The 55,588-nt window shown below is 41.4% G+C and carries 51 protein-coding genes (1 of these 51 running past the window's edge); 40 read left to right on the top strand and 11 right to left on the bottom strand.

Features of this window, described 5'->3' with window-relative positions:
* Nucleotides 1-92 precede the first annotated feature (92 nt).
* The 4 genes from FC30_RS04190 to FC30_RS04175 all read right to left on the bottom strand — a co-directional run bounded on the left by FC30_RS04190 (nucleotide 93) and on the right by FC30_RS04175 (nucleotide 1,707).
* Nucleotides 93-377: a hypothetical protein gene (locus FC30_RS04190; RefSeq protein WP_010689300.1), complete on the bottom strand. Its 285-nt coding sequence runs from the start codon at nucleotides 375-377 to the stop codon at nucleotides 93-95.
* Nucleotides 370-720, bottom strand: a complete 351-nt coding sequence (locus tag FC30_RS04185; RefSeq protein WP_010689298.1) for a hypothetical protein — start codon at nucleotides 718-720, stop codon at nucleotides 370-372. The genes FC30_RS04190 and FC30_RS04185 overlap by 8 nt, the downstream gene beginning before the upstream one ends.
* A gap of 115 nt (nucleotides 721-835) precedes the next feature.
* A complete protein-coding gene (locus FC30_RS04180; RefSeq protein WP_010689297.1) occupies nucleotides 836-1,477 on the bottom strand; it encodes a Rha family transcriptional regulator in 642 nt (213 codons plus the stop codon).
* Nucleotides 1,478-1,515: 38 nt separating this feature from the next.
* Nucleotides 1,516-1,707, bottom strand: a complete 192-nt coding sequence (locus FC30_RS04175) for a MarR family transcriptional regulator (RefSeq protein ID WP_010689296.1) — start codon at nucleotides 1,705-1,707, stop codon at nucleotides 1,516-1,518.
* Nucleotides 1,708-1,842: 135 nt separating this feature from the next.
* Between FC30_RS04175 and FC30_RS04170 the strand changes: the two genes are divergently transcribed.
* From FC30_RS04170 to FC30_RS04115, 12 genes are all read left to right on the top strand, one after another.
* Complete coding sequence (locus tag FC30_RS04170) at nucleotides 1,843-2,643, top strand: helix-turn-helix domain-containing protein (protein WP_010689295.1); 801 nt, start codon at nucleotides 1,843-1,845, stop codon at nucleotides 2,641-2,643.
* Nucleotides 2,644-3,100: 457 nt separating this feature from the next.
* Nucleotides 3,101-4,240 carry a tyrosine-type recombinase/integrase gene (locus tag FC30_RS04165; RefSeq protein WP_010689293.1) on the top strand — a complete coding sequence of 380 codons (1,140 nt, stop codon included), beginning with the start codon at nucleotides 3,101-3,103 and terminating at the stop codon, nucleotides 4,238-4,240.
* Nucleotides 4,241-4,349: 109 nt separating this feature from the next.
* Entirely contained in the window at nucleotides 4,350-6,077 is a 1,728-nt protein-coding gene (locus FC30_RS04160; RefSeq protein ID WP_056938480.1) for a phospho-sugar mutase, read from the top strand.
* 123 nt (nucleotides 6,078-6,200) lie between these two features.
* Nucleotides 6,201-8,201, top strand: coding sequence for an excinuclease ABC subunit UvrB (uvrB, locus tag FC30_RS04155; protein ID WP_010689291.1), 2,001 nt, complete (start codon nucleotides 6,201-6,203; stop codon nucleotides 8,199-8,201).
* 18 nt (nucleotides 8,202-8,219) lie between these two features.
* A complete protein-coding gene (gene uvrA / locus FC30_RS04150; RefSeq protein ID WP_010689290.1) occupies nucleotides 8,220-11,066 on the top strand; it encodes an excinuclease ABC subunit UvrA in 2,847 nt (948 codons plus the stop codon).
* A gap of 66 nt (nucleotides 11,067-11,132) precedes the next feature.
* On the top strand, nucleotides 11,133-11,606 hold the full coding sequence (locus tag FC30_RS04145) for an S-ribosylhomocysteine lyase (protein WP_010689289.1): 474 nt from the start codon (nucleotides 11,133-11,135) through the stop codon (nucleotides 11,604-11,606).
* Between the two features lie 163 nt (nucleotides 11,607-11,769).
* Complete coding sequence (locus tag FC30_RS04140) at nucleotides 11,770-12,432, top strand: serine dehydratase beta chain (RefSeq protein WP_191975475.1); 663 nt, start codon at nucleotides 11,770-11,772, stop codon at nucleotides 12,430-12,432.
* A 13-nt stretch (nucleotides 12,433-12,445) separates the two neighbouring features.
* Entirely contained in the window at nucleotides 12,446-13,336 is an 891-nt protein-coding gene (gene sdaAA / locus FC30_RS04135; protein WP_010689287.1) for an L-serine ammonia-lyase, iron-sulfur-dependent, subunit alpha, read from the top strand.
* Nucleotides 13,337-13,445: 109 nt separating this feature from the next.
* Nucleotides 13,446-14,333: an RNase adapter RapZ gene (gene rapZ / locus FC30_RS04130; RefSeq protein WP_010689286.1), complete on the top strand. Its 888-nt coding sequence runs from the start codon at nucleotides 13,446-13,448 to the stop codon at nucleotides 14,331-14,333.
* The gene (locus FC30_RS04125; RefSeq protein WP_010689285.1) at nucleotides 14,330-15,349 is read left to right on the top strand and encodes a gluconeogenesis factor YvcK family protein; all 1,020 of its coding nucleotides are present in this window, start codon (nucleotides 14,330-14,332) and stop codon (nucleotides 15,347-15,349) included. The genes rapZ and FC30_RS04125 overlap by 4 nt, the downstream gene beginning before the upstream one ends.
* Nucleotides 15,350-15,361: 12 nt before the next feature.
* Nucleotides 15,362-16,315 carry a DNA-binding protein WhiA gene (gene whiA, locus FC30_RS04120; protein WP_010689284.1) on the top strand — a complete coding sequence of 318 codons (954 nt, stop codon included), beginning with the start codon at nucleotides 15,362-15,364 and terminating at the stop codon, nucleotides 16,313-16,315.
* Nucleotides 16,316-16,472: 157 nt separating this feature from the next.
* Nucleotides 16,473-17,525 (top strand): PTS sugar transporter subunit IIC, encoded by a 1,053-nt coding sequence (locus FC30_RS04115; RefSeq protein WP_010689283.1) that lies wholly within the window; start codon nucleotides 16,473-16,475, stop codon nucleotides 17,523-17,525.
* Between the two features lie 54 nt (nucleotides 17,526-17,579).
* On the opposite strand, the gene clpP is transcribed toward FC30_RS04115, so the two are convergent.
* Nucleotides 17,580-18,176, bottom strand: coding sequence for an ATP-dependent Clp endopeptidase proteolytic subunit ClpP (gene clpP / locus FC30_RS04110; protein WP_056938479.1), 597 nt, complete (start codon nucleotides 18,174-18,176; stop codon nucleotides 17,580-17,582).
* Nucleotides 18,177-18,337: 161 nt separating this feature from the next.
* On the opposite strand from clpP, the gene FC30_RS04105 reads away from it, so the two are divergent.
* The 12 genes from FC30_RS04105 to smpB all read left to right on the top strand — a co-directional run bounded on the left by FC30_RS04105 (nucleotide 18,338) and on the right by smpB (nucleotide 31,631).
* Complete coding sequence (locus FC30_RS04105) at nucleotides 18,338-18,766, top strand: MarR family winged helix-turn-helix transcriptional regulator (RefSeq protein WP_010689281.1); 429 nt, start codon at nucleotides 18,338-18,340, stop codon at nucleotides 18,764-18,766.
* A complete protein-coding gene (locus FC30_RS04100; protein WP_010689280.1) occupies nucleotides 18,767-19,090 on the top strand; it encodes a DMT family transporter in 324 nt (107 codons plus the stop codon).
* A 235-nt stretch (nucleotides 19,091-19,325) separates the two neighbouring features.
* On the top strand, nucleotides 19,326-20,612 hold the full coding sequence (gene rpoN, locus FC30_RS04095; RefSeq protein ID WP_056938478.1) for an RNA polymerase factor sigma-54: 1,287 nt from the start codon (nucleotides 19,326-19,328) through the stop codon (nucleotides 20,610-20,612).
* Nucleotides 20,613-20,957: 345 nt separating this feature from the next.
* Complete coding sequence (locus FC30_RS04090) at nucleotides 20,958-21,986, top strand: sugar-binding transcriptional regulator (RefSeq protein ID WP_010689279.1); 1,029 nt, start codon at nucleotides 20,958-20,960, stop codon at nucleotides 21,984-21,986.
* Between the two features lie 58 nt (nucleotides 21,987-22,044).
* On the top strand, nucleotides 22,045-23,058 hold the full coding sequence (gap, locus tag FC30_RS04085; protein WP_010689278.1) for a type I glyceraldehyde-3-phosphate dehydrogenase: 1,014 nt from the start codon (nucleotides 22,045-22,047) through the stop codon (nucleotides 23,056-23,058).
* 102 nt (nucleotides 23,059-23,160) lie between these two features.
* Nucleotides 23,161-24,354, top strand: a complete 1,194-nt coding sequence (locus FC30_RS04080; RefSeq protein ID WP_010689277.1) for a phosphoglycerate kinase — start codon at nucleotides 23,161-23,163, stop codon at nucleotides 24,352-24,354.
* 84 nt (nucleotides 24,355-24,438) lie between these two features.
* A complete protein-coding gene (tpiA, locus tag FC30_RS04075; protein WP_029507338.1) occupies nucleotides 24,439-25,194 on the top strand; it encodes a triose-phosphate isomerase in 756 nt (251 codons plus the stop codon).
* Between the two features lie 118 nt (nucleotides 25,195-25,312).
* Nucleotides 25,313-26,638: a phosphopyruvate hydratase gene (gene eno, locus FC30_RS04070; RefSeq protein ID WP_004048249.1), complete on the top strand. Its 1,326-nt coding sequence runs from the start codon at nucleotides 25,313-25,315 to the stop codon at nucleotides 26,636-26,638.
* A gap of 130 nt (nucleotides 26,639-26,768) precedes the next feature.
* The gene (locus tag FC30_RS04065; RefSeq protein ID WP_033193024.1) at nucleotides 26,769-28,328 is read left to right on the top strand and encodes a ClC family H(+)/Cl(-) exchange transporter; all 1,560 of its coding nucleotides are present in this window, start codon (nucleotides 26,769-26,771) and stop codon (nucleotides 28,326-28,328) included.
* 87 nt (nucleotides 28,329-28,415) lie between these two features.
* Complete coding sequence (gene secG, locus FC30_RS04060; RefSeq protein WP_010689272.1) at nucleotides 28,416-28,652, top strand: preprotein translocase subunit SecG; 237 nt, start codon at nucleotides 28,416-28,418, stop codon at nucleotides 28,650-28,652.
* A gap of 98 nt (nucleotides 28,653-28,750) precedes the next feature.
* A complete protein-coding gene (gene rnr, locus FC30_RS04055; protein WP_010689271.1) occupies nucleotides 28,751-31,138 on the top strand; it encodes a ribonuclease R in 2,388 nt (795 codons plus the stop codon).
* Between the two features lie 25 nt (nucleotides 31,139-31,163).
* Nucleotides 31,164-31,631 (top strand): SsrA-binding protein SmpB, encoded by a 468-nt coding sequence (gene smpB / locus FC30_RS04050; protein WP_010689270.1) that lies wholly within the window; start codon nucleotides 31,164-31,166, stop codon nucleotides 31,629-31,631.
* 60 nt (nucleotides 31,632-31,691) lie between these two features.
* Here the strand turns inward: smpB and FC30_RS04045 are convergent, their stop codons facing one another.
* Nucleotides 31,692-32,285: a TIGR01440 family protein gene (locus FC30_RS04045; RefSeq protein ID WP_010689269.1), complete on the bottom strand. Its 594-nt coding sequence runs from the start codon at nucleotides 32,283-32,285 to the stop codon at nucleotides 31,692-31,694.
* A 349-nt stretch (nucleotides 32,286-32,634) separates the two neighbouring features.
* On the opposite strand from FC30_RS04045, the gene nrdD reads away from it, so the two are divergent.
* The 6 genes from nrdD (at nucleotide 32,635) to pepF (ending at nucleotide 40,015) form a co-directional block, all read left to right on the top strand.
* Nucleotides 32,635-34,794 (top strand): anaerobic ribonucleoside-triphosphate reductase, encoded by a 2,160-nt coding sequence (nrdD, locus tag FC30_RS04040; protein ID WP_035449114.1) that lies wholly within the window; start codon nucleotides 32,635-32,637, stop codon nucleotides 34,792-34,794.
* Complete coding sequence (nrdG, locus tag FC30_RS04035; RefSeq protein ID WP_010689268.1) at nucleotides 34,784-35,464, top strand: anaerobic ribonucleoside-triphosphate reductase activating protein; 681 nt, start codon at nucleotides 34,784-34,786, stop codon at nucleotides 35,462-35,464. Before nrdD ends, nrdG begins: the two co-directional genes overlap by 11 nt.
* 353 nt (nucleotides 35,465-35,817) lie before the next feature.
* On the top strand, nucleotides 35,818-36,216 hold the full coding sequence (spxA, locus tag FC30_RS04030) for a transcriptional regulator SpxA (protein ID WP_029507336.1): 399 nt from the start codon (nucleotides 35,818-35,820) through the stop codon (nucleotides 36,214-36,216).
* A gap of 134 nt (nucleotides 36,217-36,350) precedes the next feature.
* Complete coding sequence (locus FC30_RS04025; RefSeq protein ID WP_010689265.1) at nucleotides 36,351-37,100, top strand: adaptor protein MecA; 750 nt, start codon at nucleotides 36,351-36,353, stop codon at nucleotides 37,098-37,100.
* Nucleotides 37,101-37,193: 93 nt separating this feature from the next.
* Nucleotides 37,194-38,168, top strand: coding sequence for a competence protein CoiA (locus FC30_RS04020; protein WP_056938477.1), 975 nt, complete (start codon nucleotides 37,194-37,196; stop codon nucleotides 38,166-38,168).
* 38 nt (nucleotides 38,169-38,206) lie between these two features.
* Nucleotides 38,207-40,015: an oligoendopeptidase F gene (pepF, locus tag FC30_RS04015; protein ID WP_010689262.1), complete on the top strand. Its 1,809-nt coding sequence runs from the start codon at nucleotides 38,207-38,209 to the stop codon at nucleotides 40,013-40,015.
* A 44-nt stretch (nucleotides 40,016-40,059) separates the two neighbouring features.
* On the opposite strand, the gene FC30_RS04010 is transcribed toward pepF, so the two are convergent.
* Entirely contained in the window at nucleotides 40,060-40,689 is a 630-nt protein-coding gene (locus FC30_RS04010; protein ID WP_056938476.1) for a DsbA family protein, read from the bottom strand.
* A 204-nt stretch (nucleotides 40,690-40,893) separates the two neighbouring features.
* Between FC30_RS04010 and yjbM the strand changes: the two genes are divergently transcribed.
* From yjbM to FC30_RS03985, 5 genes are all read left to right on the top strand, one after another.
* Nucleotides 40,894-41,523, top strand: a complete 630-nt coding sequence (gene yjbM / locus FC30_RS04005) for a GTP diphosphokinase (RefSeq protein ID WP_010689260.1) — start codon at nucleotides 40,894-40,896, stop codon at nucleotides 41,521-41,523.
* A gap of 36 nt (nucleotides 41,524-41,559) precedes the next feature.
* The gene (locus FC30_RS04000) at nucleotides 41,560-42,378 is read left to right on the top strand and encodes an NAD kinase (protein WP_010689259.1); all 819 of its coding nucleotides are present in this window, start codon (nucleotides 41,560-41,562) and stop codon (nucleotides 42,376-42,378) included.
* Nucleotides 42,356-43,252, top strand: a complete 897-nt coding sequence (locus FC30_RS03995; protein WP_010689258.1) for an RluA family pseudouridine synthase — start codon at nucleotides 42,356-42,358, stop codon at nucleotides 43,250-43,252. The genes FC30_RS04000 and FC30_RS03995 overlap by 23 nt, the downstream gene beginning before the upstream one ends.
* Before the next feature lie 15 nt (nucleotides 43,253-43,267).
* Nucleotides 43,268-44,635, top strand: coding sequence for a magnesium transporter (gene mgtE, locus FC30_RS03990; RefSeq protein WP_010689257.1), 1,368 nt, complete (start codon nucleotides 43,268-43,270; stop codon nucleotides 44,633-44,635).
* Between the two features lie 233 nt (nucleotides 44,636-44,868).
* Nucleotides 44,869-45,663: a YdcF family protein gene (locus tag FC30_RS03985; protein ID WP_010689256.1), complete on the top strand. Its 795-nt coding sequence runs from the start codon at nucleotides 44,869-44,871 to the stop codon at nucleotides 45,661-45,663.
* A gap of 80 nt (nucleotides 45,664-45,743) precedes the next feature.
* Here the strand turns inward: FC30_RS03985 and FC30_RS03980 are convergent, their stop codons facing one another.
* Together FC30_RS03980 and FC30_RS03975 are read right to left on the bottom strand one after the other, a co-directional pair.
* Entirely contained in the window at nucleotides 45,744-46,388 is a 645-nt protein-coding gene (locus tag FC30_RS03980; protein WP_180978424.1) for a copper homeostasis protein CutC, read from the bottom strand.
* 5 nt (nucleotides 46,389-46,393) lie between these two features.
* A complete protein-coding gene (locus FC30_RS03975; protein ID WP_010689254.1) occupies nucleotides 46,394-47,410 on the bottom strand; it encodes a lactonase family protein in 1,017 nt (338 codons plus the stop codon).
* A gap of 193 nt (nucleotides 47,411-47,603) precedes the next feature.
* Here FC30_RS03975 and FC30_RS03970 point away from each other — a divergent pair, with 193 nt between their 5' ends.
* Nucleotides 47,604-47,966, top strand: coding sequence for a PTS glucitol/sorbitol transporter subunit IIA (locus tag FC30_RS03970; RefSeq protein WP_010689253.1), 363 nt, complete (start codon nucleotides 47,604-47,606; stop codon nucleotides 47,964-47,966).
* Between the two features lie 55 nt (nucleotides 47,967-48,021).
* On the opposite strand, the gene FC30_RS03965 is transcribed toward FC30_RS03970, so the two are convergent.
* Entirely contained in the window at nucleotides 48,022-48,999 is a 978-nt protein-coding gene (locus FC30_RS03965; protein ID WP_004048209.1) for a GMP reductase, read from the bottom strand.
* A 220-nt stretch (nucleotides 49,000-49,219) separates the two neighbouring features.
* Between FC30_RS03965 and FC30_RS03960 the strand changes: the two genes are divergently transcribed.
* The 3 genes from FC30_RS03960 to FC30_RS03950 all read left to right on the top strand — a co-directional run bounded on the left by FC30_RS03960 (nucleotide 49,220) and on the right by FC30_RS03950 (nucleotide 51,324).
* Nucleotides 49,220-49,729 (top strand): aminoacyl-tRNA deacylase, encoded by a 510-nt coding sequence (locus FC30_RS03960; protein WP_010689251.1) that lies wholly within the window; start codon nucleotides 49,220-49,222, stop codon nucleotides 49,727-49,729.
* An 8-nt stretch (nucleotides 49,730-49,737) separates the two neighbouring features.
* Entirely contained in the window at nucleotides 49,738-50,595 is an 858-nt protein-coding gene (locus FC30_RS03955) for a methyltransferase domain-containing protein (RefSeq protein WP_010689250.1), read from the top strand.
* 219 nt (nucleotides 50,596-50,814) lie between these two features.
* Complete coding sequence (locus FC30_RS03950; protein ID WP_010689249.1) at nucleotides 50,815-51,324, top strand: tRNA (cytidine(34)-2'-O)-methyltransferase; 510 nt, start codon at nucleotides 50,815-50,817, stop codon at nucleotides 51,322-51,324.
* Nucleotides 51,325-51,421: 97 nt separating this feature from the next.
* Here FC30_RS03950 and FC30_RS03945 read toward each other — a convergent pair whose 3' ends face one another.
* Nucleotides 51,422-53,059 carry a peptide ABC transporter substrate-binding protein gene (locus FC30_RS03945; RefSeq protein ID WP_010689248.1) on the bottom strand — a complete coding sequence of 546 codons (1,638 nt, stop codon included), beginning with the start codon at nucleotides 53,057-53,059 and terminating at the stop codon, nucleotides 51,422-51,424.
* 374 nt (nucleotides 53,060-53,433) lie between these two features.
* Here FC30_RS03945 and FC30_RS03940 point away from each other — a divergent pair, with 374 nt between their 5' ends.
* Nucleotides 53,434-55,588, top strand: the 5' portion of a protein-coding gene (locus tag FC30_RS03940; RefSeq protein ID WP_010689247.1) for a DNA translocase FtsK. It continues 32 nt past the right edge of the window; the window shows 2,155 of its 2,187 coding nt (coding positions 1-2,155); it begins with the start codon at nucleotides 53,434-53,436; the stop codon falls past the right edge of the window.

The following is a 55,588-nucleotide window of genomic DNA, read 5'->3' as shown; positions in this document are numbered from 1 at the left end:
TGTCTATTCAATTCCTTTCAGCGATCCATAAAGCTAACCTTTAAGCCACCTAGCCCCGTGCTGTATCGTTATAGCTCTATGGATCGTGTGCATTATTCTGTTGTCTCGTGTTCTGCTAACCAATCGATAAGCGTTTGCCGTTTGATGAGTGTGTTCATCCCGTCGATCTTAACGACTGGCAAACCTTTCTTTATCCATTTATCAACTGGTGTCACTGACTTAAGCCCCATGAACCTAGCCACTTCGCTTTTAGTCATATATGGAGCGCTGGGAGCGTTTGAGGCGACTTTTAGCATAGTTACCAGCTGTCCGATATTTTTAAAATCTTCCGTCAGTTGCATGTCTTCGGTGTCTAGTGTGATCGTTACTTTAGCCATTGTATTGATCTCCTTTGCTTAAATATTCCAGCCAGTCAGTGCGGATCTGTGCGAATATTAAGGCTCGGTTACGCCTTGCTAGTTGCTTGATCTCGTTTTTGAGTGGTCCGCTTGCTCGTGCTAGTTCGTCTTGATCGGTAGCAATGTAATAGCCGGGCTTTAATCCGCTACGAACTCCCACGATTGGGACGCCGTGATCGATCACTAACCGTCTGATAATGTCACGGACTGTCCGGGTATCTAGTCCAGTAATTCCAGCAAGGTAAGCGGTAGTCCGTGCAGTATCTGCACCATATCCTAGCAGTTTCAAGATATTTTTTTCGTCTGTGCTAAGTTGTTCCATTCCGTTCTATTTCCTTTCATCATTCATTTATTGGGTGGGTGTTTTGGGTTAAGCTGTTGCGGGGGCTTATATGCGTGTTTCTCAAATTTGAGTGTCACGGCTAGGGGATACGTTGCTATTTCTCGTCAATAGCGACAAACATTTTTGCGCCGTTTAGAAGCGCCTTGATCTGTTTGTAAGTGAAACCAGCTTCGATATAAGCAATAGTCTTACGCTCGTTTTGCTCGTATCGTTCTTGTTCTTCAACTGTCAGCAGGTCAAGCGCCGTCTTAGCATTGCCACGCTTATTTTTAAGCTTCTTGACGTCAAGCCCTGTTACACTCTTGACCAGTAAGGCATTGATATTCGAATACATATGCGGGGCATAGTATTTCCAGTTTTTAATTGCGTCTTGTAACTCCCGCTTGATTGGTTTCTCTGATAGCCGTTGTAGTTGCCATTTCGCTTTTTCATCCCTTAGTTTAAAGAATTCATCAACTAGGGCCGTTTTAAATTCTTCAACTGTGGGCGTGTTATCTAAGAATGTGATAAGTAGTGTTGCTTGTCGCTCGTTCAAATGGTAGATCTTTTCAGGTCGTCCACGTCCAATTAATTTACGCATTTCAAATGCCAAAATTCCATAACGTTCTAGTCGGTCCTTTTTATCCCTGATTAATTGCCGTACTGCGTGCAAACTATTATTGCTATATTCTGCGATAACTTTATCTGTCGTGTATGGTTCATCTTTCAACGACTGCATGAATACTAATTCGTTCATTGTGTCGCTCCTTTCTATTTGCTAACTTGCTTGTGTGGCTATTTAACGTACTGCTTCAATAACCAATCATTGATGATTTTCACGTTGGTAGGTCTGATGCCTTGGTTTTTTAGCGCCCGTGATAAAGCAAAACGGCTAATTTCCATCTCTTCGGCTAGCTCTGTAATTGTGATATTTCGCTCGCCTTTGATACGACGTAACCCTAATAGTTGCTCGTGCGTTAATTGCATTTACTATCTCTCCTTTCGGTTTACATTTTTTGTAAACTACACAATAATATTAATTTACAAAAAATGTAAAGTCAATACCGTTTTACAATTTTTGTAAATTAATATATAATCAACTTTAGAAAAGGGGTGTTATTTTTGACTAATCGAATACGGCAACTAAGAAATGAAAAAGGACTAACTTTAAAACAGTTAGCTGATGAGTTTAACAAATTTACAGAAAAAGATAGAGGTACTATAAAAAAGATTTCTTATGCAACTCTTTCAAGATGGGAGAACGGGACTAATGATCCTCCGTCAAAATCTTTAGAAAAGCTAGCAAATTATTTTGACGTACCCGTTGGCTATTTAAGTGGTGTATTATCTTTAAAAAAAGATGATGACGAAAGTATAGAAAAAGATCTTTTTAAACTCCTTTCAGAAGAGACTAAGCGAAGTGAAAATGAAATTAAGTATTTAGAAAAGCTAGGGCAGTTAGCTACTTTGATAGGCAAGGCGAATCTTAAGGAGTATTTGATTAACAATAATTTACTGACTTCTACCTATTACGATGACACCTTTAGAGGGCAGGGACTAAATTTGATGGTCAATCTGATAAAGTTAGGAGCAACGAGAGAACATTTTAAAGCTCGTGAAACCTTAGGCGTCTTCTATGATTTAGAATTGTTAGAAAAAACTTTCCGAGATATGGGTTACAACTCCTTTGCATTGGATAAAAAAATAGATAAGCTTTCAGTCAAACTTATTTCGGGAGATGATACGTTAGGAGAAAATATAAGCGAACGAATATACATGTTATTTAGGATATTTGTAAGTATTGTTCAAGAGGCTAATTCTGATAGAAATGCACAAGAGATGTTAAACGAAATACAACAACTAATCTATGAATTAGCTCCCAGAGATGATGATATTTATAGAGTGTATGAAAGCAGATCCTAAATCGCCAGTATCACGCCTAAAAATGTAGAGTTTTGTTGGGTTTTCGCCACAAGTGGAGAAAGTAGTAATTTGTAGTAATTGAGCCACTTCGATAATTTAGAATTGCCTACGTGCATACCTTGGGGCTGTAAGTCCGGTACAAGGCAGGTCAATTATTTTTACTTGCCTTGTACTTCGATAAAATCGAATTGCAAACACTGGGCCGACTTTTCGGCTAAGTGCATCCCCCCTATAAAAATATTTTGGGATGTCTTTCCGGCGTAAGGCAACGCCATTGTGTGCGCTCTTCCGCTCTGATTAATGGGGGGCGGGGGTAATAAATAACAACTGCACCTCAAAGTGCACTTGTCATAGATCCATACATATACAATCGAATAGATACCAGTGATAAAGCCGTCCTATCGTGCATTACTTTAAGCCACCTAGCCTGTGCAATAAAGATAAAGGACTGATAAACATGGCTAAAATTACAGAGTATCAAACGAGTAAAGGAAAGTTTTACCGCTTCCGTGTATATGCTGGGATCGATGAGATGACTGGCAAAAAGAAATATATCAAGCGTGCAGGTTTTAAAACCAAAGCACAAGCAAAAAAAGAGCTAGTTAAATTAGAGTATGACCTTTCAAGTGGTGGGTACTTCAAGCCACTAGATAGCAAGCTTTTTAAAGATGTCTATTTGATGTGGTTAGATCAATATAAAATAACGGTTAAAGAGTCAACACTTAATAAAGTGCTGTCACTTTTTAAAAGTCAGATATTGCCACAAATAGGGATGTATCGTGTGGATAAACTAAAACTTGCTAGCTGTCAAAAGATGGTCAATGTTTGGGCTAAAAATTCGCCTGCATCGTTTAAACAATTGCTCGGGTATGCATCTAATGTGATAGATTTTGCCAAAAGATTAGAGTTGACCGATCGCAACCCGTTTAAAGATGTCATAAGACCACGTCAAAGGGTAATACGCAAGGAACGCAATTACTTTGAACCAATAGAGTTGAAACGCTTCTTGACAATTGCGGAAAAAGTGGGGCTTAAAAACTATGCTGTACTTAGAACGTTAGCTTATAGCGGTATGCGAATAGGGGAGCTTATAGCCCTGACTTGGGATGATGTCGATTTTTCAAATAACACGATCAGCATCAGTAAAACAGTTGCTCGGGGTGTCGGCAATAAGTCCATTATACAATCGCCAAAAACTTCAGCTAGTAAACGCTTATTGGTTATGGATCACGAAACGATGAAGGTCTTGAAACGCTGGCAAGTCAAACAAGCTAGTTACTTGTTAAAACGTGGGATCAATGCGATGTCTAGCAATCAATTAGTATTTAGCAATACTAAAAATGAATTTTTAGCACGCTGTACGGTCTATGCTTGGGTAAAAAAGATCTGTGCGATCGATACTAGTTTACCTAAGATCACCCCTCACGGCTTCAGACACACGCACGCTACTTTGTTATTATCTGCTGGCGCTAGCGTCAAAGAAGTTCAAACTCGTTTAGGTCATGAAAAAGTACAAACAACGCTTGATGTTTACACTCACTTGACTAAGCAAGATCAAAAAGCAACGATCAATAAACTTGTTAAATATCTGGGATAGAGACCCTAAAAGAGACCCTTAAATTTTTTGTAAGCGTAAAAGTGCTTGTTATAGCAAGTTTAGGCGATTGATAGTATACTAGATTTGAATAGATAAATGAGGTGATTATATGAGTTGGGAAGAGACTTATACTATTTGGAACAAACAACCTGATCTAGCACCTGAAGTTCGGGAAGACCTTGATAAGATCGTAAATGATAAAGAAGCATTGGAAGATGCCTTCTATACACCAATGGAATTTGGGACAGCTGGGATGCGTGGCTTGATCGGTGCTGGGATCAACCGCATGAATATTTATACTGTGCGCCAAGCAACTGAAGGTTTGGCACGCTTTATGGATACCTTGGATGAAGAAACAAAATTACGTGGTGTAGCGATCAGTTATGATTCACGTCACATGTCACAAGAATTTGCTTTTGAAGCAGCACGTGTTTTAGGGGCACACGGGATTCCAAGCTTTGTCTTTGAAAGCTTACGTCCGACCCCAGAACTATCCTTTACCGTTCGGCATCTACATGCTTATGCAGGGATCATGATCACAGCGAGCCATAATCCAAAACAATATAACGGTTATAAGATCTATGGTGAAGATGGGGCGCAAATGCCACCAAAAGAATCAGATATGATCACGAATTATATCCGCGAAGTTGATGATCTTTTTGCCGTTGAAGTTGCTGATAAAGATGCTTTGATCAATGATGGAACATTGAAAGTCATCGGTTCAGAAGTCGATGAAGTTTACTTAGAAAATGCCAAAGAAGTAACGATCGATCGTGAGTTAGTGGCTGAAGAGGGTAAAACGATGAAGTTGGTCTTTACTCCACTTCACGGTACTGGTGGGATGTTAGGTGAAAAAGCCTTACGTCAAGCTGGTTTTGAAGACTTTACGATGGTCCCAGAACAAGCAATGCCAGATCCAGAGTTCTCAACCGTTGAACATCCAAACCCTGAATTTACAGAAGCTTTTGATTTAGCGATCAAATTAGGCAAGAGCCAAAAAGCTGATCTTTTAGTAGCTGTCGATCCTGATGCAGACCGTTTGGGAGCAGCTGTTCGTCAACCAGATGGCGAATACGAATTGTTGACAGGTAACCAGATCGCAGCTTTGATGTTGAACTATATTTTAACGGCTCGTAAAAAAGCAGGTAACTTGCCTGCAAACGGGGCTTTAGTAAAATCAATCGTTTCAAGTGAATTTGCTGCTAAAGTTGCAGCTGATTTTGGGGTCGAAGCGATCAATGTCTTGACTGGGTTCAAGTTCATTGCCGAACAGATCCAACATTTTGAAGAAACCAATGAACACAGCTTCATGTTAGGCTTTGAAGAAAGTTATGGTTATTTGATCCGTCCATTCGTGCGCGATAAAGATGCGATCCAATCTTTGGTACTATTAGCTGAAGTAGCTGCCTTCTACAAGAAACAAGGTAAGAACTTATACGATGGTCTCCAAGAATTATTTGAAAAATACGGCTATTTTGCTGAAAAGACGATCGCTTTGACCTTTGATGGGATCGAAGGTGCACAAGAGATCAAAGATTTGATGGCTAAGTTCCGTCAAGAATTACCAACTGATTTTGCTGGTTATAAAGTGATCGCAGCTGAAGATTATCAAGCTTCTAGTCGCCAAGATGCAGCTGGGAATGTGACAGCGATCAACTTGCCTAGGTCAAATGTTTTGAAGTACTTCCTTGAAGATGGAACTTGGATCGCAGTTCGTCCTTCAGGTACAGAACCAAAGATCAAATTTTACATTGGTACACAAGGTGATTCCGAAGCTGATGCACAAGCTAAATGTGAAAAATTTGAAAAAGCAATCAATGATTTCATCAAGGGCTAAAATTAGCTGTTAGATGCTGAAGACACGGTAAATGGCCGTGTCTTTTTTGATTCTGCTGATGCGAAAATACGTTCGTTGTGGTATAATCTTGTAAGCAATAGTTTTTAATGAGGGGGTAATCATTTGATCGAACGTCAAGCCGATAAAGAGTTCAAATTAGTTTCAAAATATCAACCAACTGGAGATCAACCACAAGCGATCGCTGAGCTTGCGACCGGGATCAAAGCTGGTAAAAAAGAACAGATCTTATTAGGGGCTACTGGGACCGGGAAAACTTTTACGATCTCAAATGTGATCGCTAAAGCCAACAAGCCAACTTTGGTCTTAGCCCATAATAAGACCTTGGCGGGACAGCTCTACGGGGAGTTCAAAGAATTTTTCCCAGACAATGCTGTTGAATATTTTGTATCCTACTACGATTACTATCAACCTGAAGCTTATGTTCCTTCAAGTGATACTTATATCGAAAAGGATTCGAGCATCAATGATGAGATCGATAAATTACGCCACTCTGCGACTAGTTCGTTATTAGAGCGCAATGATGTGATCGTGGTGGCCTCAGTTTCATCGATATTTGGTTTAGGTGATCCAAAAGAATATCGTGATCAAGCTCTTTCATTGCGAGTAGGTCAAGAGATCGAACGAGATAAGTTGTTGAACCAACTGATCGATGTTCAATTTGAACGTAACGATATCGACTTTCAACGGGGACGCTTTCGTGTTCGCGGCGATGTTGTCGAGATCTTCCCAGCTTCACGTGATGAACAAGCGCTTAGAGTTGAATTTTTTGGGGATGAGATCGACCGGATCCGAGAAGTTGACCCTTTGACTGGAGAGATCTTGGGTGATCGCAATCACGTTGTCATCTTCCCAGCAACTCACTTTTTGACAAGTGGTGAACGCTTAGAAGGATCGATCAAGAGCATCGAAGCCGAATTAGCTCAAAGGTTAGAAGTCTTGCGCGCTGATGGCAAGTTGTTAGAAGCTCAACGTTTAGAACAACGAACGACATACGACATTGAGATGTTGCGTGAAATGGGATATTGTTCAGGGATCGAAAATTATTCACGGCATATGGATGGAAGAAAACCGGGTGAAGCACCATATACGTTGTTGGACTTCTTCCCCGATGATTTTTTGATCGTAGTCGATGAATCCCATGTTACGATGCCCCAAGTGCGCGGGATGTACAATGGTGACCGCTCACGTAAACAGATGCTAGTCGATTACGGTTTCCGCCTTCCAAGTGCCTTAGATAACCGCCCATTAAAGTTAGCTGAATTTGAAGAACGAGTAAATCAGATCATTTATATGTCGGCGACCCCAGGTGTTTATGAACAAGAACGTACCGATACGGTCGTGCAACAGATCATTCGACCGACGGGATTATTGGATCCAGAAGTTGAAGTTCGTCCGATCATGGGACAAATGGACGATCTAGTGGCTGAGATCGCCAAAAGAACTGAGCGCGATGAGCGCGTCTTTGTAACGACTTTGACTAAGAAAATGGCAGAAGATCTGACCGATTACTTTAAAGAGATGAGTATTAAAGTCAAGTATCTGCATTCTGATATCAAGACACTTGAACGGACCCAGATCGTGCGCGATCTACGTTTAGGAAAATTTGATGTGCTCGTTGGGATCAATTTATTACGTGAAGGGATCGATGTGCCAGAGGTCTCATTAGTTGCGATCTTAGATGCTGATAAAGAAGGCTTTTTGCGCAATGAACGGTCTTTGATCCAAACGATCGGCCGAGCTGCGCGAAATGAAAATGGGCATGTGATCATGTATGCTGATACAGTAACAGATTCGATGCAAGCAGCGATGGACGAAACAGCTCGACGTCGGACGATCCAAATACAATACAATGAAGAACATGGAATCGTGCCAAAAACAGTCAAAAAGGAGATCCGTGATGTGATCACCATGACGACTAAACCAAAAGAAAGCACTAAAGCTTTAAATGATAAACTCGATTTTGATGAATTGAGCAAACAAGAACAACGCGAAATGATCGCACGTTTAGAGGAGCAAATGCGTACTGCTGCTAAGAACCTTGACTTTGAGGATGCAGCCGCTTTACGTGATACTGTGATGGAATTAAAAGCACAGCTTGATTAAGTAGAAAGGATGAAAGTTGTGGGAAAAAATAAGATTACGATCCGTGGTGCTAGAGAGCATAATTTAAAAGATATCAATGTTGAGATCCCTAAAGAAAAACTTGTCGTGATCACGGGGCTTTCCGGTTCAGGTAAAAGTTCGCTCGCCTTTGATACTTTATATGCTGAAGGCCAACGCCGCTATGTTGAGAGTTTGTCAGCTTATGCTAGGCAATTTTTAGGTCAGATGGACAAACCCGATGTCGATTCGATCGATGGACTTTCGCCAGCGATCTCGATCGATCAAAAGACGACTTCGAAAAACCCACGTTCAACGGTTGGGACTGTAACGGAGATCAATGACTATTTGCGTTTGTTATGGGCTCGCGTAGGTACGCCGATCTGTCCTAATGATGGCAGTGAGATCACGAGCCAATCGCCTGAGCAAATGGTCGATCGAGTCTTGCAACTCCCTGAAAGGACTAAACTCCAGATCTTAGCACCGATCGTGGTAGGTAAAAAGGGACAGCATAAAAAAGTTTTAGAGAAGATCAAACGTGAAGGCTTTGTTCGAGTTATGATCGATGGAAAAATGCATGATATTGCTGAAGATCTCGAGCTAGATAAGAATCTCAAACATGATATCTTTGTAGTAGTCGATCGGATCGTTGTTAAAGAAGGGATCCGTTCACGATTATTTGATTCATTTGAAGCAACGTTACGCTTGGCTGAAGGTCGAGTGTTTGTTGATGTGATCGGCGATAAAATGTTGCAATTTTCGGAAAATTTTGCTTGCCCTTATTGTGGCTTTACGATCGGTGAACTTGAGCCACGACTCTTTTCTTTCAATGCGCCTTTTGGAGCTTGTCCAGATTGCGATGGGTTAGGAATGAAACTTGAAGTCGATATCGATCTAGTCGTACCTGATCGAAAAAAGACCCTTAACGAAGGGGCGATGGAACCGTGGAATCCGATCAGTTCCAAATATTATCCAACGCTATTAAAGCAAGCATGTGAAGCCTTCGGGATCAACATGGATACACCGTTTGAAGATCTACCGCAAGAACAACAAGATATCGTTTTATATGGTGCTAAAGATAAGACTTTCCATTTCCGATATGAAAATGATTTTGGCGGGATCCGTGACATCGATACGACCTTTGAAGGGGTCATCCCCAATATTGATCGGCGTTATCATGAGACCAATAGCGATTTTACCCGCGATGTGATGCGCAAATATATGACGAGCTTGCAATGTCAAACGTGTCATGGATATCGGTTGAATCGCCAAGCTTTGGCGGTCAAGATCGCTGGCAAGCATATCGGTGAAATTTCTGATCTGCCGATCGCCGATGAATTGGCCTTTTTTAAGGGCTTAGAATTTAGTGAACAAGCGGCTCAGATCGCGCGTCCGATCTTAAAGGAGATCAAAGACCGGTTGACATTTTTAGTGAATGTTGGGTTGGATTATCTGAATTTAAGCCGTTCAGCACGGACACTTTCTGGGGGGGAAGCTCAACGGATCCGCTTAGCGACCCAGATTGGCTCTAACCTTTCCGGGGTCTTATATATTTTAGATGAACCTTCGATCGGGTTACATCAACGCGATAATGATCGTTTGATCGCTTCTTTACGTGCCATGTGTGAGTTGGGAAATACTTTGGTCGTAGTAGAACACGATGAAGACACGATGCGAGCTGCTGATTATTTGATCGATATCGGTCCAGGTGCTGGGGTAGAAGGTGGTCAAGTCATGGCTGCGGGAACACCTAAGCAAGTTGCCCGTTCGAAGCGATCATTGACTGGACAATATCTAGCTGGGAAAAAATATATTCCGATCCCAGCTACCAGACGGCAAGGGAATGGGAATTTTATTGAGATCATTGGAGCAACGGAAAATAATCTTAAGGATATCGATGTAAAATTCCCATTGGGTGAATTCATTGCAGTCACTGGTGTTTCAGGTTCTGGTAAGTCCACGTTGGTCAACATGATCTTGAAACGAGCCTTAGCCCAAAAATTACACCATAATTCTGAAAAACCAGGTAAATTCAAGGAGATCAAGGGGACTGAACACCTTGAAAAAGTCATCAATATCGATCAAAGTCCGATCGGGCGTACTCCGCGGAGTAATCCTGCGACATATACGGGGGTCTTTGACGATATACGGGGCTTATTTGCCCAAACTAACCAAGCTAAGTTGCGGGGCTATGGCAAAGGTCGTTTTAGTTTTAACGTAAAAGGTGGTCGCTGTGAAGCCTGTAAGGGTGATGGGATCATCAAGATCGAGATGAATTTCTTACCTGATGTGTATGTGCCATGTGAAGTTTGTCACGAAGCCCGTTATAATTCTGAAACACTAGAAGTTGAATATAAAGGCAAAAATATCGCTCAGATCTTAGAGATGAATGTCTTGGAAGCATTAGAATTCTTTAGTGCGATCCCTAAGATCAAGCGCAAATTGCAAACGATCGTCGATGTTGGGTTAGGGTATGTCTCGTTGGGGCAACCAGCAACGACTTTATCCGGTGGAGAAGCCCAACGGATGAAGTTAGCTTCTGAATTACACCGTAAATCGGCGGGCAAGACCTTTTATATTTTAGATGAGCCAACTACCGGCTTGCATACCGATGATATCAAACGCTTATTAAATGTCTTACAGCGATTAGTTGATAAGGGAAATACGGTATTGGTGATCGAGCACAATTTAGATGTCATCAAATCGGCGGATCATTTGATCGATCTAGGACCAGAAGGCGGTCAACGTGGTGGACAGATCGTTGGTATCGGGACACCCGAAGAGTTGTGTCAGATCGAGCAAAGTTACACGGGTAAGTATTTAAGACCACTTTTAGAAAAAGGACATTATGAACCACGAGAAGATTAAGACTTGCTTTTTAACGCCAAACTGTTAAAGTTAAAGTGTACAATTAATAATAGGGGTGTTGATAGAATGGCAGAAGTTGAAAGCTTTACATTAGATCATACCGCAGTCAAGGCGCCTTATGTGCGTTTGATCACGGTAGAAGAAGGACCAAAGGGTGATCAGATCTCAAACTTTGATCTTAGATTGGTCCAACCAAATGAAAATGCGATCCCAACAGCGGGTTTGCATACGATCGAGCATATGTTAGCTGGTTATTTGCGTGACCATATGGATGGCGTGATCGATTGCTCGCCATTTGGTTGCCGGACAGGTTTTCACTTGATCATGTGGGGCGAGCACGATACAGTCGAAGTTGCTAAAGCCTTAAAAGCATCCTTAAATGATATTTTGAATGCTTCTTGGGAAGATGTTCAAGGAACTGACACCAAGAGTTGCGGTAATTACCGTGACCACTCATTGTTCTCAGCTAAGGAATGGTGTCAAAAGATCTTGGATGAAGGTATCTCATCTGATCCATTTGAACGCACAGTAGTAGAATAATCGACAACTTAGGGCTAGCTCAAGTGTTGGGCTAGCCCTTTTTGGGGACTAGGTTAGTAAGCTGTGCCAGATTGAAAAAAATTAAATTAAATTTTTCACATGTAGTGACAAAAGGCGAACTTTAGTGATACATTAATAAAAAATGACTTACGTCGAGGTGAAAATGGTGAGCGGGAATTACAAGAGTGTTTTTGATATTATCGGACCTGTGATGGTAGGTCCTTCAAGTTCGCATACTGCTGGGGCTGTAGCGATCGGTCAAGCAGCCCACAAAATATTTGGCGAGCCGATCGAACAGGTGATAGTCGACTACTATGAATCTTTTGCAAAAACCCATCAAGGGCATGGAACTGACTATGCTGTGATCGCAGGTGTATTAGGGATGCAAACAGACGATCTGCGTGTCCCTGAAGCGGTCGATATCGCACGGGCTCAAGGGATCGAGGTCATTTTTAATGAACATGAAGGAAAAAGTCCGATCGGGCATCCCAATACGGCGATCATTACGCTAAAGAATGCTGATAAAATGATCAAAGTCGGTGGTTGTTCGATCGGTGGCGGTACGATCGAGATCCGAGAACTTGAATTAGATGGCTGTCGTTTTGCACCTTTAGGGCCTTTGCCGATCATGTTGTGCTGGGCTGAGACGGATTTTACAGCCCACATCAAAGAGAGTTTAAATCAAGATAATATCAAGATCAGACATGAGATGACTAATATTTTTGGCCAAGGTAACTTGATCCATGAATTTGATCTTGACCGCTTGCCACCAAAAAATGTTTTAGAGCAGATCAAAGCACAAAGTTGCAGTTTGGTCTGCCTATGATCGAGGAACTTATATGTATAACAGTGTAGCAGAAATAGTAGAAACGGCGCTCAAACAAGATAAGCCTATCTGGGAATTGATGTTAGAACAAGAAATGTCTTATTCACGTGCCAGTCGCGCTGAAGTTTGGGCTAAGATGCAACGCCAATTGGAAGTGATGTTAGCAGCAGCTGACCGCGGGACAAAAGGTGAGGGCGTCCACTCGCCAACGGGGTTGACTGGGGGCGAAGCGGCTAAGATGAGAAAATACCGCGAATCAGGTCAAGGTTTAACGGATGAAACGGTCCTTTATGCGATCGAAAATTCATTAGCCACAAATGAGGTCAATGCGGCTATGGGATTGATCTGTGCGACTCCAACCGCAGGCTCTTCGGGAACGATCCCAGGCGTATTATTTGCCTTACAAAAAAAGCGGGGCTTGACGACAGATCAGATGGTAGCCTTTCTTTTTTGCGCCAGTGCATTTGGAATGGTGACAGCCAACAATGCGATGATCGCAGGTGCCACTGGTGGTTGCCAAGCAGAAGTCGGTAGTGCTTCTGGAATGGCAGCTGCAGCAGCCGTCGAGATCTGTGGTGGTAGTCCAACGCAAGCAGCTGAAGCTTTTGCAATGGCATTGAGCAATTTGCTGGGACTAGTCTGTGATCCAGTCGCGGGCTTAGTTGAGATCCCCTGTGTTAAACGCAATGTTGTTGGTTCGGTCAATGCCCTAGCTGCAGCTGACATGGCTTTAGCAGGTCTGGAAAATAAGATCCCTGCAGATGAAGTTATTTTAGCAATGAAACGGATCGGTAAACGGCTACCAGCTCAGTTACGTGAAACAGGGCTGGGAGGATTAGCCGCTACACCAACGGGGATCAAGATGAAATTGAAGATCTTTGGGCAAGAACTAGATCTAGATTAAAAGCAGTTCAGACGAGCTGCTTTTTTAATAGGCTAAGATCGCTGTTTAATGAATGATACACCCGGATGTGTTATAATTAGTCGATGGATTTTAATTGGGGGCGTTAATAATGGCAGAAGCAATACAATTAGTCGTAGTGACCGGGATGAGTGGTGCTGGTAAGACCGTTGCAATGCAAAGTTTTGAAGATCTCGGGTATTTTTGTGTGGACAATATGCCACCAGCTTTACTAGGGAAATTCTGGGAGTTGGTCAAGGAATCCGGTAAGATCAGTAAGGTCGCTTTGGTGATCGATCTGCGCTCGCGGGCTTTTTACGATGAGATCTTTGGGATGTTACAAGAGTTAGATGATGGTAACGATAATTTACGGCCGAAGATCTTGTTTTTAGATGCGTCGGATGAAGAACTGGTAGCTCGTTATAAGGAAACAAGAAGAGCGCATCCTTTAGCAATGGATGGACGTGTTTTAGATGGTATCCAACGTGAGCGTGAATCGTTATCCGAGATCAAATCTAAAGCTCAGCTTGTGATCGATACGAGTAAGATCTCACCGCGTCAATTACGTGAAGAGCTCTTTTTGAACTTTGAAAGCGATCAAAGTACGGCCTTTCACGTTAATGTAATGTCGTTTGGTTTTAAATATGGAGTCCCGATCGATGCTGACATCGTGATGGATGTTCGTTTCTTACCAAATCCATATTACATTAAAGAATTACGTGAAAAAACCGGTAATGATCAGGCAGTCTATGATTACGTCATGAACTCCGAGATGACTGAAGAATTTTATCAACAATTTATCAAGATGTTGCGTTTTGTGATGCCGGGCTATCAAAAAGAAGGCAAGTCAAGTGTTACGATCGCGATCGGGTGTACTGGTGGACAACACCGTTCAGTGGCCCTGGCTAATCGTATTGGGGAAGCTTTACAAGAGAAATATCCGGTGAACATCACCCACCGCGATATGGCGAAACGAAAGGAGACTGTGAATCGTTCATGATGAAATCAAGAGTAAATCGGCATCGCCCGAAGATCGTGGTGATCGGTGGGGGTACGGGCTTACCCGTTATTTTAAATGGCCTGCGCCAATATGATGTTGATATCACTGCGGTCGTGACGGTGGCTGATGATGGCGGTTCCTCGGGGGTCATTCGAGATTATATCAATGTCGTGCCCCCAGGTGACATCCGTAATGTGTTGGTAGCACTATCAGATATGCCAGAGATCTACAAACAGATCTTTCAATATCGGTTTAAGTCCAACGATCAATTCTTTTCGGGGCATGCGATCGGTAATTTAGTGATCGCTGCTTTATCTGAGATGGATGATCGTGGGATCTTTGATGCGGTCCAAGAACTTTCGGAATTGATGAGGATCCAGGGACACGTTTACCCTGCGTCTGATATTCCGTTGACGTTGAATGCGCGCTTTAATGATGGAACGACTTTGGCAGGGGAATCACATATTTCGGCTGCTGGCAAAACGATCGAAAAAGTTTGGGTGACCTCGATCGATGATGAGAAACCCGAAGCCAAAGAAGAAGTTATTCAAGCGATCATGGAAGCTGATCAGATCGTTTTAGGGCCGGGCAGTTTATTCACCAGTATTTTGCCTAACTTGATGATCGATAATGTTGGGCGGGCTGTTTGTGAGACTAAAGCTGAAGTTGTTTATATCTGTAATATCATGACGCAAAAGGGGGAGACGGAACGTTTTACCGATGCAGAACATGTGCGGGTCTTGAATCGGCATTTAGGACAACGCTTCATCGATACGGTACTGGTCAATACCGAACCAGTACCAAAAGATTATATGGATCGGCAAAAATACGATGAATATTTATATCAAGTGGCTTATGACTTTAACGGTTTGAGAGAACAAGGGTGTCGTGTGATCTCGGACAACTTTTTGAAATTGCGCGACCGTGGTGTTTTTCATGATGGCGAACAGGTCGTGAAAGAATTGATGCGGTTGCTCGGACGCCCTAAGTCATGGTATGCCAATGAATTGAATTAGAGGGGTGGCTAAATGTCATACGCCAGTGACGTAAAAAAAGAATTGACGACACTTGAGGTGCATTTTGGCAATGCCAAGGCGGAATTGATGGCTTTGATCCGGATGAATGGTTCGCTTAGCATCGTCAATCATCAATTTGTTTTGAGTGTCCAAACTGAAAATCCTGCGATCGCTCGGCGCATCTATGTTTTATTAAAACAGTTCTACGATGTTGAAAGTGAATTGCTGGTACGCCGTAAGATGAAGTTAAAGAAGAATAACTTGTATATCGTGCGTTTGAAAACTGGAAGTGATCATGTTTTAAAAGATCTAGATATTTTAGATGGTTTCCAGATCAAAGAAACAGTACCGTTAGCTTTTCTAGATGATGATGCCAAAGTAAGATCTTACTTACGCGGGGCTTTCTTAGCGACTGGATCAGTCAATAATCCAGAAACGAGTCGATACCATTTAGAGATCTATTCGTTGTATGAAGATCATAATGAAACGATCTGCAAGATGGTCAATCGTTATGGTCTAAATGCTCGGACAACTGAGCGGCGAAGTGGCTATATCACCTATCTAAAAGAGGCGGAAAAGATCGCTGATTTTCTATCGTTGATCGGGGCTACGGCTTCAATGTTGAAGTTTGAAGATATCCGGATCGTTCGTGATATGCGAAATTCAGTTAACCGTATCGTCAATTGTGAGAATGCAAACATGAACAAGGTCGCTGATGCAGCCAAACGGCAGATCGAAAATATCGAATATTTGGATCAACGGATCGGGCTTGAGAGTTTACCGCAAAAGTTACAAGAAGTAGCCCAAGCGCGGATCGCTCATCCAGAGGTCAGTTTAAAAGAACTAGGTGAATTAGTTGCTGGGGGACCGATCTCAAAATCAGGGATCAATCATCGTTTGCGTAAGTTAAATGAGTATGCACAGCAGTTGCGTGCAGAAGAAAATGAGAATATTTCAAATGGATAAAGTCGATAATTTAGCTTTTGGCTGAATTGTCGGCTTTATTTGTATATTACATTAAGTTTTTAATGAGTTAGTTATAATTTTTAAGTTGACTTTATAATTATTTTTGGGTAGATTAACAATTATTAAAGCGACCAAAAAGGTCAAGGGGGAATTTTTTATGAGTGTGAAGAAAATAACGGGACGTGAATTTACCTTGAATGTATTGAACGGTATCAGCATGGGGGTGGTAGTCTCATTGATCCCAGGGGCTTTGTTGGGACAATTAATGCAAGCTTTGGCGAAGATCTGGCCGACATTTGCGCATGCAGTCTTGGATATCACTACATTTAATATGAGTCTACTACCGGCGATGGCGGGTTTTAGCGTCGGTTATCTTTTTAAGATGAATATGGTCCAGATGAGTTCGGTCGCTGGGGCTGCGATGGTCGGTTCGGGCGTGATCGTAAAAACGCAGCAAGGATTTGGCTTAGCTGGAACGGATGATGTGATCAACGTTGGGCTAACGATCGTTTTTGCGGTCCTCTTGGCTCAGTTGATCGGAAATAAATTAAAAAATTATACGATCTTATTGTTGCCGATCATTGTGATCATTATTGGTGGTAGTTTAGGTTTGTGGGTCTTGCCTTATGTTAAAGCCGTGACTGGTTTTATCGGAGCTGGGATCAAAACCTTTACGCTCTTACAACCTATTTTGATGGGGATCTTAATGGGTATCTCGTTTGCAGTGTTGATCTGTTCACCGATCAGTTCAGTTGGGATCGCAGCTGCGATCGGGATCACGGGGATCGCTTCAGGATCGGCTAATTTAGGTATTACTGCTGGGGCATTCACTTTAGCGATCATGGGAAGTTCAGTCAATAGCTTGGGAACTGTGATCGCTCACTTCTTTGGTACTCCCAAGATCCAAATGGGCAATATGCTGGAAAAACCTATTCTTTATCTGCCGGTAGTCATCAGTTCGGCGATCATGGGTGGTTTAGGCGCAATATTCAATATTCAAGGTACACCGATGAGTGCTGGCTTTGGCTTTAGTGGCTTGGTCGGACCGCTGACAGCATACGGTTTTATGGCGCCAGGTTGGTTGAGTATCTTAAGTTTGAGCTGTTTGTTCGTAGTACTGCCTGTTCTCTTAGGCTATCTAATGAAATACATTTTTATCGATAAGAAAAAGCTCATTTCTGCGACAGATCTATTATTGAAGACAAACTAAAAAAACAAGAGTGTGAAACATATGCGTTGCTCGCATATTTCACACTCTTGTTTTTTAATGATTATTTTTTTTTTTATTTTTCATGATCCCATCGATCAAACCGTAGTCAACTGCTTGTTGTGCGGTCATGAAGTTATCCCGTTCAGTGTCACGATCGATCGTTTCGATATCTTGTCCAGAATGTTCGGCTAAGATCTCGTTGATCAATTTGCGTGTCTTCAAGATGTGTTCAGCTGCGATCTGGATCTCAGTTGATTGACCTTGTGCCCCGCCTAATGGTTGGTGGATCATGATCTCTGAGTTAGGTAATGCAAAGCGCTTGCCTTTAGCACCAGCTGTAGCTAAAACAGAAGCCATTGAAGCTGCCATTCCCATAACGATCGTTTGCACATCTGCATTAACAAAATTCATAGTATCATAAATTGCTAATCCAGCTGAAACGGAACCACCGGGAGAGTTGATATACATATAGATATCTTTTTCAGGATCTTGAGCATCTAAGAAAAGTAATTGGGCGATGATCGCATTTGCCATATCATCGTTAACTTCACCTGAAACCATGATGATCCGGTCTTTTAAGAGACGAGAATAGATATCATAGGCACGTTCTCCCTGAGATGATTGTTCAATAACTGTAGGAACTAAATTCATAGTGGGAACCTCCGCAATATTAATAAATTTGAAGTCAGTGACTGACTGTATATTGCTATTGTAACCTATTGGTCAAAAATGGTCAAATCAAATAAACTTGCATTTGCTAAAAATTCCTATTATTATTTAGTACGAAATCGGATTAAAAAGGAGAGGCGAAAATGGAAAACGAGCTAAAACGTTATACTGCAGATTGGATCGCATTTAACCATGTTTATGATCAGTTGATCGCTAAAAATCGGCTCACGTCATCATTGCTTTATGTATTTATAGTGTTTAAAAATCATGACTTTAAATTACCGTTGACATGTTTGATCAAAGAAACAGGTCTGCCTAAACAGACTGTTACTTCAATAGTCAACAAGTTGAGCCGAGAAGAAAAGATCATGACCCTTCCCGATCCGACTGATAAACGCAGTAAGATCTTATATTTAAATGAAGTTGGACAAGAGCAGGCGCGGACAGTTTTGGTAGAATTACGAACTAAGGAATTAAAAGCTGCGCAAGCTTTAGGGATAGAAAAGTTGCGCTTATTGAACGATTTAAATGAAGAGATGTTGACCAATTTGAAAGGACAGGTAGAAGAATAAATGAGTTGTGTATATTTAGCAACAGCGATCATCGGTGAATTTTTAGGAACGACTTTTTTGAAGATGTCAGATGGGTTTACGAAACTATCATTTTCGACTTTAGCATTAGTTGCATATGGGCTATGTTTCTTCTTTTTAGCTAAGTCGTTAGAAAATCTAGATTTGAGTTTGGCTTATGCGGTCTGGTCGGGTATCGGGATCGTTTTAGCGACAGCAGTCAGTGTTTTTTATTTTAAGGAAAGCATCAATTGGTTGACCTTATTAGGGATCTCCTTGATCTTGATCGGGGTAGTCATCGTTAATTTATTTGGAACAAGTCATTAAGCACAATAACAGCTCAACGGTAAATGTTAGCTGTTATTTTTTTACAAAAAAATAGCACCTCATTACCAAAATGAGATGCTATTACCGTAGTTTTTGATGCATCACCTGGGAGTCGAACCCAGATTACAAGAACCGGAATCTTGCGTGCGATCCATTACACTAGCGATGCGTACTTTATTATACTAAAATATATTTGATATAATTACAAGTATAAATTTGCAAAAAGGATAAAAAAATGAAACTTAGACAAGATACAACATTACAACAAAAACAACAAGGTAAGTTGATCATGACGCAAAAAATGCAACAATCGATCCAAATGCTCAAATTTAATGCTAGCGAACTTCAAGACTATCTCTCACAGATCGAATTGGATAACCCTTTTGTGGCTGTTTCATTTAATGGTAGCTCAAGCGGACAGCCCTTGCCAGATTTTGTGACCCCGCCCAGCAAGACTAGCTCACTTTTTGATTATTTGCTTGATCAAGTTAATCTGACGATGCGAAAAACCGTTTTACGGGATTGGGTCGTTTACTTTGTTCAAAACTTAGACCAAAATGGGTACCTAAAGCTGGATACCAAAAAGCTGGTCCGTGATAAAAAAATCGACCAAACAACACTTGATGATGCTTTGACTCTTTTGTGGCGCTTAGATCCTCCTGGTGTCGGTGCGCGCGATCTGCAGGAATGCTTGTTACTTCAAATTGAAAGTGAACGAGGGCGTGATGACCTAGCTTATCGTGTGATCGCCGAGCATTTTGAACTTTTTACCCAAAGTAAATGGGAACAGATCGCTAAAAAAATGGCGATCGATCTAAAGCAGATGCAAGCATTGATCGATTATCTAAAAACTTTGTCAGCTGCCCCAGGCAAAGCTTACGATCAAAGTGAAACCGCTTGTATCGCACCAGACCTGATCGTTAAAAATGTTGATGGTACTCTTCAAGCAGAATCAACTACTTTAGTCAAACCGCGGGTCATTTTCCGCAAGAGTTACTATGAAAGTTTAGTCGGTGAACTCGATCAAAGCGTGGCTGATTATTTAAAAGAAAAAAAGAAGCAATATCAAACTTTGGTAGCTGAGTTAGCTCAAAGGCAAAGTACGATCGAGCGGGTCGGGGCAGAGATCTTAGAGCGCCAACCAGAATTTTTTACGGTTCCAGAGCATCCCTTAAAACCGATGCTATTGCGTGATGTAGCACAAAAACTACAGTTACATGAATCAACAGTCAGTCGGGCAGTCAATGGTAAGTATTTGCAAACCGATTTTGGGGTCTTTGAATTACGGAGTTTCTTTTCCCAGGCAGTTAATACTGATCAAGCTGGTAATGAAACTAGTGTTGATGAAGTGTATAAAAAGATCCAGACTTATATCGGAGCCGAAGATAAACATAAGCCACTTTCAGATCAAAAATTGGCAGAGCGGTTACAGGGTGATGGACTAAAAGTGTCCCGTAGAACGGTGGCTAAGTATCGTGAAAAATTAAATATCGCTTCTTCAAGTAAGCGAAAAAGATTTTAAGTGACTAAGTAAAATATTTTCTAAAAAACCTGATCGTTCCTTGAATTACGGGCGATCACTGTGTGTTTTAGAGTTAAAGTTCGTTAATTTATAAACGATCACACTTGTGAAATGCTAAAACTTCGGATAGTCGGTAGTGTGACTAAGTGATTTTCGTTTTTTTTATTGAATTTTCGCGCGCAATACCTTGCAAAAGGGAAATATTGTTGTTATAATTTCATTGTGCTTGGGGGAGTGGGTCATCACGATAAGATAATTCACGATGACTTACTTAAGCGATCAGCTCAGCAATGAGCTGTCCAACCTCTGGACGTTTCATGTCCCACAGAAAGGGAGACGAAGATTATGCACCAAGAGATCGAGTGGATCGAGCGGATCGTTCCAGATGTGATCGATACCTTAAGTCGAAGATATGCAGTGCTAAAGCAGATTGCAACATTTGGACCAATAGGTAGACGTTCATTAGCCGAAGCCTTGGGCATGAGCGAGCGGATCTTACGGAGTGAGGCAGATTGCCTAAAACAACAAGAACTCGTCGCAGCGACTAAGTCTGGGATGGTCTTGACAGATAAGGGTAAAGAAGTTATTCAGGGGTTAGCAAGTTTTATCGATCAATTATTAGATCTTAAGCAATTGGAATTACGTTTGAGCCAAAAACTTGGGATCGAGAATTGCTTGGTCGTTGCTGGTGATAGCGATGATCAGACACAGGTAGTTAATGAGATGGGAAGACTTGTTACCAACACACTTAAGACGTTATTGCCTCGTGGGCGTAATATTATTGCGGCTATGGGCGGGACGACGATGGCGCAGATCGCTGCGTGTTTGACGCCCGATATCAGTGATCAACGTGAACTGCTCTTTGTGCCTGCTAGAGGTGGATTGGGCGAACGCATGGAGATCCAAGCTAATAACGTTTGTGCTCGGATGGCACGCCGAACTGGTGGAAAGAGCCGGTCGCTTTATGTGCCCGAGCAAGTAAGCGAGAGTACGTACCGTCCCTTGCTAAAAGAACCAGCTGTTCAAGAAGTCGTTACTTTGATACGGCAAAGTAATGCTGTGATCCACAGTATCGGAACAGCGATGCATATGGCTCATCGACGTTCGATGTCGCAAGAAATGATCGCGATGTTAAATGAACGCAAAGCAGTCGGTGAAGCCTTTGGTTACTTTTTTGATGAGGCAGGACAGGTCGTGTATCGGATCTCCCGTATCGGGATCCAGTTAGAAGACCTCGCTTCTATGGAATGTGTAATTGCCGTCGCTGGTGGCACCTCAAAAGCCAAAGCGATCGTCTCTTACATGAAACACGCTCCTAAACAAACATGTCTGATCACAGACGAAGGAGCAGCAAAAGCGATTTTAAAAGAGTAGTGTTTTGAACATTACTTTTTAAAATAAATTTTTATTTCCTAAAGGAGGAAATTGTAGTATGACTACTAAAGTAGGTATTAATGGTTTTGGTCGTATCGGCCGTTTAGCATTCCGTCGTATTGCTGAAACATCAAAAGACTTGGAAATCGTTGCTATCAACGACTTGACATCTCCAGCAATGTTGGCTCACTTGTTGAAATATGACACAGCTCATGGTCAATTTGAAGGTGAAGTTTCCGCAACAGAAAACGCACTTATCGTTAACGGTAAGGAAATTCCTGTTTACGCAGAAGCAGACGCACGCAACATTCCTTGGGTTAAGAACGATGGTGTAGAATTGGTTCTTGAATCAACAGGTTTCTACACATCTCCAGAAAAGGCACAAGCACACGTAGAAGCAGGCGCTAAGAAAGTTCTTGTTTCAGCTCCAGCTGGCAAGATGAAGACGATCGTTTACGGTGTTAACGATGATACATTGACACCAGAAGACCAAATCGTTTCCGCTGCTTCATGTACAACAAACTGCTTGGCACCACTTGCTAAGGCTGTTAACGATGCATTCGGCATCAAAGCTGGTACAATGACAACAATCCACGCTTACACAGCTACACAAAAATTACAAGATGGTCCAGATCGCGGTGGTAACGTACGTAACGCACGTGCTGCAGCTCAAAACACAATTCCTCACTCAACAGGTGCTGCTAAAGCTATCGGCTTAGTTGTTCCAGAATTGAACGGCAAGTTAGACGGCCATGCACAACGTGTTCCTGTTATCACAGGTTCATTAACAGAATTAGTTGCAACTCTTGACAAAGAAGTTACAGCTGAAGAAGTTAACGAAGCAGTTAAGAAAGTTACAGAAAACAACCCATCATTTGGTTACAATGCTGACGGTATCGTTTCTTCAGATATCATCGGTACATCATTTGGTTCTATCTTCGACCCAACACAAACACAAGTTGTTGGTGAAGGCGATGCACAAGTTGTTAAGACTGTTGCATGGTACGACAACGAAGCTGGCTTTACAGCACAAATGATCCGTACATTAGAAAAATTTGCAAGCATGCTTTAAGATTTAGCTAAACGCTAATTTTAACTTGTTATGCAGGTTATGAGGCGGGGGGAGGCAGACTCCTCCCGCCTTTTATTTTTAACAAATCATGGAGGCTTACTTATGTCTAAACTTATTGTTTCAGATTTAAAAGATCTTAAAGGTAAAAAAGTTTTAGTTCGTGTTGACTTTAATGTTCCTATCAAAGACGGTGTTATCGGTGATGATAACCGTATGGTAGCTGCATTGCCAACGATCAAATACATCACAGATCAAGGTGGCAAGGCTATCTTATTCTCACACCTTGGCCGTATCAAGACTGAAGAAGACAAAGAAAAGTTGTCTTTACGTCCAGTTGCAGAACACTTAGCTGATCTTTTGAACAAGAAAGTTACTTTTGTACCAGCTACACGTGGTGAACAATTAGAAAAAGCTATTGCTGAAATGGAAGATGGCGATGTTTTAGTTGTTGAAAATACACGTTTTGAAGACTTAGACGGTAAGAAAGAATCTGGCAACGATCCAGAACTTGGCAAGTACTGGGCATCACTTGGCGATGTATTCGTTAACGATGCATTTGGTACAGCACACCGTTCACACGCTTCTAACGTTGGTATCGCAAGCAACATGGAACAAGCAGCTGCTGGTTTCTTATTAGAAAAAGAAATCAAGTTCTTGGGTGAAGCTGTTGACAACCCAGTACATCCATTCGTTGCTATCTTAGGTGGTGCTAAGGTTTCTGACAAGATCGGTGTTATCGAACACTTACTTGACAAAGCTGACAAGATCATCGTTGGTGGTGGGATGACATACACATTCTACGCTGCTAAAGGTATCAAGATCGGTAACTCTTTAGTTGAAGAAGACAAGATCGATTTAGCTAAAGAATTGCTTGAAAAAGCTGGCGACAAGATCGTTTTACCAGTTGATAACGTATGCGCACCTGAATTCAACAACGATGCACCTACAGAAGTCTTTGAAGGCGACATTCCTGATGGCTACATGGCGCTTGATATCGGACCAAAGTCTGTTGCATTGTTCAAGGATGTCTTGAAAGATGCTAAGACAGTTGTTTGGAACGGACCTATGGGTGTGTTTGAAATGTCTAACTTCGCTAAGGGTACACTTGGCGTTGGTGAATTCTTAGGCACATTGACAGATGCAACTACGATCGTTGGTGGTGGTGACTCAACTGCTGCTGTTAAGAAATTAGGTATCGCAGATAAGTTGACACACATCTCTACTGGTGGTGGTGCTTCCCTTGAATATCTTGAAGGTAAGACACTTCCTGGTATTGCTGCCGTTTCTGACAAGTAATAACCATTGATCAATTGCTGACAGGGGTAATATTTTTGCCCCTGCCAGTTTGTTTAGACAATTTTCTTTGAAAGGATGATTTTCGTGCGTACACCAATTATTGCAGGTAACTGGAAGATGAACATGAATCCAGAACAAACTGCTGAATTTGTAAAAGCTGTTAAAGATAAATTACCAAAAGCAACAGAAGTAGAATCTGTTATTGCTGCTCCTGCTGTTGACTTACCAGCATTATTAGAAAATGCTAAAGGTTCAGAATTAAAAGTAGCTGCTGAAAACTGCTACTTTGAAGATGAAGGTGCCTTCACAGGTGAAACTTCACCTAAAGTTTTAAAAGAAATGGGCGTTGACTATGTGATCATCGGTCACTCCGAACGTCGCGACTACTTCCATGAAACAGACGAAGACATCAACAAAAAAGCACATGCTATCTTTAACAATGGCATGACACCTATCGTTTGCTGTGGTGAATCTTTAGAAACTCGTGAAGCTGGCAAGGCTGAAGAATGGGTCGAAGCACAAGTTAAGGCTGCACTTAAAGACTTAACAGCAGAACAAGTTTCAAACCTTGTGATCGCTTATGAACCAATTTGGGCTATCGGTACAGGTAAGACAGCTACATCTGACCAAGCAGAAGAAATCTGTGCAGTTGTAAGAAAGACTGTTGCTGACTTATACGACCAAGACGTTGCTGATAAAGTTCGCATCCAATACGGTGGTTCTGTAAAACCAGCTAACGTTAAAGAATTAATGGCTAAGCCAAACATCGATGGTGGCTTAGTTGGTGGGGCTTCATTAGTTCCTGAATCATATCTAGAATTGGTTAATTTTAACGACTAGATTAATTTTTGCTTGAACCTTCATGAAATGGATTGAAAGTTTAGGCCAAAACCATTAAAATAATTGATGAGGACAATATTTCTCAAAGTCAATCAAACTAAAAGGAGAGTAATATTTTATGTCTGCAATTACAGAAATTTATGCTCGCGAAGTCTTAGACTCACGTGGCAACCCAACAGTTGAAGCTGAAGTTTACACAGAAGATGGCGGTTTTGGTCGCGGTATCGTGCCTTCCGGTGCTTCTACAGGTGAACACGAAGCTGTTGAATTGCGTGACGGCGACAAGTCACGTTACATGGGCAAAGGTGTTACAAAAGCTGTTGCTAATGTAAATGACATTATCGCAAAAGAAATCGTTGGCTACGAAGTAACAGACCAAATCGCTATCGACAAGGCTATGATCGCTTTGGACGGTACACCAAACAAAGGTAAGCTTGGTGCTAACGCTATCTTGGCTGTTTCCATCGCTGTTGCTCGTGCAGCTGCTGATGAATTACAAGTGCCATTGTACAACTACATGGGTGGTACAAACGCACACGTATTGCCAACACCAATGATGAACGTTATCAACGGTGGTGCACACTCAGATAACAAGGTTGACTTCCAAGAATTCATGATCATGCCTGTTGGTGCTTCTTCAATCAAAGAAGCTGTTCGCATGGGTTCTGAAACATTCCACAACTTGCAAAAACTTCTTGCAGCTGATGGTAAAGTAACTTCTGTTGGTGACGAAGGTGGTTTCGCTCCTGACTTTGCTAACAACGAAGAACCATTACAATACTTGATCAAAGCTATCGAAGCAGCTGGCTACAAGCCTGGCAAGGATATCTCCATTGCTATCGACGTTGCTTCTTCAGAACTTTGGGATGGTGAAACTGGCAAGTACAAACTTCGCTGGTCAACAGGCGAAGAATTCACAACTGCTGAATTCATCAAATATCTTGAAGGTTTAGTTGCTAAATACCCAATCATCTCTATCGAAGATCCTATCGACGAAAACAACTGGGATGACTGGAAAGAAATCACAGCTGAACTTGGCAAGAAAGTTCAATTGGTTGGTGACGACTTCTTCGTTACAAACACACAATACTTAGCTAAGGGTATCCGTATGGGTTGTGCTAACTCAATCTTGATCAAAGTTAACCAAATCGGTACTTTGACAGAAACTTTCGAAGCTATCGAAATGGCTAAGGAAGCTGGTTACACAGCTATCGTTTCCCACCGTTCTGGTGAAACAGAAGATACAACAATTGCTGACTTGGTTGTTGCTACAAACGCTGGCCAAATCAAGACAGGTTCTATGAGCCGTACAGACCGTATCGCTAAGTACAACCAATTAATGCGTATCGAAGATCAATTGACAAGTGGCGTTGCTCAATACAAAGGTATCAACTCCTTCTACAACTTGAGCGAACAAGCTCGTCAAGCAATCGAAGAAAAATAATTAGTTGATTGACTTAACAATCTAGTAGTATAGCTACTACAAAAAGAGACCTGTTGTGGGTCTCTTTTTGTTTCTACATATAAATTTTTCTAGGGGGGCACTGTTTGCAAGATAGGCAGTGGAAGAAAAGATGAAAAAAATCAGTTTAAAGAGTTTAAATTATGTGCGCTTTCGGTTTATAATTCGCGGAGCTCTAGTTGGGATATTAGTAGGTTTTGTAGTCAGTTTATTTCGGTTAGTGATCGAAAATTTACTTAAATTGATGCAGGGTGTTTATCCAAAATTATTGACCGAACCAAAATTTTGGCCAATAGTTATCCTTTTTTTAATATTCGTATTAGGTGTGAATGCCCATTTTTTGGCTAAAGAACCTAATATCAGTGGTTCTGGGATCCCACAAGTTGAAGGCCAGTTGGCTGGGCTAATTGAAGTTGATTGGTGGTCAGTCTTATGGCGTAAATGGATCGGGGGTGTCCTAGCGATCGGATCAGGACTATTTTTAGGGCGCGAGGGTCCTTCGATCCAATTAGGAGCGATGGTCGGGCAAGGCGTCTCGCAAAAGTTACACTTAAGCAAAAGTGAGCAACGCTGCTTACTGGCAGGTGGAGCAGCTGCTGGACTAGCCGCTGCTTTTAATGCTCCGATCGCAGCGTCATTATTTGTGATCGAGGAGATATATCACAATTTTTCTCCTTTTGTTTGGACGACTTCATTGGCTGCGGCCGTTACGGCTAATTTTGTTTCACTTAACTTTTTTGGATTGCGTCCCGTGTTATATCTACCTCATGATCAAAGTTTTCCGCCGAGCAGCTATTGGGCCTTAGTTATTTTAGGGATCTTCTTGGGTTTGTTGGGCTTAGTATATGAATTTCTGACGCTTAATAGTAGTTATCTGTATCAAAAGTTAAAGTGGCTCTCACCCCGCTTTTATGGAGTGATACCGCTGGCTATAGTGATTTTTATCGGGATGTATTGGCCTCAATACCTAGGTGGGGGCAATAACCTGATCGTCAGTTTACCAGCGTGGCATTTGACGTTAGGTAGCTTACTGTGCTTGTTTTTATTACGCTTAGTTTTTTCGACGTTATCATACGGTTCGAGCTTGCCTGGGGGGATCTTTTTACCGATCTTGACGTTAGGAGCTTTACTGGGGGCACTTTACTGGAAGGCCTTGGCGCAAATGGGGCTTTTATCCGATGCTTTTTTAGTCAACTGCATGGTCTATGCAATGGCAGGGTATTTTGCAGGGATCGGCAAAGCACCCTTTACCGCGATCCTATTAGTAACTGAGATGGTCGGTTCCTTAGAACACTTGATGCCTCTAGCCTTGGTCTCCTTAACGGCTTATGCAGTTTGTGATATTTTACACGGTAAGCCGATCTATGAAGCGATGTTGGCCAATCTAAGCGCCCATACTGATAAGCAAAAAATGCTGCTTAAAGTTGATCAGCATGAACAATTTGAGTTCCCGATCTTTGCTGGTTCAAAATTACAAGATCGCCAAGTAAAGACGATTGCTTGGCCTAAAGAGTGCCTATTGTTGACGATCCGTCGCGGTGAAAAAGAGATCTTGCCCCATGGAGAAACTTTACTCAAAGCAGGGGATACTTTAGTTATCTTGACTGTGCCGGCAAAGCGAGCTTTGATCAGAGCTAAATTGACCCAGTTATCGGACTTACCACCAAATTAGCGGGAAATGTTACTGGAAAAATTTGAGTAAGTATGCTAAATTATAATAGATATAGTTTACCATAGCGGGTAAGGAGGTAAATTTAGATTGTACAATATACTTTTAACACTATTGCTGATCGTTTCAGTGCTGATCATTATTGCTGTTTTAATGCAACCAGCTAAGACTGACAATGCATCCTCAGCCTTATCTGGGGGCGCAACAGAATTATTTAGTAAGCAAAAACCACGTGGATTTGAAGCATTTATGCAAAAGGTCACGGCCGTTTTAGGTGTCGTATTCTTTGCGCTATCCTTAGCTCTAGTATACATTTCAGCACACTAGCTTTATAAGACAAAGCCTCCTGCATGATGATCACAGGGGGCTTTTTTCGAGTAAAAGTCATGACAGTGAATGTTAATTATTTCAAAATGAGGATTTAAATGGAAAAAGAAAAGATAAAAGAATCACTAATAAATTATTTTGAAGCTGAACCTGAAAAGAAATTCACTGTTCAGGAGTTAGCTGATAAATTAGAAATGAATAAAGCTGGGCAATTTAATTTTGTTGTCCAAGCAGTCGCTCAACTTGAACATGATAAGGTGATCGCCTTGAATGATGAAGGTCTTTTTAGTGCTGTAAAGCATGAAAGTGCACCTAAATTTACGGGGATCTTTCACGCAAATGACCGCGGTTTTGGTTTTGTAACGGTCGATCCTGAAGAACCAGATTACTTTATCAACCCAACGCAAACACTTTCAGCCTTGAATGGGGATGAAGTTGAGGTCGAAATGATCACAGCTGGGGATCCAGCGATCGGTAAGCGTCCTGAAGGTAAAGTTACGGGGATCGTCCAACGCAATTTGACTCAAGTCGTAGGTGAATTCAAGCCGCTTGAGGATGAAAACGTACCTAGTGGGATCATTGGAACCGTCCATTTACGGGACAAAAAGTTATCCAACTACCGCTTTTTAGTTGAAGATATTGGCTTACATCCGGTCGAAGGTGAGATCGTCTTAGCTGATATTACGACTTATCCTAGTTCAGATCTTCCAGGGGTCATCAAAGGGGTCGCAACTAAGGTCATCGGTAATATCAATGATCCGGGGATCGACATTTTACAGATCGTCTATCAACACGATATCCCACATAAATTCCCTGAAGACGTCATGGAACAAGTCGCACAGATCCCAGATCATGTGACACCAGAACAAAAAGTCGGACGGCGCGATCTGACTGACGAACAGATGGTGACGATCGATAGTATCGAATCTAAAGACTTAGATGATGCCGTTAGTGTCCGTAAATTAGATAATGGCAACTATCATTTAGGGGTACATATCGCTGATGTATCGCACTATGTGACCCCGAATACGCCACTAGATAGAGAAGCATTCGAACGGGGAACTTCGGTTTATTTGACTGACCGGGTCATTCCGATGATCCCAGCTAAATTATCAAACGGGATCTGTTCATTGAACCCACAAGTCGAACGTTTGGCTTTGACTTGTGAGATGGAGATCGATCCGCAAGGCGAAGTCGTTTCCCATGAGATCTTCCCAAGTGTGATCAAGACGACGGAACGAATGACTTATAAAGCGATCAACAAGATCTTAGAGTCTGATGATCAAAAAGAAAAAGAGCGTTATCGTGAATTAGTCCCAATGTTTGAAGAAATGGGCGAATTGCATAAGATCTTATTGAAGATGCGCAAGCGCCGTGGTGCGATCGAATTTGAAGATACGGAAGCTAAGATCATCGTGGATGAAAAAGGACATGCGATCGATATTCAATTGCGTGAACGTGGAATAAGTGAACGCATGGTCGAATCCTTTATGTTAGCCGCAAATGAAACGGTAGCAGCGCACTACAAGGATCTTCACGTTCCATTTATCTACCGGATCCATGAAACACCAAAAGAAGAAAAGATCAAATCTTTCTTTGAAATGTTATCTGGTCTAGGGGTCGAAGTAACTGGTAAAGTGAGCGATATTCAACCTAAGATGCTTCAAAAGATCTTAAAGAAAGTTGCCGGTAAGCCAGAAGAACCAATGGTATCAGTGATGTTATTGCGGTCGATGCAACAAGCTAAATATTCGCCAGAACCGTTGGGCCACTTTGGCTTAGCTGCTAAAGACTATACGCACTTTACTTCACCGATCAGACGTTATCCTGACTTGATGGTTCACCGCATGATCCATTACTATGCTGAAAATGGTATCGGAGAAGGTAGTCAAGCCAAATTCCAAGCTGAATTACCAGAAGTGAGCCAACACAGTTCGCAAGCTGAACGGCGCGCGATCGATGCTGAACGTGATACAGATGCGATGAAGAAGGCAGAATACATGGCTGATCATGTAGGTGAAGAATTCGATGCTGTCGTTAGTTCAGTTACTAAATTTGGGATGTTTGTTGAATTACCAAATACAGTTGAAGGCCTGATCCATATCAGTGAGATCAACGATGACTATTATATCTTTGTTGAAAAGCAAATGGCTTTAGTTGGACGTAAGACAAAACAAACTTACCGCATCGGTCAACCGATCCGTGTCAAATTAGTTAATGTCAATGCTGAACAAAAAGAGATCGACTTTAAGCTATTGAATTTAGGCAAAGCACCAAAATCCGATCTATTAGAAGGTGTCGAATTACCTGAAATGTCACCAAAACGTAAATTTGACCGGAAAAATGGCGATAAACGTGGTCAAAAGCGTCCATTCAAACGTCAAAATAATAATAATGGTCGTCGGGATAATCGGCATAGTTCACAACGTTCAAACAATCAAAATGGGCGGAAACCATTTTATAAAAAACGTCGCGACAAAAAATAGCAGTTTATAAAAAGGACTGAGGTAAATGGCAAAACAAGCACAACATGAGCGTCCTTTAGCGCAAAATCGTAAAGCGAGCCATGATTACTATATTTTAGATACTATTGAAGCTGGGGTAGCTTTAACAGGAACTGAGATCAAATCAGTACGTGCGGGCCGGATCAATCTAAAAGATGGCTTTGCACAGATCAAAAATGGCGAAGCTTGGTTGATGAATGTGCATATTTCCGAATATACTCAGGGCAATCGTTTTAACCATGATCCGTTGCGCAACCGAAAGTTATTGTTGCATAAAAAGCAGATCGTGCGTTTAGCTAATGAGACTAGTGGCAAGGGGATCACTTTAGTCCCACTGAAGGTCTATTTAAAAAATGGCTTTGCCAAAGTTTTGATCGGAGTTGCACAAGGTAAGCACAGCTACGATAAGCGGGAAACGATCAAGCGTCGTGATCAAGAACGTGAGATCAGAAGAACACTCAAAAATTATAGTTAAAAAAGCTGGTAAGCCGACTCCAGATGAGGTGGAGTTAGCGTACCAGCTTTTTATATTTCGTTAAGCTAACGGATTTAAAGGATCAACTTGTTGATTTAGATTTTCAAATTTGTAGATCGCACGTTCGCCACCGATCAATTTTGGCCGTGAACTCAAATAAGTAACATGGGCCGAACCGATCTCTTTGATCGAAGTTCTAACTGGGATCTGAACGAATTTAACGTGCATCCCGATCGCAGTGTCACCGATGTCGATCCCAGCTTTAGCAGTGACATGTTCTACTTCGACTGGATCTTTGAATGTTTCAAAAGCCGCTACCTGTGCAGCTCCACCGGCGTGTAAGCTAGGGCAGACTGAAACGATCTCTAAACCGTGATCTTCGGCGACTTGACGTTCCATAGCTAAAGCACGATTCAAATGTTCGCAACCTTGAACAGCAAGCCGGACTCCTGATGGCAAGATCTCAGTCAAAGTTTTGATGACTGTCCGTCCCACGTCTAAATTGGAATATTTACCGATCTTTTTACCTTGGATCTCGCTAGTGCTGCATCCTAAGACAAAAATATCGTTTTTCTTAAGATCAGTCTGTGCTAAAAATTCAGTCATCCCTTGTTTAAGTTGGTCAGCTATTTGATTTAGGAATTCTTCTTGCATAAAAGATACCTGCTTTCTAAAATTATCTGCACTTTAAGTATAATACTTTAGACATGTTAGAGCTAATTTCCGGTAAAAAAAGTTTCACAGCCAGCTAGTCGGAGATGAATAGGATAAGAGCGCGCTCCAAACGTTGTATATTGTTTTCAACATATAGTATGGTTTTTGTGAAACCAAACACTATATGTTGTGTTTGGCTGCGATTGGTTATATCATATAAAGTACCAACAGGGAAATAGGATTTAAATATAGATAAGTTTGTTAGTTAGGATGTTGTAGGTGGACCATGATGATTTTAAGATCGTGGTTCATTTTCACTTTTAGCTGACGTAGAAGGGACCTGATGACGATGATGGAATTTAAGGAACAAAAAAAGTATGTATTACCTAAGATGGTCATCAAAACAGATGGATACGAGGTACCATTTGCACTTTATAAGTTGGAGAGCGTTTTGCGTAAGTTAGGCTTGGCTACGGATACCGATGCAATTATTCTCGCTTTACTCGCCAAGTTAGCGGACCAAACGACACTTACCAGCACTGAGATCTACGATAAATTGACAGCTACGCTAAATGAATTAGGTTATGATGCCGAAGCCAAGGCTTATGTTGCTCATCACCAAGCCGATGAAGCCAAATGGCAAGAAGAGACTGATCCAACTGTCAGGTTAGGCCGGCTTCAATCTAAGGATCCGAGTTTAGTTCATGAGAATGCTAACAAAGACAGTAATGTTTTCAATACGCAACGTGATCTGACAGCGGGGACAGTCGGTAAGACACTAGGGCTTCGGATGATGCCAAAGCATGTGGCTAAAGCTCATCTGCGTGGTGACATCCATTATCACGATCTGGACTATACTCCTTGGAGTCCGATGACGAATTGTTGTTTGATCGATTTTAAAGAGATGCTGACAAATGGCTTTAAGATCGGTAATGCTGAAGTTGAAAGCCCTCATTCGATCCAAACTGCGACCGCCCAAATGTCACAGATCATTGCTAATGTTGCTTCTAGTCAATATGGTGGCTGTTCAGCTGATCGGATCGATGAGGTCTTAGAACCCTTCGCACTAAAAAATTATGACAAACATTTAGCTGAATCTAAAGAATATATCGAAGATCCAGCTAAGCAGATCGAATTTGCTAAAAAACGGACGAAAAAAGATATCTATGATGCTATGCAAGCACTGGAATATGAGATCAATACGCTCTTTTCTTCTCAAGGACAGACTCCCTTTACCACATTAGGGTTTGGCTTAGGAACTTCATGGGTCGCACGTGAGATCCAAAAATCGATCTTAAAGATCCGGATCGGTGGCTTGGGCCGGGAAAAACGGACGGCGATCTTTCCTAAATTGGTCTTTACGATCAAAAAAGGTTTGAACTTAAAGCCCGAAGATCCTAATTATGATATCAAGCAATTGGCGGTCGAATGTGCAACCAAACGGATGTATCCCGACGTCTTGATGTACGATAAGATCAAGGAATTAACGGGGAGCTTTAAAGCACCGATGGGATGCCGTTCATTCTTACAAGGATGGAAAGATAAGCACGGAAATGAAGTCAACTCTGGCCGGATGAATTTAGGAGTCGTGACGCTTAATTTACCACGGATCGCTTTAGAATCTCACGGTGATATGGATCTTTTCTGGCAGATCTTCAACGATAAGGTCAAACTTTGTAAGACTGCGCTTGATTTCAAAGTAGCTCGGGTCTTAGATGCGGTCCCAGAGAATGCGCCGATCTTATACCAATATGGTGCTTTTGGGCAACGGCTAAAACCAGGTGAAGATGTAAGTCAGCTCTTCAAAGATGAACGTGCCACGGTTTCGATCGGTTATATCGGGCTTTATGAAGTAGGGACACTTTTCTTTGGTCCAAATTGGGAACATGATCAAGCAGCACATGATTTTACTCTCGAGATCGTTAAGCAATTACATGATGCGTGTGTGCGTTGGTCAAAAGAAACTGGCTATCATTTTAGCGTCTATTCAACCCCAAGTGAATCTCTGACAGATCGTTTCTGTCGCTTAGATACAGCTGAATTTGGGAAAGTCAAAGATGTTACTGACAAAGATTACTACACTAATAGCTTCCATTATGATGTCAGAAAGCATCCAACACCATTTGAAAAGCTTCAATTTGAGATGGATTATCCAAAATATGCTGCGGGTGGCTTTATCCATTATTGTGAGTATCCGAACTTGCGCCAAAATCCGAAAGCTTTAGAGGCAGTTTGGGATTTTGCCTATGATAAAGTTGGCTATCTGGGAACTAATACGCCGATCGATCATTGCTATAAATGTGGTTTTGAGGGAGAATTCAAGGCTACAGCTCGTGGCTTTGAATGCCCAGATTGTGGTAACCACGACCCTAAGACCTGCGATTGTGTTAAGCGGACTTGTGGTTATCTAGGTAATCCTTTGCAACGGCCGATGGTTCATGGACGTCATGAAGAGATCGCGGCACGAGCTAAAAATATTGCACCGGGGATGATGACTGATGGAGAATAGTGGGACGATCAGGATCACTGTTGGAGGCGATACTGCTTTTATTGCCTCTGAAACACTAGCACCAAAGCAGGTAGCCACTCCGACTAAAGCTAAAAGACGAGTGCGTCGCCCCAATGATCCTAAACCTAAGGAATGGTTAGCTAGTGAGTTGAGTAAACAAAAAATAGCTGACTATAAACCGTTCAACTTTGTCGATGGTGAGGGTGTCAGATGTAGTTTATATGTTAGTGGATGTAAATTTGCTTGCCCTGGGTGTTATAATAGGGCTGCACAAAGCTTTAATTATGGCTTTGAGTACACCAAGGAATTAGAAGACCAGATCATAGCTGACCTTTCACATGATTATGTTCAGGGCTTAACGTTGCTTGGGGGAGAACCCTTCTTAAATACGCAAGTTTGTTTGCCCCTAGTCAAGCGTATCAGACAAGAATATGGTGATAAAAAGGATATCTGGTCGTGGAGTGGATATACTTGGGATGAGTTACAAAAGGAATCAGCTGATAAGTTGGAATTATTGTCATTGATCGATATTTTAGTCGATGGGCGCTTCCGGGAGGATCTTAAAGATCTAACTTTACAATTTCGAGGAAGCTCGAATCAACGTATTATTGATGTTAAAAAATCTTTACAAGCTGATGAAGTCATTATCTGGGATAAATTGGAACATTGATATAATTAAATAGATAAAAAATAATACCTAGTTACAAAAATGATTATTGGGCTCGAATTGATAAAATTCGGGCCTTTTTAGCATTGTATCAACCTTTAAGATAATAATTAGTTTAATAGTAGATAATTTTTTTATTATACCTTATAGAAGAATTAATGTTTTGAGCAATGAATACGCTCCCTTTGTTTTGGCGGGTTTTTTTGAAATCATTAGAATGGTTCTAAAAACTTGATAAAAATATAGCGATTAATTTTTATAAAAAAGGTATCAATTTTTTAAAATAGGTGTATAATGATGGATGAGGATATATATTGTATGGTTGCACCAGGTTTTATTGAGAAGGGGCGATTTATATGGTTACCTTATACACATCACCAAGTTGCACATCTTGCCGTAAGGCGCGTGCATGGCTTAGAAATCACAACATTTCTTACAGTGAGAGAAATATTTTTTTGGAACCATTGAGTATTGATGAGATCAAGCAGATCTTGCAAATGACCGAAGATGGAACAGAGGAGATCATCTCTAAACGTTCGAAGGCATATCAAGAACTTGATATCAACATCGAGGAAATGCCATTGCAAGAATTACTTGATCTAGTCCAAAAACATCCCGGCCTGTTAAGACGACCAATTATTATGGACGAAAAGCGACTTCAAGTGGGATACAATGAAGATGAGATTCGTCGTTTCCTACCGCGGGAAGTACGTGCGCTTGAATTGCGTCGTGCCCGTGAACTTGCAGGTTTCTAAAGTTTGTAATAAGATATACTATAGATTAGACCATTCCAAGTTTTTTGGGTGGTCTTTTTTGATAATTTTTGGTATGATAAAGTTTGCAAATTAAGTGTTTTGCAAGCATTTAAGTAGGAAAGGGAGGATCACAGATGGAAATGGAAAAAGTCAATGAGAATACAATTAGGGTATTACTCGGAACCGAAGATCTGACTGATCGTGGTATCACCGTCCTTGATCTACTTGGCAATCAAAAAGAGATCGAAAATTTCTTTTTTAGCATTTTAGAAGAGGTCGATAAGGACCACGAATTTCGCGATAATGATGCGGTAACTTTCCAACTGATCCCTAATCAAAATGGATTAGAGCTATTTATTACCAAGGTGGATCCTAAAAAAGCAGAAACTTCGATGAATTTAGAACGTGATGATTCGAAAGAAAGTGATGCAAACGACTCGCCGTTAAATATCGCTAATGCCGGGATCGGGAATGATCTAGCTGACTATATCAGAAAACAGATCACCGGTGAAAATGAAAAAATTAGACACCAAAAGCCTGCTTTAGCCGATGACGGTGATGGAGTATCTGGCTACTTAAAAGAAGATCCAGAGGCACAGTATCGCTATGTGGTAAGTTTTGCTGACTTTGAAGACTTTATTCAGTTAGCTAAGGCTTTCAATTATGACAGTACAGTCTCGAATCTTTACCATTTAGATGGCAAATACTATCTCGAATTAGTCTTTTTTGCTGATCAGATGGAAGTGGCTGATGTCAAGGATGCGATGGCTTTGGTTTATGAATATGGTCAAAAAGAGCAGTTTGAATCTGCAGTCGTTAAAGAACGTGGTAAGTGTTTGATGGAACATGCGGCACTTGAATTAGCGCGGTATCATTTTAAATAATTTACTGATAAATAGGACAGAGGATATCTGTTCTATTTTTTTGCATTAAATTTAGTCACCTTGGCGTACTTTAGTAGTAAAGGGGGCTTTTAAATGTTATATGCGCTAACAAAAGATTCAAAAATGATCACAGCCAAAGCAGCAACAAAAGAGCAAAAATATTATTGTCCAAGTTGCCACGAGCCAGTCATTTTGCGTCAAGGGCATTATTATATGGCACATTTTGCGCATTTGAAGCGGACTTGTGGGACTTTTAGTGAAGGAGAGACCAGTGAGCACTTACGAGGAAAAAAGCTATTAGCCACTTTTTTTAGGGCGTTTGGAGCACGAGTTAAGCTTGAAGCCTATCTACCTGGGTCAAAGCAACGTCCCGATCTGTTGGTCCAGTTGCCTGATCAGCAGCTTTTGGCTTTAGAATATCAATGTGCACCACTCAGTTTACGCAAATTGCAAAAACGCTCACGTGGATATCACGATGCTGGTCTAGCTGAATTGTGGATCTTAGGAAATAATTATAGACTTAAGCGCAGTTTACCACAGCAAGTTGCACAATTTATGCGGTGGTCAAAAAATCGGGGCTTTTATTTGATCTATCTCGATCCCATTAAAGCATACTTTGAAGTTGTTTATGGGATCCAAAAAGCTGATTTTTTGCCACTTAAATATCAATACTGGCGGACAAATGATGTCAAAAAACTAAAAGCTTTTTTCGCTACCCCACAAAAGATACGATTAAAGCATTTATCGCTGAGTGAAAGAAAAAAACAAAAGTATGCTTTGGCTAAACAGATATATTATTCGACTGGGGCTATGCGTAAATTGCAACAATTAACATATCAAAAGCGTCTAAAGTTGACTGCGGTGATAGATGATTGTTTAGCATTGAGCTATAGTTACCCATTATATCGGACAGCAACTTTATGGTGGCGGACAGCGTTATATTGTGATCAGTTTTCGAGGCCTAAAATACCGGCTTATGAGCTGGTTTTTGTTGATTTGAAGCCATTTATTGAACAGGATATTGATAATTTTTGTAAAGGACTTGCTTTTCTTAAAAAAAATTTCTAAAATTAAGGCACTACCGATAATTAAAGGGGGATTTTGTAATGAGTGAAGTAACACGTCTACCAAAAAGATCAGAGGTAGCACTCGAGCTTACTTGGGATCTGACCAAGATCTTTGCAACTAATGCAGAATTTGAAGTAGCCTTTGCGCAAGTAGCAAAATCAGCTGAAGATTTTGAACAATATAAGGGAACACTAGGAAATAGCGCTCAAGCCTTTTTAGCTGCTCTAACGGCCATGCTCGAGTTAGATCGCCAACTTGAAGTAGTTTATGTCTATGCAAGCATGAAAAACGATGAGGATACCGCTAATGCTAAGTACCAAGCTTTGATGGCACGGGTCCAAAAGTTATTAGCTGATGTTTCAGCGAAATTAGCTTGGTTTCGACCTGAGTTATTAGCTTTAGCGCCAGAAAAATTAGCAAGCTATTATCAAGATGAACCTAAATTAAATGCATATAAAACTTTGATCGATGACTGGACTAGACTTCGAGCCCATGTCTTGAGTGAAAAAGAAGAAGCACTGTTAGCAGGTGCAAGCGATATTTTGGGCGCTTCAGCTAATGTTTTTGAAGTTTTAAACAATGCTGATCTAAAATTCCCCGTAGTAACTGATGAAACGGGCTCAAAGGTCGAGCTTTCAAATGGGGTCTACGGTAAATTGCTCGAATCGACTGCGCGCCCAGTTAGACGTGAAGCATTTGAACAGTTATATGCTGTATATAAACAGTTCAGACACACATTTGCAGCTACACTGTCGGCACATGTGCGTAAGCATAATTTTTCAGCTAAATTACGTAATTATCAAAGTGCCAAGGAAGCTTCATTAGCCCAAAATGATATTCCAGTAGCTGTTTATGATACTTTGGTCAAAACGGTCAATGAAAATTTGGGGCTACTGCATGAGTATGTAGCTTTACGCAAGGATATCTTAGGTGTCGACGAGTTGCATATGTATGATATGTATACTCCATTGACGGGTGAACCGACATTGACGTTCACTTATAAACAGGCTAAAAAGATGACTTTAGAGGCCTTGAGCGTCTTAGGTGAAGAGTATCTTGCTTATGTAGAGAAAGCTTTTGACGAACGCTGGATCGATGTGGTCGCTAATGCAGGTAAACGTTCAGGAGCGTACTCAGGTGGGGCTTATGATACTGCACCATATATTTTATTGAATTGGCAAGATACGTTGGATAATCTCTTTACGTTAGTTCATGAGATGGGACACACGATGCACAGTTACTATACACGGACCAATCAACCTTATCAATATGGGGATTATTCGATCTTTGTTGCGGAGATCGCCTCAACGACAAACGAAAACTTGTTGACCCAGTATTTGTTAGAGACTCAAACTGATCCTAAGGTACGGGCTTACGTATTGAATCACTATCTAGATGGCTTTAAAGGAACTGTTTATCGGCAAACCCAATTTGCTGAATTTGAAGCTTGGATCCATGAACAAGATGCTTCCCAAGTACCATTGACAGCAGATCTGATGTCAGATTTCTACGGTAAACTAAATCAACGCTACTATGGTAGTGCAGTCGAAAATGACCCAGAGATCGCATATGAATGGTCACGGATCCCGCATTTTTACTACAATTTCTATGTTTATCAATACGCAACTGGTTTTGGGGCAGCTTCTACTTTAGCAGAGCGCGTCTTAGATGAAGAACCGGCGCATACGGAAGCTTATTTGGACTACTTAAAAGCAGGTAGTTCAGCTGCTCCATTAGAGGTAATGAAAAAAGCTGGTGTTGATATGACTGATAGTAAATATCTAGAGAAAGCTTTTGGTATCTTTAAGGAACGTTTGGCTGAATTAAAAGAGCTATTAGCTAAATAAGCAATAAAAAAATAAACTTGTTCGACCACAAGGGCCGAGCAAGTTTATTTTTTTAATGATAATTGGTGGTAAGTTGGATGAAGCCCATTTTTGGTGCAAACAAATTCCTTTGCTGCATTACCAAAAAGCAATTCTTCCAAACTTGATAACGAGGTGCAGTTTTCAACTGAGACTGCATATTCAAGATAGTCTAAATTGTATACCACCATAGATGGTGGGGTATTGACGTTCATTTCAGCAGCTAATCTTTGATCTTCTCGAAAACTTTCAACTGCTAGTTTCGAGCGCCGATCGTGTTCAAACGTAGCAAGATCTAGTTTACTCTCTTTAGCTGCACGAATAACGACTTCTTCACTGTATTTTTTATGCTCGACATAGAGTTGGCGCTGAACATTAAGCAAGAAATCGTGACCGCGTTTGCGCCCTTGAAAAAGAGCAGCTTTGTAATCCAAAACGGCATTATACAAGATCTGGGATACTTTATTGCGCAGTTGCAAAGTATCACCTGAAACATTCATCACAGACATAACCTTGGTCACTGATTGCAAGTTCAAAAGTGGGATAAAACGAATCTGAAACTTTTGTGGCGATTCTTCCGCAAGTTTTAAAATGTTTTGTTCTGCTTCGTAGCATTTAGCGCCAAGAGGATTGATAAACAAATACATCTCTAACATGGTGTTCTCCTCCACTTGATCAAATATTCCTTTTTTCTATATTTATACTTTAAGCAAAAAAAATGATTTTTGCAATAAATCTGACTTATTTTGTACGCAAAAGCGTTTTCATACGTTAAAATGTAGCTTTAATTTTTTTGAGAATGTAAAAGAGCGTGGGTCTGTGTTAAACTGATAAGGTATAGAAAGGTGGTGATCTATTTAATGGAAGACGATTGGAGCAATTTTTTAGAGCCTTACGATCAAGCGGTCAACGAGTTGAAACTCAAACTCAGAACTCTGCGTGGGCAATTTAAAAAGAGCGGCAACCGCAGTCCAATTGAATATGTCACCGGCAGAGTCAAACCAATACCAAGCATTTTAGAAAAGATGAAACGGCGCCAGATCAAACCCAAGCGTTTGTCGCAGGATATGGAAGATATCGCTGGGGTACGGATCATGTGTCAGTTTGTGGAAGATATCTATCGCGTAGTTGAACTTTTACGGAAGCGCAAAGATATGCAAGTGATCGAAGAACGTGATTATATCAAAACGCCCAAGGAAAGTGGCTATCGGTCCTATCATTTGGTGGTCACGTATCCAGTCCAACTGCTGGAGCGCGAGCAACAACTAAAAGTTGAGATCCAGATCAGGACGTTAGCGATGAATTTTTGGGCTACGATCGAACATTCACTCAACTACAAGTACCAAGGATGTATTCCGTCTGAAGTTGCGATGAGATTAGAGAAAAGTGCTGAGATCGCTTTTGCACTTGATCAAGAAATGTCTAGCATTAGAGAAGAAGTCAATGAGGCACAAAGATTATTTGAAGATAAGCACACGAGCTTAGAGTAGTTAAGCAAGACACATTCGACCATGGAGGTGAGAATAATGAGAATCGCAATTTTTGCTAATAAACGAGCTAAATCACAAGCTGTTAAGAAAAAACTATATCAAAAGTTTGTGGAACGCCATTTTGTGATCGATGACGAAGAGCCCGATGTTGTAGTGACGATCGGGGGCGATGGTACTTTGCTATCGGCTTTTCATCATTATAAAGATAAATTAGAGCAAATTCGTTTTGTGGGTGTTCATACGGGACATTTAGGATTTTATACGGATTGGCGTGATGATGAGATCGACGATTTGGTGATCAGTCTGCAATCAGATAATCGCCAATCCGTCAGTTACCCGTTATTGGAAGTTTCTGTTAAATACGCCGATAGCCCGCGCCGTGAGCGTTATTTAGCGTTGAATGAATCGACCTTAAAGCGTAATAGTGCCACCATGGTAACGGATGTGTATATCGGTGGTGAACTCTTTGAACGCTTTAGAGGCGATGGGCTATGCGTTTCGACGCCGACTGGTTCGACGGCATATAATAAATCACTTGGTGGGGCAGTAGTCCACCCTAATCTTGAGGTCTTGCAGATAGCCGAGATCGGTTCGATCAATAATCGCGTTTTTCGGACCTTGAGCTCACCGATGATTGTAGCACCTAATGACTGGATCACCTTTAGACCGGGAAAAGGGAGCGATTTTGTTTTGACTGTCGATTCAGAATCGTATCATAACCGTCAGATCTGTGAGATTCAATATAAGGTCTCAAAAAGGCGGATCTATTTTGCTAAATACCGCCACACACATTTTTGGCGCCGAGTTCAAGACGCCTTTATAGGAACTGAAGATGAAGATAGAATGGATTTATAACGAAGAAAATAACTGTCATTTAAAGACATTTTTAAAACAAAAGGGCGTATCACGTCGTTTATCTGCTAAGATCAGACATGAAGGGGGCCAATTATTGGTGAATAACACTTCAGGTCGGATCGTGGATCAAATAAAAAAAGGCGATAAGATCACGATCAGCTTACCGCCAGAACATCCGCGCAAAGAGGCAGTGATCCCATCATATGTCCCGTTAGATATCGTCTATGAAGATGATCATTATTTGATCGTCAACAAACCAGCCCGTCTGACTACGATCCCGTCCCCCTTGACCGATCAGCGAACTGATTCATTGGTCAATCGGATCGTGGGCTATTACAAATTACGTGGTTACGAGCAGACGGTCGTTCATATCGCAACGAGGCTAGACCGTGATACGACGGGGCTAGTTTTAGTTGCGAAACATCGATATGCTCATGCTTTGATCGATCAACAGCAACATGCACACACGATCAAAAAAGAATATCTGGCTTTACTTACGGGTAAACTGACGAACCCACATTTTACGGTAAACTTACCGATCGGACGCCAAGAGGATAGTTTGATCAAGCGCCGAGTCTTAGCAGGAGGGCAGTTTGCTAAAACTCAATATTGGTACGAAAAAAGTGTAGGCCAAGCGACGCTGTATCGGATCCGGTTGCACACGGGACGGACACATCAGATCCGCGTTCACAGTGCTTACTTGAAGCATCCGTTATTAGGGGATCGCTTGTATGATGGTGCCAAAGTTTTGCCTTTGCAACGGCAAGCTTTGCATTGTGCCTATCTGCGCTTTTATCATCCTTTTTTAGAAAAAGACGTTGAGTTTACTTGTGAGTTACCGCGAGATATGCAACAGTATCTAGCAAACAATTAGAAAAGAGGGATGAGTATGGCTGAAAATCTGGTAAAAACTCAAAGTGACAAGAAGATCATCCAGTTGCTGAACAGCCAAAAAGCACGGCAATTTAGAGAAAATTATTTGGATCTGCACGTTTATGAACAAGCACAGATCTTTACTGAATTAAATTCACAACAAAGAGCGAGGCTGTATCGCTATTTAACGGCCAAAGAAGTCGGGGACATGTTTGATGCGATCGAAGATGAACCCGAAGAAGTCGTAAAATACTTTGAAGAAATGACGCCACAATATGCGGCCAATGTTATTGATGAGATGTATACCGATAACGCGGTCGATATTTTAGCGTATGTACCTAAAAAAGATCTAGCGGGCTATCTGCGCCTTTTGCCGACTGAAAAAGCTGCTGAGATCCGTGAAATGTTGCACTATGAAGATAAGACTGCTGGTGCGATCATGTCGACGGAATATGTGGCGATCGCCGGCAATCAGACGGTCCGCTCAGCGATGCATGTTGTCAAGCGTGAAGCAAGCGATGCTGAAACGATCTATTATGTTTATGTTGTTGGCTCTGATAACAAGTTGATCGGTGTTTTGACTTTACGTGATCTTTTGATAAATGATGATGATCAAATGATCATGGATATCATGACAACGCCGGTGATGTCAGTTAAAGTTTCTGATGATCAAGCTGAAGTTGCACAGACGATCCGGGATTACAACTTCTTAGCGATCCCAGTGACTGATTATGAGAATAAATTGATCGGGATCATCAACGTCGATGATATCATTGACGTTATCGATGAAGAATCTGCTGAAGATTACTCTGGTTTGGCTGCCGTTGATACCGAAGAAGTAGCCGATAACCCGATCAAGGCTGCGAGCAATCGTTTGCCTTGGTTGATCGTCTTGTTATTATTGGGGATGTCGACAACGACTTTGATCTCACATTATGAAGGCATGATCAGTCAAGCTAGTATTTTAGCGATCTTTGTTTCTTCGATCACCGGTACTGCCGGAAATGCTGGGACGCAGAGTTTGGCGGTCGCAGTTCGGCGATTAGCTAGTCGTGATGAAGATCAACCGTCTGTTTATCGCCAATTTTTTATCGAACTTTTGACGGGTCTGGTTACGGGATTAGTTACAGGTTTGACGATCTTTTTGATCGTTGGCTTTTGGAAGCAAAACTTTATTTTAGGTTTTGTTATCGGGATGGCAATGATGTGTGCAATCACGGTGGCAAACTTAGCTGGGAGCTTTATCCCTAATTTGATGGATAAGATCGGAGTCGATCCCGCTGTGGCTTCAGGTCCGTTTATCTCAACGTTAAGTGACTTGACTTCGGTGTTGATCTACTTTAATATTGCAAAATTATTTATGAAATTTTTTATGGGGACATAAGGGTAATTTAAATGTTGATATTTGTATCGATATTCTTAGTTGGAATAGGTTGGTTTACTTATACAATGAGGCACGAGCCCCGTTCTTTATGGGCCGGCGTTTCATTTGTGACTTTTTTACTGACAACAATGATCTTTATCGCTGCGATCCTAATGAGATATAGTGAGTTCTTGTATGCTCATCAGTGGCTGTTTTTCATTATTATCTTTTTAGCGAGCATAGTGACGATATGTATGGTATTGTGGCCGTTTGTGTTAGTGTCTGTCTTTCTCTATAATGGGGTCAAGGTGATCTTAAATGAAGGCTTTAAATTCCACAACCTATTATCGCTCGGTTTTGGGATCTTTTGTATTGCTTACTTAGTGATCTGGCCGATGTTTGGACATTTTACCGATAAAAATATTTGGATGTACGCCTATGGTTATTTAGGTTCGGTGACGGTCTATTTCTTACTCGTTATGGTGATGTATACTGTAACGTTGACTTTGAATTTGGTTCACCTTAAGTTGCCAAAACTTGACTATATCGTAGTTTTAGGTGCAGGGCTAAATGGAACTGAAGTAACACCGTTATTGGCAGCGCGGATCGAGCGGGCGATTGCGGTCTACCGTAAAACACCAGGTTTAAAATTGATCATGTCGGGGGGACAGGGACCAGATGAAGTGATCGCAGAAGGTGAAGCGATGCGAAACTACGCTTTAAAGCAAGGGATACCTGCAGATGATATCATTGTTGAAAATAAGTCAACGACTACGTATGAAAATATTTTATTTTCACATCGCTTGATGGCGCCAAATGCTAAATTTGGGATCGCTACTAATTCATATCACGTTTATCGTGCATTAGTGATCGCTAAACGTCAAGGGCTTAAATGTGTTGGCTTTGGTGCCAAAACACGTTGGTATTTTACGCTCAATGCATTTATGCGTGAATATATCGCTTATCTGAGGATCACTTATAAGCTGCAATTGAGCGTCATTTTAGCTTTAGGTGTCGTATATATAGCATTTGCATATTTGAAAATATAACTATTTCGAGTCAGTCAGGGGACTGGCTTTTTTTGTGGAATAAAAAACAAGCCTGACCGAGATCAGACTTGTTGTGAAGCTCAAGCTAATATTTTAGTTCCATGGACTGCAGTGACTTGTAAGGCGTCAGCTACCGCTTGGGCATTTTTGGCCGTGATCTTACCCCCAGGAAGGATCGTGATCCGCCCATTAGCATAAGCGATGAGCTCTTTTAAATGCTCTAAATTAGCTTCGATCGGAGTATCTTTAGGACCACCATGGGTCAAGATCCGGCTAAAGCCTTGCTCGACTGCCCAATCGATCGTCCGTTTTTGTTCGTCAAAGCTCAGTTCATCAAAGGCCATATTAAAGACGAGTTCCATTCCGCCAGCTGCAGCAATGAGCGTTTCCATTGCTTCGTAGTCGACTTGACCATCAGCCGTCAAAGCACCGATACAAACCGCATCAGCTCCTAAGACTTGAGCTTCTAAGATATCAGCTTCCATGATCTTTAATTCGATATCATTGTAAACAAAATTTCCACCACGAGCCCGGACTAAGATCACTAAGGGAATATTTTTTTCATGGGTATACTTGATAGCTTCACCCATAACACCTTTACTGATCGTAGTCCCGCCGACAGCGAGGTTGTCGCAGATCTCGATCCGATCAGCACCCTGTAAAACGGCTTGGGGGAGGTCAGTATAATTTTCTAAGCAAACTTCGCGATAAAGCAAATTCTTCATTCCTTTTATTTAAAATAAACACAGACACCCTCGGGAAGAGGAATATCTTTTTGGCAACAAGCAAGTAAGCCGGTTTCTTGGTCACGGGTATACAAGGTTGCATTATCAGTATTTTGGTTAGCGACCAAAATAAATTTTTCAGTTGGGTCAAGCGCAAAATCACGTGGAAAATCACCGTGAGTCGTAAGATGTTGGATCAATTTCAATTCTCCATCTAAGACTTCAAAGACAGCAAGTGAATTGTGACCGCGATTAGAAACGTAGACAAAGCGACCATCATTAGAAACTCTGATCGCAGCAGCTCCGTTATGTTCAGTCCAATCAGCTGGGATCGTGCTTACAGTTTGGCGTAAGTAAAAAGCACCAGTTGTCGAATCATAATCAAGTATAGAAACCGTGCTGGAAAGTTCTCCAACTAGGTAAGCTGTCTTTTTGTCGGGAGCAAACGCTAAATGACGTGGTCCGAGCCCAGCTTTAGTCTTTAAGATCGAAACAGGTGCTAACTTACCTTCAGCTGAAACATCGTAAGTCGAGACCGTATCGTTCCCCAGATCAACGACTGCCAACCGGCCATCAGGAGTCAGATCGGTATAGTGAACGTGTGAGCCATCTTGTTCTTTACGAGGGCCATAACCAGTCTGAACGACAGAATCACAAAGTGTCAATGTTTTATCAGGATTTAAGCGATAGACATCGATCTGTCCCTTGTGATAATTAGCAGTGTAGACTAACGATCGCTTTTTATCGAAAGCTACATAACATGGATTAGCACCAGCCACAAGGGCGTCATCTGTAAGGGCATAGCTGTCATTTGCCAGTTCATAAGCAGCTATCCCACCTAGCGAACCTTCCTTGGCTACAGTCAGCAAGGTTTGATCAGTTGTTGTTAAGTAAGTAGGATTTTCCACGGCGATCGCTACTTGAGGCGTGGAAATTTGAGCGGTATCAGTGTCCAAAACAGCATGATAGATACCTTGGCTAGTTTTCTTGGTATAAGTACCAAAGTAAATCTGTTCTTTCAAAAAAATCCCTCCATTCATTTTGCTCAATTATTATTCTAACATTTTTAAAGGGAAATTTGTGCAACCTAGGCCGGGAAGTCCGCAAATGGTAGAAAAACTACTTTTCTACGTAAAAGTGCGGTATAATGTAGCTGTGTTGTGTAGATGAAGCGACGCAAAATCAGGTGATGTGCTAGAGAGGGTTTGTAAAGTTATGATCAAAAGTGAAGTTATTGAAATCGGAGCTAAGGCAGTCTCTAAAGATGAGCCAATGGTGATCTTATTTGATGAAACGGCTTCTCCTCGCTTACGAGAAGTTTCTGTGATCCAACGCTTTGAAAATGATGCGGTCGAGAACTATGATCTAGAGATCGGTTCTAAGATCCAGATCGATGATCAAGTTTATCATGTAAAATATTTAGGTGAATTAGTTAAAAGTAACCTAACAACGATCGGGCATACTGTACTCAACTTTAAACCGGTACCAGAAAAAGAGCATCTCCAAGAAAATGTACTCTATTTAGAGCCACATACTATGCCAGTGATCAAACAAGGAACACAGATCATTTATGGATAAATAAAATGATCCCCTCTAAGACTATTTAGGTCCTAGAGGGGATCTATTTTATTCTTTAGTATTGGTCACCATTGAAGATCGAGTTTTTAACGATCACGTAATCGACTTTACGAAGTGCAGCCAAGTCACGTCCACCAGCATAAGAGATGGAGGATTGTAAGTCTTCTTGCATTTCGCGAAGGGTATCGGAAATGTGACCACGGTAAGGAACTAAGAGCTTCTTACCTTCGACGTTTTTGTATTCACCTTTTTGGTATTGGGAAGCCGAACCAAAATAAGTCTTATATTTTTTGCCATCTTGTTCGATGATCTCGCCAGGAGTTTCGGCATGTCCAGCAAACATTGAGCCGATCATACACATTGAAGCTCCAAAACGAACGGATTTAGCGATATCACCGTTAGTTCTGATCCCGCCATCAGCTACGATCGGTTTACGAGCAGCTTTAGCGCAGAGGCGAAGGGCAGCTAATTGCCAACCACCAGTTCCAAAGCCAGTCTTGACTTTAGTGATGCAAGCTTTACCTGGTCCGATCCCGACTTTAGTAGCATCAGCCCCAGCGTTTTCTAATTCACGGACGCCTTCAGGAGTTCCAACGTTACCGGCGATCACAAAGGTCCCAGGGAGTTTTGCCTTGATGTATTTGATCATATCGATCACGGTATCTGAATGGCCATGAGCGATATCTATCGTGATATACTCAGGGATCAAATTTTCCTGTGCAAGTTGATCGATCAATTGATATTCTTGTGGTTTGACCCCGACTGAGATCGAGGCAAAGAGCCCAAGTTGGTGCATCTTTTTAACAAATGGGACACGTTCGTTTTCTTCAAACCGATGCATAATATAGAAATAACCGTTTTGTGCTAACCAAATAGCTAAATCTTCATCGATCACGGTTTGCATATTGGCTGGAACGACCGGGATGTTGAAGGTCATTGGACCAAATTTAACACGGGTATCGATCTCAGACCGACTTTTAACGATACATTTATTAGGAACAAGTTGAATATCTTCATAATCAAATACTGGCATGATTATAAACCCCTTTATCTATTATTCGTAAAAAAATCATTAGCTCTAAAGAGCAAAATTAAATATAACGTATTAGTCAGATTAAGTCAAATAAAAAAATATTCGTATTAAAAAAAGTTCGGTTTTTGCATTAATTAAATTTAACTTAATAAATTAAGCAATTCGACAAGTGTGTAGATCCACGTTAAAATAAAGCAGGAGTGAAAGCGAGGGAGAATTTATGGCAAAAAAAGCTAAAAAAAATAAAGAAAAAAAGACAAATGACGAACGGATCCTAGATCAACATCATATTGAATATGAAGAAGCTTCGTTTGAATGGTTGACTAGGGGCCAGTCTGCATTAGAAGAAGCTAATGCCCAAGGTGTCGATCCTAAATCTATTTTAAAAACGATCGTGCTACAAGCGAATAAAGATCCTAAAGATTATGTGGTCGTGTGTTTGCCACTTGAATATGAGATCGATCTCAAGTTAGTAGCCCAAGAGCTAGGGAAAAAGCAAGTCCACTTGGCGGATAATAAAAATTTGATCAACATCACGGGTTATATCCATGGTGCAAATACACCGATCGGGATCAATGTGCGTAAAGGATTTCCGATCTACTTTGATGAACGGATCAAAGACCAACCGCTGATCTCAGTTTCAGCTGGTAAAGTAGGGCGCTCGGTCCGTTTGAAACAAACTGATTTGATGGATCTAGTTAAAGGTAAATATATCAAGGTCGAAAAGTAGGGATGAGTATGAAAAAAATCGAACGGGGAGCGCAATTTGTTGCGCAAAACAAAGGGCTATTTCGGTGTCCGACTTGTCGAGCTCCTTTTAGTAAGGTAGAAAAGACAACGGTTTACTGTACTAACGATCATCAATTTGACCTTTCTAAAAAAGGAACCTTGTATTTGATCAAACATGGCGTCAAAAGTGACTATGATGATGATGCAATGTGGCAAGCACGTCGGTCTTTACTACAAGCTGGTTTTTTTGATCCGATCATTGAAGAAATAGCGAACCAGATCGGTGAACGAGCGGGGATCAAAGTGCTTGATATTGGCTGTGGGGAAGGTAGTGTCTTACAACGATTAGAACATAAACGAGCTGATAGTTCTGATCGTTATGTTGGCTTTGACATTTCGAAACGTGCGATCAATCTGGCGACGCAACAAGAGACGGCTGGCTTTTTTTGCATTGCAGATCTAGCTGACCTACCGTTTAGTGAACAAAGTTTTGATTATTTGATCGATATTTTTTCGCCATCTGCTTATGGTGAATTTGCGCGAGTCCAGAAAAAAACGGGCAAACTTTTGAAAGTCATTCCCAATGCTAACTATCTAGGGGAATTACGGCGTTTATTATACGCTGAAAATGATGAAAAACACGAATATAGTAATCAAAAAGTATTAGATCTCTTCTATAAGCACTACCCTAATGCAACTAGTACACGGATAAAGTACGTATTTTCGCTAGATGATGCTTTGTTTGCGGCGCTTATGAAAATGACACCTTTACAGTGGGGAGCTTCAGCTGAAAGTCTGAAAAAAGCTGCGAGTCAGCCGTTAAAGCAGATCACCGTGGATGTGACCTTACTCAGTAGTGAAAAATAATTTTGAAAAAAGATTGAAAACTACTTTAATGAATGCTATAGTATTCATTAAGAAATCGGTTATGAGTAATTAACGGAACTGTCGTTAGTTACTATGTGATTGTACTTCATTAACGTAACTGTTCGCCGTGCCCACACCGAACAGTTACGCTTTTTTTGTGTAAAAATACTATCTGCTGCTAGTTTGGACTAGTAGCTCAAGAATGAAAGAAGAGTTGAAATGGCTAACCATATTGTTTTATTTGAACCACTGATGCCAGCCAATACAGGTAACATCGCGCGGACCTGTGCTGGGACCAATACTGAATTACATTTGATCGAGCCGTTGGGATTTTCGACAGAAGATAAGTATCTAAAACGCGCGGGATTAGACTACTGGGATAAGGTCAAGATAACTTATCATCCTAATTTACCAGCTTTCTTGGAAATTTTAGGTGAAAATGATCAGTTGCATGTAGTTTCTAAGTTTGCTCCCCGTGCTTATACGGAAGTTGATTATGCAACAGCAAATGACCATTATTTCTTGTTTGGTAAGGAAACAACGGGTCTGCCCGAAAACTTCATGCGTCAAAATGAAGAAAAATGCATTCGGATCCCCCAAAATGATGAACATATTCGCGCGTTGAATCTATCAAATACGGCAGCGATCGTAGTTTACGAGGCTTTGCGTCAACAAGATTTTGTTGGTTTGGAAAAAACACATACTTATGAAAATGATAAGTTAAAATAAAAATGGGCAGTTTTATGTAGCCGTCAAAAAGTAATACTAAGGGTCCCACTATGATGCAAAAGCATCATAGTGGGACCCTTAGTATTTATATAGTATATTACTCTGTGATGTATACAGAGCGAAAGTTTTCAGTTAGACCCGCAGTGTTTTGGATCATACCGTGGACTGATGGGCGCAACATTTCAGGAGTACCATCTTGAATCAGTGGGACGACCGGTTGATCTTCGTTTAGCAGTTTAGCCGCTGCGATCAGATCAGAAAAGCGTTTATCTTTATCCATGGCATCGCTCGTTTCAGCAACAGTCATCAGTTCGTTGAATTTTGGACTAGCATATTTCCCCATGTTGTTAGGATTATTTTTTGTCATGATATCTAAGAAGTTGCTTGGATCGGCTACGTCGGCTAACCAGCCAGTCAAGGTTACGTCAAAATCGCCTTTGGCGGCTTTGGCGATTTGCATCTTGATCGGGATATTACTTGTTTGGACTTTGACTTCAGGTAAAGTTTGTTCGATCTGGCTTTGGATGAATTCAGTTTCTTTTTTCGAAATTTCGGTATCGCGGCCCAAGAGGGTGAATTCAAAGTGATCTTCACCGAGTTCTTTTAAACCTTCTTTGAGTAATTTATGAGCCAATTTTGGATCGTAACTGACACCGACTTTGGTTTTAGCCCAAGTCGCAAAATCTTTGCCTTTAAAGGTCGAGACACCTTGTGGAACTAAATTGGTCAATGGTACAGAACCGTCTCCAGCAACAGAAGAGGCCATTTGTTTGCGGTCGATCGCATAACCGATAACTTGACGGATCTTTTTATTTTGAAATTCCTTTTTTGTTTCGTTGAATTTCATATACGTGATTTGAGCCCGGCGCAAGACCCGATACCCTGGCTGGTCGGCTAATTGTTTGGCTTGTTCGGCACTTAGGTGAGTGAAATCAACTTTATTGGCTTGGTAGAGATTGTAGGCAGTAGTAAAGCTCTTATCGACTTTAAAGTTGATCGTTTCCATTTTGATGTGCTTTTTATTCCAGTAATTGTTATTTTTGACTAATTTCCAGCTCAAATTAGAACCAGTCCAGTTTTTAAGTACGAAAGGTCCGTTGAAGACGGTGGTATCGGAGCTAGTTCCATATTTTTTGCCGAATTTTGCGACTGCTCGCTGATTTTGTGGAAAGAAACGGGCATCTGCTAGCAACAGTTTCAAATACGGGAGTTGTTTATCGAGTGTGACGACAAGTTTAGTGTCACTCAAAGCTTTGACACCTAATGTTTCTGCTGCTTTTTTACCGGCCAAAATATCATCAGCGTTTTTGATCCCACTATACATATATGCAGCCAAAGAATTTGTCTTTGGATCGACCGAACGCCGCCAAGCAAAGACAAAATCATGAGCTGTGACAGGATCGCCATTTGACCACTTTGCCCCTTTGCGCAGAGAAAAAGTATAGGTGAGACCGTCGGCAGAAGCTTTAGTATCGATCGCTAATCCAGCTGTGGCTTTATTGTTTTTAAGCACGAACAAGCCTTCCATAGAATTATTGATCATATCGGCGCTACCGCTTTCGGCGACAGTAACAGAGTCAAGCGTCGCGAGTTCGTTTGGAACTGACCAGTTTAAAACTTGCTTGGTGGCTGGTTTGTTTGAACTTTGTTGTGCTTTGTGTGAACCACATGCACTCAAGATTAGAGTTGCTACGGCTAATGTACTCCACGTAGCTAAAAGTTTTTTAAACTTCATAGGTGTATGCCCCCTAGATAATTATTTTCTAAGCTACCCCTCAATTAAAAAAGTTATTTTTTAATTTCTGTTATTATATTTTATAAAAATTATAATTTAAAGATAATTATTTTTATTTTTTAGAATTTATATATCATGATAAAGTTTAATATAAAAAGATTTATGTTTTATCTGAACTAATTGTTTATATTTGAAAAAGATTATATTTAACTGAGAATATTGATTTGGGGCAAATGTGTTATAATTTATGGTTGAGAAGGGTCTTTTGGGACCTAAAGGGAATTGAGGGGTAAATCTTGGCACAGCAAAAAAAAACTAGAAAGAAAAAAACAAGTCCTCAAAAGAGAGGTAAACGATCGAAGCCAAGTTTTAAAATGACCTGGCGTTTATACGGAGCTGGGACCATTGCTTCTGCAGGCCTGGCGTTATTTGAATTGGGCTTTTTAGGAACATTATTTTCCAATATGATTCGCTTGGTAGTCGGCAATACTTATCAGCTAGGGGCAATTTTGTTACTCATTTTGGGGAGCTATGGGTTGTTATTTGATAAACGCCCTAAACTCAAAGCCAACTATATTTTAGGTGGTATCTTGCTATATCTAGGGATCGTGCTCTTTGTTAGTGCGTACTCATTTCAAGAACTTGCGATCCACACTGATTTTTTGAATGCTTTTTTAGAGCGAGCAGGGCATGACCTCGTAGCTGGAACTTTGAATGAAGATCTGGCTGGTGGGATCGTGGGCGTTTTATTGTATAGTCTTACTTATTTTTTAGTGGGACAATTGGGTTCATATCTTTTAGCGGTGCTCTTGCTCGGTGCGGGTGTCTTATTTATTTGCCAGATCTCATTTGGAACTGTTCTGGAAAATTTAGGTCGAGCTTTAAAAGCATTGGTAATAGGCAGCCAAAATTTGATCAAACAAGCCCATAGTGAGTTGGGAAAATTAAAAGAAGATGCTTCTAAAGCGCTGATCAATGAAGATGAGATCGAGTCAGCTCCTAAAGAAGAGAAGATATCTGACGAAAAGGTGGTATATGACCAACTTGAACCAGCTGCATCAGTGCCAGAGAGCACGATGCCAGCTGAAAAGCCTAAAACAAAGCCCGAACGACCTGCTAAAAGAAAAACACGACCAGCATTTAACAGTGAAGCTTACGAGTTGCCCCAGCTCGATTTATTGAGTGAGACACCAGTTCCTGATCGTTCAGTTGAAAAAAAGAAGATCAAGCAAAATCAAGCAGTATTGACTGAGACGCTTAAAAGTTTCGGGGTGGAAGCTGAACTAAAAAATATCATTTTAGGTCCGGCGGTGACTAAATATGAATTGCATCCAGCAGTAGGGGTCAAGGTCTCGAAGTTTGTCAGTTTGGCTGATGACCTTGCTTTAGCTTTAGCGGCTAAAGATATTCGGATCGAAGCGCCTATTCCAGGGAAAGCTTTAGTTGGGATCGAGGTGCCCAATCAAAATGTGGCGATGGTCTCATTTAAAGAACTGATGGCGGAATTTCAAGCAACTGATTTTGCTCCGCTCGAAGTACCATTGGGACGTGACATTTCAAATGGATTGATCACAGCTGATCTAGCCAAAATGCCACATTTATTGATCGCAGGTTCGACCGGGAGCGGTAAATCAGTCGCAATCAACGTGATCTTGACGAGTCTGTTGATGAACTGTCCTCCTGAGCAGGTCAAGTTGGTCTTGATCGACCCTAAGAAAGTTGAGCTGGGGATGTATCATGATCTACCGTATTTATTGACGCCGGTAGTTACAGAACCACGCAAGGCAGCAGTTACTTTGGAAAAAGTCGTGGCTAAAATGCAACAGCGCTATGAAGAATTTGCTCGAACTGGGCAACGAAATTTAGACGGCTACAATAAATTTGCGGCTAAAGATCCAGCTAACTATGAGCAAATGCCGTATATCGTAGTAGTCGTTGATGAATTGGCCGATCTGATGATGACGACTGGTAATGAGGTCGAAGCGGCTATCACACGGATCGCACAGATGGGACGTGCCGCTGGGATCCATTTGATCTTAGCCACACAACGGCCATCGGTGGATGTTATTACCGGGATCATCAAAGCTAATGTGCCTTCGCGGATGGCGTTTGCGGTCTCAAGTGGGACTGATTCACGGACGATCATCGATCAAGTTGGCGCCGAAAAATTATTGGGTCGAGGTGATATGCTCTATTTACCAATGGGCCAAAATAAACCATCGCGAGTCCAAGGGGCATATATCTACGATGAAGATGTTCAAAATGTTGTTGATTTCATCAAAGCCCAAGCTGAAGTGACCTATGATCAAGCGCTAGAAGTTTCTGAAAGTGAGCTCAAAGCCCCAGATGGCAATGGGACTGATGAGCTTTTCGATGAAGTCGTGGCCTTTATCACGCAGGAACAAAAATGCAGTACATCGCTGATCCAGCGTCACTTTAGGATCGGTTACAATCGAGCTGCTAATCTCGTAGAAGAACTTGAAAATCGTGGGATGATCGGTCCACAAGCCGGGTCTAAACCACGCCAAG

The organism is Ligilactobacillus animalis KCTC 3501 = DSM 20602 (genome assembly GCF_001434535.1).
In the GTDB taxonomy this organism is placed as follows: Bacteria; Bacillota; Bacilli; order Lactobacillales; family Lactobacillaceae; genus Ligilactobacillus; species Ligilactobacillus animalis.
This window is presented reverse-complemented; position numbering and strand designations above follow the sequence as displayed.

Bases quoted from the DNA above. Each gene is read 5' to 3' on its own strand.
- FC30_RS04190 (WP_010689300.1), bottom strand. From the start codon at position 377: ATGGCTAAAGTAACGATCACACTAGACACCGAAGACATGCAACTGACG.
- FC30_RS04185 (WP_010689298.1), bottom strand. From the start codon at position 720: ATGGAACAACTTAGCACAGACGAAAAAAATATCTTGAAACTGCTAGGA.
- FC30_RS04180 (WP_010689297.1), bottom strand. From the start codon at position 1,477: ATGAACGAATTAGTATTCATGCAGTCGTTGAAAGATGAACCATACACG.
- FC30_RS04175 (WP_010689296.1), bottom strand. From the start codon at position 1,707: ATGCAATTAACGCACGAGCAACTATTAGGGTTACGTCGTATCAAAGGC.
- FC30_RS04165 (WP_010689293.1), top strand. From the start codon at position 3,101: ATGGCTAAAATTACAGAGTATCAAACGAGTAAAGGAAAGTTTTACCGC.
- FC30_RS04160 (WP_056938480.1), top strand. From the start codon at position 4,350: ATGAGTTGGGAAGAGACTTATACTATTTGGAACAAACAACCTGATCTA.
- FC30_RS04145 (WP_010689289.1), top strand. From the start codon at position 11,133: ATGGCAGAAGTTGAAAGCTTTACATTAGATCATACCGCAGTCAAGGCG.
- FC30_RS04140 (WP_191975475.1), top strand. From the start codon at position 11,770: ATGGTGAGCGGGAATTACAAGAGTGTTTTTGATATTATCGGACCTGTG.
- sdaAA (WP_010689287.1), top strand. From the start codon at position 12,446: ATGTATAACAGTGTAGCAGAAATAGTAGAAACGGCGCTCAAACAAGAT.
- rapZ (WP_010689286.1), top strand. From the start codon at position 13,446: ATGGCAGAAGCAATACAATTAGTCGTAGTGACCGGGATGAGTGGTGCT.
- FC30_RS04125 (WP_010689285.1), top strand. From the start codon at position 14,330: ATGATGAAATCAAGAGTAAATCGGCATCGCCCGAAGATCGTGGTGATC.
- whiA (WP_010689284.1), top strand. From the start codon at position 15,362: ATGTCATACGCCAGTGACGTAAAAAAAGAATTGACGACACTTGAGGTG.
- FC30_RS04115 (WP_010689283.1), top strand. From the start codon at position 16,473: ATGAGTGTGAAGAAAATAACGGGACGTGAATTTACCTTGAATGTATTG.
- clpP (WP_056938479.1), bottom strand. From the start codon at position 18,176: ATGAATTTAGTTCCTACAGTTATTGAACAATCATCTCAGGGAGAACGT.
- FC30_RS04105 (WP_010689281.1), top strand. From the start codon at position 18,338: ATGGAAAACGAGCTAAAACGTTATACTGCAGATTGGATCGCATTTAAC.
- FC30_RS04100 (WP_010689280.1), top strand. From the start codon at position 18,767: ATGAGTTGTGTATATTTAGCAACAGCGATCATCGGTGAATTTTTAGGA.
- rpoN (WP_056938478.1), top strand. From the start codon at position 19,326: ATGAAACTTAGACAAGATACAACATTACAACAAAAACAACAAGGTAAG.
- FC30_RS04090 (WP_010689279.1), top strand. From the start codon at position 20,958: ATGCACCAAGAGATCGAGTGGATCGAGCGGATCGTTCCAGATGTGATC.
- gap (WP_010689278.1), top strand. From the start codon at position 22,045: ATGACTACTAAAGTAGGTATTAATGGTTTTGGTCGTATCGGCCGTTTA.
- FC30_RS04080 (WP_010689277.1), top strand. From the start codon at position 23,161: ATGTCTAAACTTATTGTTTCAGATTTAAAAGATCTTAAAGGTAAAAAA.
- eno (WP_004048249.1), top strand. From the start codon at position 25,313: ATGTCTGCAATTACAGAAATTTATGCTCGCGAAGTCTTAGACTCACGT.
- FC30_RS04065 (WP_033193024.1), top strand. From the start codon at position 26,769: ATGAAAAAAATCAGTTTAAAGAGTTTAAATTATGTGCGCTTTCGGTTT.
- rnr (WP_010689271.1), top strand. From the start codon at position 28,751: ATGGAAAAAGAAAAGATAAAAGAATCACTAATAAATTATTTTGAAGCT.
- smpB (WP_010689270.1), top strand. From the start codon at position 31,164: ATGGCAAAACAAGCACAACATGAGCGTCCTTTAGCGCAAAATCGTAAA.
- FC30_RS04045 (WP_010689269.1), bottom strand. From the start codon at position 32,285: ATGCAAGAAGAATTCCTAAATCAAATAGCTGACCAACTTAAACAAGGG.
- nrdD (WP_035449114.1), top strand. From the start codon at position 32,635: ATGATGGAATTTAAGGAACAAAAAAAGTATGTATTACCTAAGATGGTC.
- nrdG (WP_010689268.1), top strand. From the start codon at position 34,784: ATGGAGAATAGTGGGACGATCAGGATCACTGTTGGAGGCGATACTGCT.
- spxA (WP_029507336.1), top strand. From the start codon at position 35,818: ATGGTTACCTTATACACATCACCAAGTTGCACATCTTGCCGTAAGGCG.
- FC30_RS04025 (WP_010689265.1), top strand. From the start codon at position 36,351: ATGGAAATGGAAAAAGTCAATGAGAATACAATTAGGGTATTACTCGGA.
- FC30_RS04020 (WP_056938477.1), top strand. From the start codon at position 37,194: ATGTTATATGCGCTAACAAAAGATTCAAAAATGATCACAGCCAAAGCA.
- pepF (WP_010689262.1), top strand. From the start codon at position 38,207: ATGAGTGAAGTAACACGTCTACCAAAAAGATCAGAGGTAGCACTCGAG.
- FC30_RS04010 (WP_056938476.1), bottom strand. From the start codon at position 40,689: ATGTTAGAGATGTATTTGTTTATCAATCCTCTTGGCGCTAAATGCTAC.
- yjbM (WP_010689260.1), top strand. From the start codon at position 40,894: ATGGAAGACGATTGGAGCAATTTTTTAGAGCCTTACGATCAAGCGGTC.
- FC30_RS04000 (WP_010689259.1), top strand. From the start codon at position 41,560: ATGAGAATCGCAATTTTTGCTAATAAACGAGCTAAATCACAAGCTGTT.
- FC30_RS03995 (WP_010689258.1), top strand. From the start codon at position 42,356: ATGAAGATAGAATGGATTTATAACGAAGAAAATAACTGTCATTTAAAG.
- mgtE (WP_010689257.1), top strand. From the start codon at position 43,268: ATGGCTGAAAATCTGGTAAAAACTCAAAGTGACAAGAAGATCATCCAG.
- FC30_RS03985 (WP_010689256.1), top strand. From the start codon at position 44,869: ATGGTATTGTGGCCGTTTGTGTTAGTGTCTGTCTTTCTCTATAATGGG.
- FC30_RS03980 (WP_180978424.1), bottom strand. From the start codon at position 46,388: ATGAAGAATTTGCTTTATCGCGAAGTTTGCTTAGAAAATTATACTGAC.
- FC30_RS03970 (WP_010689253.1), top strand. From the start codon at position 47,604: ATGATCAAAAGTGAAGTTATTGAAATCGGAGCTAAGGCAGTCTCTAAA.
- FC30_RS03965 (WP_004048209.1), bottom strand. From the start codon at position 48,999: ATGCCAGTATTTGATTATGAAGATATTCAACTTGTTCCTAATAAATGT.
- FC30_RS03960 (WP_010689251.1), top strand. From the start codon at position 49,220: ATGGCAAAAAAAGCTAAAAAAAATAAAGAAAAAAAGACAAATGACGAA.
- FC30_RS03955 (WP_010689250.1), top strand. From the start codon at position 49,738: ATGAAAAAAATCGAACGGGGAGCGCAATTTGTTGCGCAAAACAAAGGG.
- FC30_RS03950 (WP_010689249.1), top strand. From the start codon at position 50,815: ATGGCTAACCATATTGTTTTATTTGAACCACTGATGCCAGCCAATACA.
- FC30_RS03945 (WP_010689248.1), bottom strand. From the start codon at position 53,059: ATGAAGTTTAAAAAACTTTTAGCTACGTGGAGTACATTAGCCGTAGCA.